Source organism: Sphingomonas radiodurans, assembly GCF_020866845.1.
GTDB lineage: Bacteria > Pseudomonadota > Alphaproteobacteria > Sphingomonadales > Sphingomonadaceae > Sphingomonas > Sphingomonas radiodurans.
Window position 1 is genome coordinate 3,386,112 of record NZ_CP086594.1, and the last position, 56,165, is coordinate 3,442,276.

The 56,165-nt window shown below is 65.9% G+C and carries 56 protein-coding genes, 4 tRNA genes and 1 pseudogene (1 of these 61 only partly in view); 39 read left to right on the forward strand and 22 right to left on the reverse strand.

All coding sequences use genetic code 11. From position 1 onward, the window contains the following. Nucleotides 1-236, forward strand: the 3' portion of a protein-coding gene (locus LLW23_RS15955) for a TonB-dependent receptor domain-containing protein (RefSeq protein WP_228948608.1). It extends 2,587 nt beyond the left edge of the window; 236 of the gene's 2,823 nt are visible here — the last part of the coding sequence; the start codon falls outside the window, past its left edge; it ends in the stop codon at nt 234-236. A gap of 71 nt (nt 237-307) precedes the next feature. On the opposite strand, the gene LLW23_RS15960 is transcribed toward LLW23_RS15955, so the two are convergent. Next, nucleotides 308-982, reverse strand: coding sequence for a prolyl hydroxylase family protein (locus LLW23_RS15960; protein WP_228946478.1), 675 nt, complete (start codon nt 980-982; stop codon nt 308-310). Between the two features lie 118 nt (nt 983-1,100). Between LLW23_RS15960 and LLW23_RS15965 the strand changes: the two genes are divergently transcribed. The 15 genes from LLW23_RS15965 to LLW23_RS16035 all read left to right on the forward strand — a co-directional run bounded on the left by LLW23_RS15965 (nt 1,101) and on the right by LLW23_RS16035 (nt 14,592). Further along, nucleotides 1,101-1,928: a type II secretion system protein N gene (locus LLW23_RS15965; protein WP_228946479.1), complete on the forward strand. Its 828-nt coding sequence runs from the start codon at nt 1,101-1,103 to the stop codon at nt 1,926-1,928. Continuing rightward, complete coding sequence (gene gspD, locus LLW23_RS15970) at nt 1,925-4,120, forward strand: type II secretion system secretin GspD (protein WP_228946480.1); 2,196 nt, start codon at nt 1,925-1,927, stop codon at nt 4,118-4,120. Before LLW23_RS15965 ends, gspD begins: the two co-directional genes overlap by 4 nt. An 89-nt stretch (nt 4,121-4,209) precedes the next feature. Beyond that, nucleotides 4,210-5,721 carry a GspE/PulE family protein gene (locus LLW23_RS15975; protein ID WP_228948609.1) on the forward strand — a complete coding sequence of 504 codons (1,512 nt, stop codon included), beginning with the start codon at nt 4,210-4,212 and terminating at the stop codon, nt 5,719-5,721. Nucleotides 5,722-5,951: 230 nt separating this feature from the next. Further along, complete coding sequence (gene gspF, locus LLW23_RS15980) at nt 5,952-7,175, forward strand: type II secretion system inner membrane protein GspF (protein ID WP_228946481.1); 1,224 nt, start codon at nt 5,952-5,954, stop codon at nt 7,173-7,175. Nucleotides 7,176-7,183: 8 nt separating this feature from the next. Beyond that, entirely contained in the window at nt 7,184-7,624 is a 441-nt protein-coding gene (gspG, locus tag LLW23_RS15985; RefSeq protein WP_228946482.1) for a type II secretion system major pseudopilin GspG, read from the forward strand. 178 nt (nt 7,625-7,802) lie between these two features. Next, a complete protein-coding gene (locus LLW23_RS15990; protein WP_228946483.1) occupies nt 7,803-8,204 on the forward strand; it encodes a GspH/FimT family pseudopilin in 402 nt (133 codons plus the stop codon). Between the two features lie 67 nt (nt 8,205-8,271). After that, entirely contained in the window at nt 8,272-8,652 is a 381-nt protein-coding gene (gene gspI / locus LLW23_RS15995; RefSeq protein WP_228948610.1) for a type II secretion system minor pseudopilin GspI, read from the forward strand. Next, nucleotides 8,649-9,347: a type II secretion system minor pseudopilin GspJ gene (gspJ, locus tag LLW23_RS16000; protein ID WP_228946484.1), complete on the forward strand. Its 699-nt coding sequence runs from the start codon at nt 8,649-8,651 to the stop codon at nt 9,345-9,347. The genes gspI and gspJ overlap by 4 nt, the downstream gene beginning before the upstream one ends. Continuing rightward, complete coding sequence (gene gspK / locus LLW23_RS16005; RefSeq protein WP_228946485.1) at nt 9,337-10,377, forward strand: type II secretion system minor pseudopilin GspK; 1,041 nt, start codon at nt 9,337-9,339, stop codon at nt 10,375-10,377. Before gspJ ends, gspK begins: the two co-directional genes overlap by 11 nt. Next, nucleotides 10,374-11,453, forward strand: a complete 1,080-nt coding sequence (gene gspL / locus LLW23_RS16010) for a type II secretion system protein GspL (RefSeq protein WP_228946486.1) — start codon at nt 10,374-10,376, stop codon at nt 11,451-11,453. Before gspK ends, gspL begins: the two co-directional genes overlap by 4 nt. Next, entirely contained in the window at nt 11,450-11,923 is a 474-nt protein-coding gene (gene gspM, locus LLW23_RS16015; RefSeq protein WP_228946487.1) for a type II secretion system protein GspM, read from the forward strand. Before gspL ends, gspM begins: the two co-directional genes overlap by 4 nt. Further along, nucleotides 11,920-12,645: a type II secretion system protein N gene (locus tag LLW23_RS16020; protein ID WP_228946488.1), complete on the forward strand. Its 726-nt coding sequence runs from the start codon at nt 11,920-11,922 to the stop codon at nt 12,643-12,645. Before gspM ends, LLW23_RS16020 begins: the two co-directional genes overlap by 4 nt. A 76-nt stretch (nt 12,646-12,721) precedes the next feature. Then, a tRNA-His gene (locus LLW23_RS16025) sits at nt 12,722-12,798 on the forward strand. Between the two features lie 20 nt (nt 12,799-12,818). After that, nucleotides 12,819-13,868, forward strand: coding sequence for a Leu/Phe/Val dehydrogenase (locus tag LLW23_RS16030; protein WP_228946489.1), 1,050 nt, complete (start codon nt 12,819-12,821; stop codon nt 13,866-13,868). An 85-nt stretch (nt 13,869-13,953) separates the two neighbouring features. Then, the gene (locus tag LLW23_RS16035) at nt 13,954-14,592 is read left to right on the forward strand and encodes a tetratricopeptide repeat protein (RefSeq protein ID WP_228946490.1); all 639 of its coding nucleotides are present in this window, start codon (nt 13,954-13,956) and stop codon (nt 14,590-14,592) included. Nucleotides 14,593-14,610: 18 nt separating this feature from the next. Here LLW23_RS16035 and LLW23_RS16040 read toward each other — a convergent pair whose 3' ends face one another. Further along, nucleotides 14,611-14,835, reverse strand: a complete 225-nt coding sequence (locus tag LLW23_RS16040) for a DUF3072 domain-containing protein (RefSeq protein WP_228946491.1) — start codon at nt 14,833-14,835, stop codon at nt 14,611-14,613. 127 nt (nt 14,836-14,962) lie between these two features. On the opposite strand from LLW23_RS16040, the gene LLW23_RS16045 reads away from it, so the two are divergent. The 3 genes from LLW23_RS16045 (at nt 14,963) to LLW23_RS16055 (ending at nt 17,550) form a co-directional block, all read left to right on the forward strand. Then, nucleotides 14,963-16,885 (forward strand): potassium transporter Kup, encoded by a 1,923-nt coding sequence (locus LLW23_RS16045; protein WP_408641980.1) that lies wholly within the window; start codon nt 14,963-14,965, stop codon nt 16,883-16,885. Further along, a complete protein-coding gene (locus LLW23_RS16050) occupies nt 16,882-17,409 on the forward strand; it encodes a 2'-5' RNA ligase family protein (protein WP_228946493.1) in 528 nt (175 codons plus the stop codon). Before LLW23_RS16045 ends, LLW23_RS16050 begins: the two co-directional genes overlap by 4 nt. Before the next feature lie 64 nt (nt 17,410-17,473). Next, nucleotides 17,474-17,550: transfer RNA gene (locus LLW23_RS16055), tRNA-Met, on the forward strand. A gap of 334 nt (nt 17,551-17,884) precedes the next feature. On the opposite strand, the gene LLW23_RS16060 is transcribed toward LLW23_RS16055, so the two are convergent. Then, nucleotides 17,885-18,142, reverse strand: a complete 258-nt coding sequence (locus LLW23_RS16060) for a hypothetical protein (protein WP_228946494.1) — start codon at nt 18,140-18,142, stop codon at nt 17,885-17,887. Between the two features lie 170 nt (nt 18,143-18,312). Beyond that, a complete protein-coding gene (gene rimO, locus LLW23_RS16065) occupies nt 18,313-19,659 on the reverse strand; it encodes a 30S ribosomal protein S12 methylthiotransferase RimO (RefSeq protein ID WP_228946495.1) in 1,347 nt (448 codons plus the stop codon). A 100-nt stretch (nt 19,660-19,759) separates the two neighbouring features. Here rimO and LLW23_RS16070 point away from each other — a divergent pair, with 100 nt between their 5' ends. Beyond that, the gene (locus LLW23_RS16070) at nt 19,760-20,860 is read left to right on the forward strand and encodes an anhydro-N-acetylmuramic acid kinase (protein WP_228946496.1); all 1,101 of its coding nucleotides are present in this window, start codon (nt 19,760-19,762) and stop codon (nt 20,858-20,860) included. A 7-nt stretch (nt 20,861-20,867) separates the two neighbouring features. On the opposite strand, the gene LLW23_RS16075 is transcribed toward LLW23_RS16070, so the two are convergent. The 5 genes from LLW23_RS16075 to rpsA all read right to left on the reverse strand — a co-directional run bounded on the left by LLW23_RS16075 (nt 20,868) and on the right by rpsA (nt 25,016). Continuing rightward, nucleotides 20,868-21,293 carry a DUF4112 domain-containing protein gene (locus LLW23_RS16075; RefSeq protein WP_228946497.1) on the reverse strand — a complete coding sequence of 142 codons (426 nt, stop codon included), beginning with the start codon at nt 21,291-21,293 and terminating at the stop codon, nt 20,868-20,870. Between the two features lie 5 nt (nt 21,294-21,298). Beyond that, entirely contained in the window at nt 21,299-22,726 is a 1,428-nt protein-coding gene (locus LLW23_RS16080; RefSeq protein WP_228946498.1) for an ABC transporter substrate-binding protein, read from the reverse strand. Between the two features lie 11 nt (nt 22,727-22,737). Beyond that, a tRNA-Leu gene (locus tag LLW23_RS16085) sits at nt 22,738-22,824 on the reverse strand. A gap of 47 nt (nt 22,825-22,871) precedes the next feature. Continuing rightward, nucleotides 22,872-23,150 (reverse strand): integration host factor subunit beta, encoded by a 279-nt coding sequence (locus LLW23_RS16090; protein ID WP_228946499.1) that lies wholly within the window; start codon nt 23,148-23,150, stop codon nt 22,872-22,874. A gap of 150 nt (nt 23,151-23,300) precedes the next feature. After that, entirely contained in the window at nt 23,301-25,016 is a 1,716-nt protein-coding gene (gene rpsA, locus LLW23_RS16095) for a 30S ribosomal protein S1 (protein ID WP_228948611.1), read from the reverse strand. Between the two features lie 282 nt (nt 25,017-25,298). Between rpsA and LLW23_RS17635 the strand changes: the two genes are divergently transcribed. Both LLW23_RS17635 and LLW23_RS17715 read left to right on the forward strand, forming a co-directional pair. Continuing rightward, entirely contained in the window at nt 25,299-25,463 is a 165-nt protein-coding gene (locus LLW23_RS17635; RefSeq protein WP_333473778.1) for a ribbon-helix-helix domain-containing protein, read from the forward strand. Between the two features lie 85 nt (nt 25,464-25,548). After that, nucleotides 25,549-25,761: pseudogene (locus LLW23_RS17715) on the forward strand (type II toxin-antitoxin system RelE/ParE family toxin); the annotation flags it as partial. Nucleotides 25,762-25,836: 75 nt separating this feature from the next. On the opposite strand, the gene cmk reads toward LLW23_RS17715, so the two are convergent. Genes cmk through aroA form a run of 3 tightly spaced genes read right to left on the reverse strand, consistent with a single transcriptional unit; the run spans nt 25,837 to nt 28,765 of the window. Next, complete coding sequence (cmk, locus tag LLW23_RS16105) at nt 25,837-26,460, reverse strand: (d)CMP kinase (RefSeq protein ID WP_228946500.1); 624 nt, start codon at nt 26,458-26,460, stop codon at nt 25,837-25,839. Beyond that, complete coding sequence (locus tag LLW23_RS16110; RefSeq protein WP_228946501.1) at nt 26,457-27,434, reverse strand: alpha/beta fold hydrolase; 978 nt, start codon at nt 27,432-27,434, stop codon at nt 26,457-26,459. The genes cmk and LLW23_RS16110 overlap by 4 nt, the downstream gene beginning before the upstream one ends. Beyond that, nucleotides 27,425-28,765, reverse strand: coding sequence for a 3-phosphoshikimate 1-carboxyvinyltransferase (gene aroA / locus LLW23_RS16115; RefSeq protein ID WP_228946502.1), 1,341 nt, complete (start codon nt 28,763-28,765; stop codon nt 27,425-27,427). The genes LLW23_RS16110 and aroA overlap by 10 nt, the downstream gene beginning before the upstream one ends. A 101-nt stretch (nt 28,766-28,866) precedes the next feature. Between aroA and LLW23_RS16120 the strand changes: the two genes are divergently transcribed. Together LLW23_RS16120 and LLW23_RS16125 are read left to right on the forward strand one after the other, a co-directional pair. Beyond that, nucleotides 28,867-29,190 (forward strand): TIGR02300 family protein, encoded by a 324-nt coding sequence (locus LLW23_RS16120; RefSeq protein WP_228946503.1) that lies wholly within the window; start codon nt 28,867-28,869, stop codon nt 29,188-29,190. Between the two features lie 75 nt (nt 29,191-29,265). Beyond that, a tRNA-Ala gene (locus tag LLW23_RS16125) sits at nt 29,266-29,341 on the forward strand. Between the two features lie 2 nt (nt 29,342-29,343). On the opposite strand, the gene LLW23_RS16130 is transcribed toward LLW23_RS16125, so the two are convergent. Continuing rightward, nucleotides 29,344-31,599, reverse strand: a complete 2,256-nt coding sequence (locus LLW23_RS16130; RefSeq protein WP_228946504.1) for a M28 family metallopeptidase — start codon at nt 31,597-31,599, stop codon at nt 29,344-29,346. A 97-nt stretch (nt 31,600-31,696) separates the two neighbouring features. Next, nucleotides 31,697-33,007, reverse strand: coding sequence for a DUF5690 family protein (locus tag LLW23_RS16135; protein WP_228946505.1), 1,311 nt, complete (start codon nt 33,005-33,007; stop codon nt 31,697-31,699). A gap of 196 nt (nt 33,008-33,203) precedes the next feature. On the opposite strand from LLW23_RS16135, the gene LLW23_RS16140 reads away from it, so the two are divergent. Further along, a complete protein-coding gene (locus LLW23_RS16140) occupies nt 33,204-35,273 on the forward strand; it encodes an NADPH-dependent 2,4-dienoyl-CoA reductase (protein ID WP_228946506.1) in 2,070 nt (689 codons plus the stop codon). Between the two features lie 171 nt (nt 35,274-35,444). Here the strand turns inward: LLW23_RS16140 and LLW23_RS16145 are convergent, their stop codons facing one another. Beyond that, nucleotides 35,445-36,896 (reverse strand): NAD-dependent succinate-semialdehyde dehydrogenase, encoded by a 1,452-nt coding sequence (locus LLW23_RS16145; protein WP_228946507.1) that lies wholly within the window; start codon nt 36,894-36,896, stop codon nt 35,445-35,447. 123 nt (nt 36,897-37,019) lie between these two features. Between LLW23_RS16145 and LLW23_RS16150 the strand changes: the two genes are divergently transcribed. From LLW23_RS16150 to LLW23_RS16165, 4 genes are read left to right on the forward strand one after another with little or no spacing between them, the layout of a single operon-like run. Beyond that, the gene (locus LLW23_RS16150) at nt 37,020-37,391 is read left to right on the forward strand and encodes a hypothetical protein (RefSeq protein WP_228946508.1); all 372 of its coding nucleotides are present in this window, start codon (nt 37,020-37,022) and stop codon (nt 37,389-37,391) included. Continuing rightward, entirely contained in the window at nt 37,388-38,959 is a 1,572-nt protein-coding gene (locus LLW23_RS16155) for an ATPase domain-containing protein (protein WP_228946509.1), read from the forward strand. The genes LLW23_RS16150 and LLW23_RS16155 overlap by 4 nt, the downstream gene beginning before the upstream one ends. After that, nucleotides 38,956-39,705 carry a sensor histidine kinase gene (locus LLW23_RS16160; protein WP_228946510.1) on the forward strand — a complete coding sequence of 250 codons (750 nt, stop codon included), beginning with the start codon at nt 38,956-38,958 and terminating at the stop codon, nt 39,703-39,705. The genes LLW23_RS16155 and LLW23_RS16160 overlap by 4 nt, the downstream gene beginning before the upstream one ends. Further along, nucleotides 39,702-40,070, forward strand: coding sequence for a response regulator (locus LLW23_RS16165; RefSeq protein ID WP_228946511.1), 369 nt, complete (start codon nt 39,702-39,704; stop codon nt 40,068-40,070). The genes LLW23_RS16160 and LLW23_RS16165 overlap by 4 nt, the downstream gene beginning before the upstream one ends. A gap of 7 nt (nt 40,071-40,077) precedes the next feature. Here the strand turns inward: LLW23_RS16165 and LLW23_RS16170 are convergent, their stop codons facing one another. Further along, the gene (locus LLW23_RS16170) at nt 40,078-40,611 is read right to left on the reverse strand and encodes a GrpB family protein (RefSeq protein WP_228946512.1); all 534 of its coding nucleotides are present in this window, start codon (nt 40,609-40,611) and stop codon (nt 40,078-40,080) included. A 129-nt stretch (nt 40,612-40,740) separates the two neighbouring features. On the opposite strand from LLW23_RS16170, the gene bla reads away from it, so the two are divergent. The 10 genes from bla (at nt 40,741) to LLW23_RS16220 (ending at nt 48,524) form a co-directional block, all read left to right on the forward strand. Beyond that, a complete protein-coding gene (bla, locus tag LLW23_RS16175; RefSeq protein ID WP_228946513.1) occupies nt 40,741-41,592 on the forward strand; it encodes a subclass B3 metallo-beta-lactamase in 852 nt (283 codons plus the stop codon). Next, nucleotides 41,589-41,996 carry a GNAT family acetyltransferase gene (locus LLW23_RS16180; RefSeq protein ID WP_228946514.1) on the forward strand — a complete coding sequence of 136 codons (408 nt, stop codon included), beginning with the start codon at nt 41,589-41,591 and terminating at the stop codon, nt 41,994-41,996. The genes bla and LLW23_RS16180 overlap by 4 nt, the downstream gene beginning before the upstream one ends. 6 nt (nt 41,997-42,002) lie before the next feature. Beyond that, a complete protein-coding gene (locus tag LLW23_RS16185) occupies nt 42,003-42,365 on the forward strand; it encodes an arsenate reductase (protein ID WP_228946515.1) in 363 nt (120 codons plus the stop codon). Nucleotides 42,366-42,478: 113 nt separating this feature from the next. Next, the gene (locus LLW23_RS16190) at nt 42,479-42,892 is read left to right on the forward strand and encodes a VOC family protein (protein ID WP_228946516.1); all 414 of its coding nucleotides are present in this window, start codon (nt 42,479-42,481) and stop codon (nt 42,890-42,892) included. Between the two features lie 274 nt (nt 42,893-43,166). After that, a complete protein-coding gene (locus tag LLW23_RS16195; protein ID WP_228946517.1) occupies nt 43,167-43,601 on the forward strand; it encodes a hypothetical protein in 435 nt (144 codons plus the stop codon). 23 nt (nt 43,602-43,624) lie between these two features. Further along, entirely contained in the window at nt 43,625-44,485 is an 861-nt protein-coding gene (gene panB, locus LLW23_RS16200; RefSeq protein ID WP_228946518.1) for a 3-methyl-2-oxobutanoate hydroxymethyltransferase, read from the forward strand. Nucleotides 44,486-44,561: 76 nt separating this feature from the next. Further along, nucleotides 44,562-45,299, forward strand: coding sequence for a tetratricopeptide repeat protein (locus LLW23_RS16205; RefSeq protein ID WP_228946519.1), 738 nt, complete (start codon nt 44,562-44,564; stop codon nt 45,297-45,299). After that, nucleotides 45,296-46,618 (forward strand): outer membrane protein assembly factor BamB family protein, encoded by a 1,323-nt coding sequence (locus LLW23_RS16210; RefSeq protein ID WP_228946520.1) that lies wholly within the window; start codon nt 45,296-45,298, stop codon nt 46,616-46,618. The genes LLW23_RS16205 and LLW23_RS16210 overlap by 4 nt, the downstream gene beginning before the upstream one ends. A 31-nt stretch (nt 46,619-46,649) precedes the next feature. Beyond that, the gene (gene der, locus LLW23_RS16215) at nt 46,650-48,008 is read left to right on the forward strand and encodes a ribosome biogenesis GTPase Der (RefSeq protein ID WP_228946521.1); all 1,359 of its coding nucleotides are present in this window, start codon (nt 46,650-46,652) and stop codon (nt 48,006-48,008) included. 81 nt (nt 48,009-48,089) lie between these two features. After that, nucleotides 48,090-48,524, forward strand: a complete 435-nt coding sequence (locus LLW23_RS16220; protein WP_228948612.1) for an Hpt domain-containing protein — start codon at nt 48,090-48,092, stop codon at nt 48,522-48,524. A 40-nt stretch (nt 48,525-48,564) separates the two neighbouring features. Here LLW23_RS16220 and bfr read toward each other — a convergent pair whose 3' ends face one another. The 6 genes from bfr to LLW23_RS16250 form a co-directional block, all read right to left on the reverse strand. Beyond that, the gene (bfr, locus tag LLW23_RS16225) at nt 48,565-49,050 is read right to left on the reverse strand and encodes a bacterioferritin (RefSeq protein WP_228946522.1); all 486 of its coding nucleotides are present in this window, start codon (nt 49,048-49,050) and stop codon (nt 48,565-48,567) included. A gap of 97 nt (nt 49,051-49,147) precedes the next feature. After that, a complete protein-coding gene (locus tag LLW23_RS16230) occupies nt 49,148-49,318 on the reverse strand; it encodes a (2Fe-2S)-binding protein (RefSeq protein ID WP_228946523.1) in 171 nt (56 codons plus the stop codon). A gap of 81 nt (nt 49,319-49,399) precedes the next feature. After that, nucleotides 49,400-50,650: a DUF418 domain-containing protein gene (locus LLW23_RS16235; protein WP_228946524.1), complete on the reverse strand. Its 1,251-nt coding sequence runs from the start codon at nt 50,648-50,650 to the stop codon at nt 49,400-49,402. A gap of 38 nt (nt 50,651-50,688) precedes the next feature. Continuing rightward, entirely contained in the window at nt 50,689-52,911 is a 2,223-nt protein-coding gene (gene purL / locus LLW23_RS16240) for a phosphoribosylformylglycinamidine synthase subunit PurL (RefSeq protein ID WP_228946525.1), read from the reverse strand. A gap of 57 nt (nt 52,912-52,968) precedes the next feature. After that, nucleotides 52,969-54,612 (reverse strand): calcium-binding protein, encoded by a 1,644-nt coding sequence (locus LLW23_RS16245; protein WP_228946526.1) that lies wholly within the window; start codon nt 54,610-54,612, stop codon nt 52,969-52,971. Between the two features lie 66 nt (nt 54,613-54,678). Beyond that, nucleotides 54,679-56,115 carry a phospholipase D-like domain-containing protein gene (locus LLW23_RS16250; protein WP_228948613.1) on the reverse strand — a complete coding sequence of 479 codons (1,437 nt, stop codon included), beginning with the start codon at nt 56,113-56,115 and terminating at the stop codon, nt 54,679-54,681. Nucleotides 56,116-56,165: the final 50 nt, after the last annotated feature.

The following is a 56,165-nucleotide window of genomic DNA, read 5'->3' on the forward strand; positions in this document are numbered from 1 at the left end:
TGAGCGGCGTCGGCTTCCAGCCCGACATCGTCGAAAAGCCTGGCATCCGTCTCGACTTCGTCGCCCGTCAGACGGTGGACTTCATGGGCACCCGCGTCGAACTGAAGGGCGAAGCGCGCAACCTGACCGGCACCAGCTATCAGGAACGCCAGACGTTCGAGGACGGCCAAGAGGTGTTCATCAACCGCTTCCAGCAGGGCCGCACGTTCACGCTGGGCGCTGCCGTAACGTTCTGATCCCTTACCTCGTCACCCCGGCCCAGCGCCGGGGTGACGAGCGATACCGGCCGGCCGCAACCCCACGGACATCACCCCCACGGCCGTTCGCGAAACCACTTGGTGATCACGTATTTCACCCCCGCGCGCACCTTCATCCCATGATGAATCGTCGCTGGGTTGAGCGATCGATCCGGTCGCCGGTTGTTCCACGCGACCAGCTTCCCCGTCTCGGGCTGGATCGTCTTATCGACCGCCTTGAAGCGCGTCGCGCCGCCCGCCTCGGGCTCGTTGAGATACACCATCACCGTCCACGTCCGGTTGCCCGGCACGGCGCAATGCTCGTGGTAGTCGAGCCCGTTCGGCTCGAAATAGTCGGTGTGCGCCTTGAACTCCTGCCCCACGGCATACCGCTGCCCCTGCAGCGGCTCGCCGAACACGCCCTCAATCCCCGTCGCCTCTCGGATCGCTGCCTCCACCTGCAGCACCAGCGGGGCCGCGGGATCGAGGTCGCACGTCTCGCTGGTGCGGAACGCCGTATCGCCATTGCTGTCGGTAATCGTCGAGGGGCGGCGGCGCGCATCGATCATCGCGACCAGCCCGGCGCACGTGTCGGGATCGAGGAAGCCACGCTTCACGAACAGCGTCAGCTTGGGGCTGGGAACGCGCTGGATGCCCGGCTGCGCGTTGAGCCGCGCGACGACCGAGGCGGGGTCCAGCCCGGACGCGGCATCATCGAGAAGGGCTGGGGAAGCATTGGTCTGCATGGTGCCACACACTGCCACCGTGCAGCATGGCTTGCCAGTCCGGGAAATAGTACAGAGGCTTGCAATGCCGCTGTAACATTGCCGACATAGCGGCGGCTACGCGGGAACTGGCGAACACATGCGATTGAGTTTCGACGCCCGTGCGCGGGCGCTTCTGCGGCGGATCCCCGTCGTGAACGTCTATTCGCTTGCTGAGCTGCTGCTGCTCGGCGTGCTCGCGGTGCAATGCGCCCGGCTGGTGTGGACGGTGCTGACGCCCGTCTCGCCCCTCGGCGAGTGGCGCCCGGCCGGGGTCACGCTCCCCGCCGCGCCGGGCGAGGTCTTGCGCGGCTTCGATCCGTTCTACCGGATCAGCGGCGTCCAGACGGGGCCCGCCGTCGTAACGTCGTTGCAGCTCAAGCTGTTCGGCACGCGGATCGACGAGGCGATGGGGCGCGGCTCGGCGATCCTCGCCGGGCCCGATGGGGTGCAGAAGAGCATCGCGGTAGGAGAAGAGATCATTCCCGGTGTGGTGTTGAAGGAAGTCGCATTCGATCACGTGTCGATCGAGCGCGGCGGCGTGCGTGAGGATCTGTTCCTCGATCAATCCGGCGGCGCAGCGACGCCCACCACCCCCGGCGCGACCGGCGATGCGGTGGCCGTTCCGACCGGCGCCATGGCCGGGATCACCGCGGCACAGTTCCAAACCGAGATCGGCTTCGTCCCCCGCATCGAAGCCGGGCGCATCAGCGGCCTCGTCGTGCGCCCCGAAGGTTCGGGCACGGCGTTCCGCACCGCCGGCCTGCGCGAAGGCGATATCGTCACCGCGATCGGCGGCCGCCCGGTGCAGGGCCCCGCCGATATCGAGCGCCTCGCCACGCAATATGCCACCGGCGGCACGATCGCGCTGACGGTCGATCGCGGAGGCCAGTCGCTGCCACTCAGCGTGCAGGTCGCAGGCCAATGAGACGCTTGCTTCTCGCACCGGCGCTAGCGCTGGTCCTCGCCGCGCAGGCGCATGCGCAGACGACGCTCAACGTCCGCGATGCTGATATCCGCGCGTTCATCGCCGATGCCGCCAAGGTCACCGGGCGTACCTTCATCATCGACAGCCGCGTGCAGGGCAAGGTGACGGTCGTCACCGATCGCCCGCTCAGCCGCTCCGAATATTTCGAGGTGTTCCTCTCGACGCTGCGCGCCAACGGCCTCGTCACGATCCCCACCGCGAACGGCGCATTGCGCGTCCAGCCGATCGAGAATGCCGCCGCGCAGCCCGGCCGCGTCGGCACCGCCGGGGCCGCGCGCAACTCGTTCGTCACCGAAATCGTCCGCCTGCGCGCGATCGACGCGCAGTCCGCGGTCGATACCGTCCGGCCGCTCGTCTCGGCGCAAGGCTCGGTCAGCGCCAATCGCGCCGGCGGTTCGATCGTCATCGCCGATTTCGCCGATAACGTCCGCCGCGTGCGCGAAGTGCTGCGCCGGATCGATACCGACAACAATTCGACCCGCGTAGTCGCGCTAAAGAACGCCGGCGCGCGCGACATCGCCACCGCGCTCACCGGGCTGATCGGCACGCCGGGGCAGGGGCAGACCCAGTCGACCAGTGTCGTCGCGGTCGAAGCCGCCAATTCGATCGCGCTGCGCGGCGATCCCTCCACCGTCGCGCGACTGGCGCAAGTCGCGCTCGATCTCGATCAAAAGGCCAAGAGCGGCACCGAGATCCGCGTCGTCTTCCTCGATCACGCTGATGCCGCGCAATTGCTGCCGGTGCTCCAGCAGCTTGTCGGCCAGACCCCCGATTCGGTCCCGCAGAACACGCTCAGCGCGTCGAACTTCGGCGCCACCACGAACGGCGCGGGCGGCAGCGGCCAGCCGAGCGCCAGCAGCGGCGGCAACCAGACTCAGTCGCAAAGCGCCCCCGGCGGCGGTGCGAGCGGGCAGGCGCCAGTGACGGCGCAAGGGGGCAGGGCGCCCGCCGTCGTCACGCGCTTCGTCGGCGCGAACGCAATCGTCATCGCTGCGCCGGCCGATATCCAGCGCCAGCTCGCCGAAGTCGTCCGCCAGCTCGATACGCGCCGCGAACAGGTGCTCGTCGAAGCGATCGTCGCCGAAGTGTCGGACGTCACCGCCAGCCGCCTGGGCTTCCAGTTCCTCCTCGGCAGCCTCTCGGGCGGTGCGTTCGGCGCGACCAGCTTCTCGAACTCCGCGCCAAATCTGCTCACCATCGCCGGTGCGATCGGCGCGCGCTCGATCGGCGGCACCACCACCACCGTCGTCGGCGCAGACGGCACGCAGACGACCACCAACACCGGCAACACCGCCAGCGACACGCTCGCGCAACAGGCGATCAACTCGATCCTCGGCGCGAGCGGCGGCTTCGGCGGCTTCGGCGGCACCATTGGTGGCGACACGATCTTCGGCTCGATCATCAACGCGGTGAAGAGCGACACCACCTCGAACCTGCTTCAGGCGCCGAGCCTCATCACCCTGGACAATCAGCAGGCACGCATCCTCGTCGGGCAGGAGATCCCGATCACCACCGGCCAGGCGCTCAGCCAGAATTTCGACAACGCCTTCCGCACCGTCCAGCGCGAGAATGTCGGCATCCAACTCGAGGTCCGCCCGCAGGTCAATTCGTCGGGTTCTATCAAGCTCTTCCTCCACCAGCAGGTCAGCTCGATCGCCGGCCCGGTCAGCGACGACAATTCGGATCTGATCCTCAACAAGCGCGAGGTGGAAACCACGCTCACCGTCGACGATGGCCAGATCGCGATCATCGGCGGGCTGCTCAGCGACGATGAGCGCCGCACGCTCGAAAAGCTGCCGTTCCTCGGCGACATCCCTGTGCTCGGCAATCTCTTCCGCTCGAAGGCGAAGCAGCGCACCAAGACCAACCTCATGGTCTTCATCCGCCCGACGATCCTGCGCTCGCCCGCGGACAATCGCCGCGTCACCGAGCAGCGCTACGGCTACCTCCGCCTGCAACAGGGCCAGCATGATCCCGGCCGCGAACCCTCGATTGACGAACTGATTCGCGACTACATGGGCGCCGCTGCCCCGATCCCGTCGTCGCCGATCCCCGGCAACATCGAGGATCCGCGCGTCAACGTGCCGGTGCAGCGCAACTCCACCGTCAAGATCAAGCGGCGCGACCAGTGATCCGCACCGGGCGGGATCTGTCTGAGCTTCTCCCCTCCCCTTCAGGGGAGGGGCTGGGGGTGGGGCCGCTCAGTCTCACCGAGAGCGACGTGCTTGTTGACAGGCCCCACCCCAACCCCTCCCCTGAAGGGGAGGGGCTTGCCCTCGTCGCACTCCCCTACGCCTTCGCCCGCAAGTTCGGCGTAACCATCCACGGTGAGGCGGTCGCGCTGCGCGAAGGCGCCGACCCGCGCGCGCTGATCGAAGTCCGCCGCGTCCTCGGCCGCCCGTTCGACGTCACCATCCTCGAGCCCGCGGCGTTCGATCGCTTGCTCGGCGACAATTACGCGATGACCGGACAGGCCACCGCGCTCGCCGCGGTCGGCATGGGCGACGAGCTCGATCTGCTCGCCGACGGCATCCCCACCGCCGAGGATCTGCTCGACACCGCCGACGATGCCCCCGCGATCCGCCTGATCAACGGCGTCATCGCCGATGCCGCGCGCAATGGCGTGTCGGATATCCATATCGAGCCGTACGAAAGCGGCCTCGTCGTCCGCATGCGGATCGATGGCGTGCTGCGCGAGACGCTGCGGATGCCACCGCACGTCGCTCCGGTCGTCGTCAGCCGGATCAAGGTGATGGCGCGGCTCGACATCGCCGAGCGCCGCGTGCCGCAGGACGGCCGCATGGGCCTCACGCTCGGCGGCAAGCTCCTCGACGTGCGCGTCTCGACGCTCCCCAACCGCGCCGGCGAGCGCGTCGTGCTGCGTATCCTCGACAAGGACAATGCCGGGATCGACTTGAACGCGCTCGGCATGGAACGCCCGATGCACGCGATGCTCGATTCGGCGATCCACGAGCCCAACGGCATCGTCCTCGTCACGGGCCCCACCGGCAGCGGAAAAACGACCACGCTCTACGCCGCGCTGCGCATGCTCAACGATGGTAGCCGCAATATCCTGACGGTCGAGGATCCGGTTGAGTACGCCGTCGACGGCGTCGGCCAGATGCAGGTCAATTCCAAGGTCGGCCTCACCTTCGCCGCCGGCCTGCGCGCGATCCTGCGCCAAGATCCCGATGTCGTGATGGTCGGCGAAATCCGCGACCGCGAAACCGCCGACATCGCGGTGCAGGCGTCGCTGACGGGCCACCTCGTGCTCTCGACCGTCCACACCAACGACGCGATCGGCGCGATCACGCGCATGCGCGACATGAAGGTCGAATCCTTCCTGCTCGCCTCGACGCTCCGTGCGGTCATTGCGCAGCGCCTCGTCCGCCGCCTCTGCCCCACCTGCCGCCACGCCGTCCCCGCCGGCGAGACGGTCGCGCCACTGCTCGGCATCCCGCGCGACTCGATGGTGTACGAAGCCGCCGGCTGCCCCGATTGCAACCAGACCGGCTTCAAGGGCCGCATCGGCATTTTCGAAGCGATCCGCATCGACGAAACCGTCCGTCGCCTGATCAACGACGGCGCCGACGAAGGCGCGATCGCCGCCCACGCCTTCGCGAAGGGGGAAACCCTCGCCAGCGCCGCCCGCCGCATGGTCGAACAAGGCGGCACGACGGCGGAGGAAGCCGTCCGCGTCTCCCGCCGCGATTCGGAACCCGTCGATGCGTGAGGGTGTCCAAACCCTCCCCAAACTAATCCTCCCCAGAACGGGGAGGGGGACCAGCCGAAGGCTGGTGGAGGGGCTGGCGCGCGCTGCACCTGCACAGCACGCCAGCCCCTCCACCACCGGCTACGCCGGCGGTCCCCCTCCCCGTTCCGGGGAGGATTGCCAGCCCCTCCACCAGCTTCGCTGGTCCCCCTCCCCGAGCAAGCTCGGGGAGGATTGGCGGTCCCCCGGCTATGCCTGACTACGACTATCTCGCCATCGACACCCGCGGCCAGGAAGCCCGCGGCCACGTCGCCGCGCCCGATATCGATGCGGCGAAGGCAGCGCTCGACCGCCGCCGCCTCTACGTCGTTCGCATCGAGCCCGGCAGCGCCCCCGCGGCGCGCGGCCGCCCGCTGTTCGGCCTCAAGCTCGGCCAGCCCAAGATGTCGGGCAAGCAGCTCACGCTCTTCACCCGCCAGCTCGCCACGCTCTCGCTCGTCGCCCCGCTCGAGGAATCGCTTCGCACGATCACCCGCCAGACCGAGCAGGAAAAGGTCCGTGACGTCGTCCAGACGGTCCATTCCGGCGTCGTCGAAGGCCGCCGCCTCGCCGATGCGATGGCGCGCGAGCCCAAGAGCTTCCCGCCGCTTTACCGCGCGATGGTCGCCGCGGGCGAAAGCTCGGGCACGCTCCCCTCGATCCTCGAGCGCCTCTCGACGCTCCTCGAACGCCAGGCAGAAATCCGCGGCAAGCTGCTGACGGCGCTCGCATATCCCATCATTCTCGCGCTCGTCGCGATGGGTGTGGTAACGGCGCTGATGGTGTTCGTCGTGCCGCAGGTGGTCGAACAATTTGATACGATGGGGCAGGAGCTGCCGCTGCTCACCCGCGTCGTGATCGTCATTTCGGACATCCTCGTCGGCTATTGGTGGCTGATGCTGCTGGTGTTCGCCGCCGCGATCGGCGGCTTCATCATGGCGCTTCGCCAACCGCCGATCCGGCTTGCCTTCGATACGTGGCTGCTGCGAATCCCGCTGCTCGGCCGCCTGCTGCGCGATCTCCACGCCGCGCGCATGGCGCGCACGCTCGCGACGATGGTCGCAAGCCGCCTCCCGCTTCTCGAAGGCCTCGCGCTCACCGGCAGCACGATCAACAACCGTCGCTTGAAGCTCGCGTCGGACGAGATCACCGAATCGATCCGCGGCGGCGGCAGCCTTTCCGCCGCAATGCGCCGCGCGGGCGTCTTCCCGCCCTTGCTCACCTATCTCGCCGCCTCGGGCGAGGCCGCCGGTCGGCTCGACGAGATGCTCGAACGCGCTGCCGATTATCTCGAGCGCGAGTTCGATCGCTTCACCGCCACCGCCATGTCGCTGCTCGAACCTGCGATCATCGTCGTGATGGGCGGCGTCGTCGCGGCGATCGTGCTATCGATCCTGCTCCCGATCCTCCAGCTGAATACGCTGGCCGGCCAATGAGAGATGTCATGCGTACCGAATTGAAAAAGCGTCGTAAGAAGAACGGCTTCACGCTCGTCGAGCTGATGGTCGTGATCGTGATCATCGGGCTACTGGCCACGATCGTCGCGCTCAACGTCATCCCGTCGGGCGATACCGCACGGGTGCAGAAGGCGAAGGCCGATATCGCCACGATCGAACAGGCGCTCGAAATGTACCGCCTGCAGCAGAACAATTACCCGACGACCGCGCAGGGCCTCGCCGCGCTCACCACCGCGCCCGCCGGCCTCGCCAACCCCGCCGCCTACCAGCCCGGCGGCTACATCAAGCGCCTGCCCGAAGATCCGTGGGGCAACGCCTACCTTTACGCTTCGCCCGGCAAGCACGGCGCCGCCGATATTTGGACCAACGGCGCCGACGGCCAGGAAGGCGGCGAGGGGATCAATGCCGACCTTGGCTCCTGGCAGTAAAATGCCACGCCGTCATTCCCGCGCAGGCGGGAATCCATATGTCCGGCCGTCGCGACTCCAACGCGGCCGTCAGCGTATATGGATCCCCGCCTACGCGGGGATGACGGCGGGCGGGAACGAATGTCCTTCCAAAACCCCCAACCATAACGCCGCAAACGGCTTCACCCTCGTCGAACTGATGATCGTCATCACCGTCATCGGCCTCGCCTCCGCCGCCGCCGTCCTCGCGATGCCCGATCCGCGCGGCCGCCTTGTCGACGAAGGCGCGCGCTTCGCCGTCCGCGTCCGTGCCGCGCATGACGCCGCGGTCATCAACGGCCGCCCCGTCAGCGTCTGGGTCACCCCAGCCGGCTATGGCTTCGACGAGCGCCGCGCCGGCCAGTGGATCGCACTCGCCGAAAAGCCGCTGCGCGTGTCGCAATGGGGCGAGGGCACGCAGGCGATCATCGGCGAGCGCGCCCGCGTCACGTTCGATTCGACCGGCATGGCCGATCGCGTGCTCACCGTCCCGCTGCGCCGCGATCGCACCCGCATCACCGTCACGATCGGCGCCGATGGGAGCGCGCAGGTCGATGGCTAAAGCCAGCCAGCGCGGCTTCGTGCCCCAGTGTAGGCTTTCCGCCGAATACGGCTTCACGGCCCCGTCGATGCGTTCCGCCGAACACGGCTTCACTCTTGTAGAAATCATGGTCGCGCTCGCGGTGTTCAGCCTCGCCGCGCTCGCCCTGATCCGCCTCGAAGGCGCGACGATCCGTTCCACCGCGTTGCTCGGCGACACGATCATCGCGCAGATGGTCGCCCGCAACGTCGCGATCGAGGCGGTGACCGCGGCCCGCGCCCCCGCGCTGGGCCGCTCGGGCGGGGTGGAGCAAAACGGCGGCCGCGCCTGGCGCTGGACTCGCGACGTGCGCCCGACCGGCGACGCCCGCATCCTGCGCATCGACGTCGCGGTCGCCGATCCCGCCGGCCGCGCGCTCGGCCGCCTGACGATGATCCGCCCGCCGCAGCCCGAAGTGATCGTGTCGTGATCATTCCCCCGTTCGTCCCGAGCGAAGTCGAGCGACAGGCCACGAGCACCACGCCCGATAAAGTGTCTCGACGTCGCTCGACCCGAACGGCAGGGGACGCCGGCTTCACCCTCGTCGAGGTAATGGTCGCGCTGATGATCTTCGGCATGATCGCCTCGGCCGGCGTCGCCTTGCTCGCGTTTAGTGTCCGCGCGCAGGCCGCGACGACTGCGCGGCTCGACGATGTCGGCGCGCTTGCCCGCCAGTCATCGCTGCTCGCCGCCGATCTCGCGCAAGCCGTCAACCGCCCCGCGCGCGACGAGCGTGGCACGCTCCTCCCCGCCTTCGCCGGCGATGCCGCCAGCGTCACCTTCGTGCGCGCCGGCTGGAGCAACATCGATGGCCAGCCGCGCTCGACGCTCCAGAAGGTCAGCTACCGCCTCGCCGGCGACACGCTCGAACGAATCGCCTGGCCGATGGTCGACGGCGCCGCCCCGCTCCCCCCCGCCGCCGCCCTGTCCGGCATCCGCGCGGCAAAGCTGCGCTACCGCATCGTCGGCGCGTGGAGCGACACCTGGAGCGGCGCCGCAGACGCGCCGCTGCCGCAAGCGCTCGAGCTCGTTTTCGAACGAAAGGACGGACTTTCGTTTCGCCAGTTGTTCATTGTTGGAAGTGGCGCACGTCCGGTGCCGAAGGCCCCAGAAAATGCCACTTGAGCCCCGCCCGAAGCGGCGCACGAGAGTCGCTCCGGTAGAATACGCCCCGAAAAACCCCGGAACTAACCCGGCCGAGCGCGGCGCGGCGCTGCTCACCGTGCTCATCCTGGTCGCCGTCATCGCCGTCATGGCGGCGACTGCGCTCGAGCGATTGCGGCTATCGACTCGCCTCACCGCCAACGCCGTCGCGCTCGATCAAGCCCGCGGCCTTGCATACGCCGCCGAGGCGCTGGCGACCGGCCGCGTCACCGATCTGCTCCGTCAAAGCCCCAGCCGCGTGACGCTCGACGGCGGCTGGAGCAACCGGCCGTACACTATCCCGCTCCCCAACGGCATCGCCACCGCGCGCGTCAGCGACGGCGGAAATTGCTTCAATCTCAATAGCCTGGTAACCGATCTTGACGGGATGTATGTCGCCGATCCAACCACCGTCGTGCAATTTGCGCGGCTTGCCCGGCTGCTCAACGTTCCCGGCGGTGAAGCTATTGCGGCCGCCGCGGCGGACTGGATCGACAGCGACGATCAGGCGCTCGGCACCGGCGCGGAGGACAGTGCCTACACTGGTCTCGCCACGCCCTATCGCACCGCCGGCACCCTGATGGTCGATTCCAGCGAGTTACGTGCCGTCACCGGCGTCACCGCCGAGGCCTATCAGAAGCTTCGCCCCTGGCTCTGCACGCTGCCCCGTGCGGCCCGATCAAGCATCAATATCAATACCTTAACCCCCGAGCAGGCGCCGCTGGTGGCGATGCTGCTGCCCGATACGCTCGGCATCGGGCAGGCCGCAGCGGGGCTGTTGCGCCGGCCACCGGGCGGGTTCTCCGACACGCAGGATTTCTGGAAGATCTTCGCCGCATCCGGCGTCACCGCCGATCCCGCCGCCGAGCAACAGACTGGAATCACGACGAAATGGTTCGATCTACGGATCACCGTCAATGTTGCGGGCAGCGATGTCGAGGAACGTGCGCTGATTGACGCATCGACGCTTCCCGCGCAGCTCGTCTCGCGGCAATGGGGCGAGGCGACATGACCACATTGCTCTTCCTCCCCGCACACGCCGATGACGATTGGCGCTGGCTGCGCATCGTTGACGAGGCCGTGGTGGCGCGCGGCGAGGGCGTGCCCGATGCCGACGCCGGCGAGGTGATCGCCGTCGCCCCGGCCGACGCCGTGACGCTGCACTGGGCCACCTTGCCCGATCGTTCGCCGGCGCAAGCCACTGCAGCAGCACGCATTCTCGTCAGCGAGGCAAGCGCTGCCCCGGTCGATGGACTCCACGTCGCGGTTGGCGACGAAGCGCAGGACGAACGCCCGATCGGCGTCGTGGCAAGCGCACGGATGCGCGAATGGCTCGAGTCGCTCGCCCGCATCGGCATCGATCCGGCCGCCGTCCTGCCCGCCCCATTGCTGCTCCCGCGTCCCGAATCCGGCTATGTCCGGGCTGATTTCGGTGGTCAGTCGGTGGTGCGCGGCGCCACCAGCGGCTTCGCCGACGAGGCACGGCTAACCGAACTGGTCACGGGCGATACCGCTCCGGAGACGCTAGGGCGTGACGCGGTCGAGGCAGCGATCGCCGTCGCCGCAGCCCGCCCAGTGCTCAACCTGCGGCAGGGGGCATTCGCGAAGCGAAGGCGACGCGCAATCGATTGGGCGCTCCTCCGCCGCCTTGCGATGCTCGGCGCGCTGATCTTGCTGACGACGCTGACGATTGATCTGGTGCGGATCGCCAAATATTCCTTTGCCGCCGACGCAGCCGAGGCGCGAACCGAGGCGATTGCCCGCGAAGGATTGCCGCGCGGTGCCGCGCAGGGCGACCCCGACCGCCTGCTCACGGAGCGGCTGTCACGCCTGCGTGGCCCCGGTGCTGGCTTCAGCGCCACCACAGCGGCGCTTGCCGAGGCGGTGCGCGGCACCTCGGGCACGGAGGTCGTCAGCATCGCATTCGAACCCAATGGCGACCTGCGCGCCACGATCTCTGCCGAGGGTGAAGCGCAGGCAAATCAACTGGTTGCGCGATTGCGTGAAGACGGCTTCGCGGTAACAACCAGCACCTTCGAGGCGAACGGCCAGCGCTTGCGCGGCGATATCACGGTGACATTGCCATGACCCCCGTGATGATCTGGTATCAGGGACGGTCGCTGCGCGAGAAGCGCCTGCTCTTGATCATGGTGGCGCTGTTCGCGCTAACGTTGATCTGGGCCGCGGTCATCCGCCCGGTACGCGACGGGCTCGAATCTACCCGTGAGCGCCACGCCACGGCGGTGGTGCAACTCGGAGAAGTGCAGAGGCAAGTGGCCGCAGTGAAGGCGATCCAGCGCGGTCGACCGCGCGCGCCCGAAGGAGCGATCGCGGATTTGGTACGCGCACGCGCCGACGAAGCCGGGTTCGCACTCGCTAGCCTCGAACCCGACGGCGACCGCATCCGGATCACGATCGCCACGGCGAAGCCCGGCGCTTTGCTCGGCTGGATCGCCGGATTGGAAGCCGAAGGCCTGCTCGTCGATGCTTCGACGATCAACGGCAACGGCGATGGCACCGTCGCCGCCACGCTGACGCTAAAGGGACGAGAGGCATGAGGCGGATTCGACTTGCCACCGGGCCAGGCGCGCTCTTTCTCGCGTTCCTCGTCGGCGCACTAATCGTCTTCCTCCCGTTGCGGTTGGCGCTCGGCTGGTTCGGTCTTGCCGAACAGGGGATGACGGCGCGAGAGGTGACCGGCAGCATCTGGGCCGGCGGCCTGCGCGAGGCGCGCTTCGGGCAGATCGCGCTCGGCGATCTTTCCGCGGGGGTCTCGCCACTGCAATTGCTTGTTGGCCGCGCCCGTGTCGATCTCGATGGAACAGCGGCGGCGCCTGCTCCGCGGCTATCGGGCGCGATCGGGGTTTCGCGCTACAGCTTCGGGCTCGATGACGTTACCGCCTCGCTCCCGGTCGGCACGGCTTTCCGCCCTGTGCCGGTCACGATGCTCGATCTCGAGGACGTGAGCGTCCGCTTCCGCGGCGACGTGTGCGAGCAAGCCGAGGGTCGCGTGCGCGCCACCATGGCCGGAGAGATCGGTGGCCTGGCCGTTCCCGCCTCGCTCACCGGCAATGCGCGATGCGACGGTGGGGCACTGCTGCTGCCGCTGACGAGCGCCGCGGGGGGCGAGGGGAGCACGATCCGCCTATGGCCCGACGGCCGCTATCGCGCGGAACTCACGCTCCAACCGAGCGATCCTGCCGGCACCGCTCGGTTGCAAGCGGCTGGCTTCGTCGCAACGGGAGCCGGGATGCAACTAGCGATCGAGGGCCGGTTCTAACCCTACCCGAACGCGAATTATCGGCCCGCGACCTTGACGCCTTGGCACCCCCGCCGTAGGGGCGCGCTCTCTTGCGGCGATCGTAGTTCAATTGGTTAGAGCGTCGGCTTGTGATGCCGGATGTTGCGGGTTCAAGTCCCGTCGGTCGCCCCATCCTTTCCCCGGAACATGTTATGACCGCGTGGGGCTTTCCCGATTTTGACGACCATGAGGGCGTCCACCTCTTCACCGATCCGGTGTCGGGCCTGCGCGCCGTAATCGCGGTACACTCCACGAAGCTCGGCCCTGCCGCGGGCGGGGTACGCTTCTGGCATTACGCTGATCACACCAGCGCGATTACCGATGCGCTGCGCCTCTCGCGCGGCATGAGCTTCAAGAATGCGATGGCCGGGTTGGATCTGGGCGGCGGCAAGGGTGTCGTGCTTGCGGATGCGTCTGGCGCCACAATCAGCGAAGCGCAGCTCCGCGCTTTCGGTCGCGCTGTTGAATCGCTCGGTGGCCGCTACGTGACCGCCGAGGATGTCGGCATGTCCGAAGCGCGCATGAAGGTGATCGCGGAAGAGACTCGCTACGTATCCGGGCTCCCGGTCGCGAGCGGCGCGGCCGGTGGCGATCCCGGTCCATACACGGCGCTCGGCGTCTATCTCGGCGTAAAGGCGGCGGCGCAGCGCGGCCTTGGCGCAACCGACATGAAGGGCGTGCGCGTCGCGATCCAGGGCGTTGGCTCGGTCGGCGGCGGGCTTGCGAAGCTGCTTGCGGCGGACGGTGCCGTGCTGACTCTGGCCGACGTTGACCAGCCCCGTGCATCCGCGCTGGCTGCTGAGGTTGGCGCTACGACGGTGCCCACTGAGGCGATCCTCGCCGCTGATGTCGATTTGGTAAGCCCGAACGCGCTTGGTGCCGTGCTGACCGAAGCGTCGATCGCAGCGCTGAAGGCGAAAGTGGTCGCAGGTGGCGCGAACAACCAGCTCGCCACCCGGGACGATGGCCGGCGCGTCCACGACCGCGGTATTCTCTATGCGCCAGATTATGTCATCAACGCTGGCGGGATCATCAACGTTGGGCTCGAATATCTCGGTCACGGTGACGAGGCCGACGTAAAGGCGCGCATCGCGCGCATTCCAGAGCGACTGACGCAGGTTTGGGACGAAAGCGACGCCACCGGCGATCCGACGTCCGAAGTCGCGGACCGGATAGCACGACGGCTGATCGGGCGAGGCTGACCGCGCAAGGTGTGGGTAAGATGACGCTCTTGCTTGTGCCCATGAGGCGAGCGGGCGCGATGCCAAAGCCGGACGTCTCGAACTTGTGATCGGCTACATCGTCCTTGCAGCCATCGGGGCGTTGGCGTTCGGCGGCTTGGTATTGCTGCGTCTTCCGCGGTTGCTATGGACAACTGCCGGTGCCGCGCTTTTTCTCGGCGCCGCCGGCTATGCATGGCAGGGGCAGCCCGGGTTATCCGCAGCCCAGGCAACACCAATCCAAGTGGCTGTAGCAATCGATCCCGCAGCGATTGCGCTCCGCGAGCAGATGATCGGCCGCTTCAATGCAGATACCGCGTATCTCATTGCGTCAGATGCAATGTTGCGGTCAGGCAGTCCTCGCGCCGCTGCGAGGGTCGCGATCGGCGGAATTCGCGCGATACCGCAAAGCTTCATCCTGTGGTCGCAGCTTGGCACCAACCTCGCCCTGCTCGACAATGACGAGATGTCGACAGCCGCGAAGCTCGCCTTTCAGCGTGCTATGCAACTTGCACCGTTGCATCCCGCTCCGCCATATTATGCCGGGCTGGCCTTCGTGCGGGCCGGCGACTTGCCGACCGCACGAAGGCTGTGGAGCAGAGCGGTCGCGCTGTCGCCCGAGCGGGCCAGCTACAAGCGCAACATCGCCAAGCAACTACGCCGGCTCGACCAGTTCATCGCCATGGAGCGACGGACAGGCCAGTAAGTGCGGCTGAGATTGCCGCTACTTCCCTCGCCCTGTCTTCTCCTGCAGCGCATCGATCCGCTTCGACGCATCTGCCTTGTTTAGCGTCTCCTCGAACGGCTCGCCGGCTTCCTCACTCAGCGTCTTTAGGTAGCTCGCCTGTGCCCCGGTCATCGGCTCGTCACCGGTCGTCCAGTCATCGGTATCCTTCTCTGCGTTCGAAAAGGGCTCACTCTTTGGATTGGGTGTGGTGTCGTCAGACATTGTGAATTCCTTTCGTAGCAACCAACCCTTATGTTCGTGAAACGTTCCGTTTGCCGCACGTATGAGCGAGTGCTAGGCGCGCCGAGGCTTCGACAGGATAATGGTGGCTTTTTCTTCCCGTGACCCAGTGTCCAGCGACGAGCCGGTGAACATCCCCACCGCCGCAGGCGTGCCTCACGAGCACGGTCATCAGAACGATGGCCTAGGCAAGCTCGCACTCGGCGCCATCGGTGTCGTGTACGGCGATATCGGCACCAGCCCGCTCTATGCGATGAAAGAGGTCTTCGTCGGCCATCATCCGTTGGCGGTGGACCAGCTGCACATTTTCGGCGTGGTCAGCCTCGTATTCTGGTCGCTCGTTCTAATCGTGACGTTCAAATACGTCATGGTGATCCTGCGCGCCGACAATAATGGCGAGGGCGGCAGCCTCGCGCTGCTCGCGCTGATCCAGCGCCGGAGCGGAGCGGGCAAGCGATGGGGCCCGAGCCTCGTCATCCTTGGCGTGCTCGCCTCGGCGCTGTTCTTCGGCGATTGCATGATCACGCCGGCGATCTCAGTCCTTTCGGCGGTCGAGGGTCTCGCGACGGTCGAAGCACGGTTCGAGAGCTTCGTCGTCCCGATTGCGGTCGCGATCATGATCGGGCTGTTTTACATGCAGTCGGTCGGGACGGCGAAGGTCGGCAGATTGTTTGGGCCGATTATGGCGGTCTATTTCATCACCCTGACGGTGCTTGGAATCATCCACATCGTCGCGCAGCCGCAGATTCTCCTCGCGATCGATCCGCGCTGGGCTGTACAGTTTGCAGCGACCGACGGCATGCTCGCCTTCCTTGCGCTTGGCTCGGTCGTGCTTGCGGTGACGGGGGCGGAAGCCCTCTACGCCGACATGGGGCATTTCGGCCGGAAGCCGATCGCTTACGCGTGGCTGTGGTTCGTCTTCCCGGCGTTGATGCTCAACTATCTGGGCCAGGGCGCGATGATGCTCGGCGACCCGACGACCGCGCAGAACCCGTTCTTCCTGATGGCGCCCGAGGCCCTGCGCCTGCCGCTCGTCATTCTCGCCACGATGGCGACCATCATCGCCAGCCAGGCGGTGATTACCGGAGCCTATTCGGTGGTGCAGCAAGCGGTCCAGCTCGGGCTGATGCCGCGGCTGCGGATCGATCACACCAGCGCCTCTGCCGCGGGTCAGATCTACATTCCGTCTGTCAACTGGGCGCTGCTGACGATGGTGCTGCTGCTGATCATGGGCTTTCGTGAGTCGTCGAACCTCGCGGCAGCGTATGGCATCGCGGTGACCGGCACGATGTTCATCTCGACCTGCATGGTCGCGGTGCTCATCCGCCGCGTGTGGCAGTGGCCCATGTGGTATGTCGTTCCGTTCGTCGCGCTCTTCCTGTTCATCGACGGCATGTATTTCGCATCGAACCTCACCAAGGTGCCCGATGGCGGCTGGTTCCCGCTGCTGGTGGCGCTGGTCGTCTTCGTGCTGCTCACCACCTGGGCGACAGGGCGAAAGCTGATGCTCCAGCGGATGCGCGAGGGCGCCATGCCGATCAAGGTGTTCATCGGCTCAGCAGCGAACAGCGCGACCCGCGTTGGCGGCACAGCAGTGTTCATGACGTCGACGCCGGACGGCGTGCCGCATGCGCTGCTCCACAACCTCAAGCACAACCGCGTGTTGCACGAACGCGTGATCCTGCTGACCGTGAAGGTCACTGACATGCCGTATTACCCGGAGGCCGACCGGTTCATGCATGAAAATCTCGGGGAGGGGTTCCACCGCGTGATCCTGCGCTACGGCTTCATGGAATCGCCCGACATCCCGGCGGCGCTGAAGTCCTTCCACCAGTGCGATGGCGAATTCCGCATGATGGACACCAGCTTCTTCCTGTCGCGTCAGACGCTGCTGGCCTCGGAGCGCCCCGGCATGGCGCTCTGGCGCGAGAAGCTGTTCGCGTGGATGCTGCGCAACGCCGAAAGCGCGATGGAATTCTTCCGCCTCCCGACCAACCGCGTCGTCGAACTCGGCAGCCAGATCGAGATTTGACCGAGTTCCGGAGTTCTGCCCCCGCGCCTATCATCGTCACGGCGCTGCTGGGGAAGGCTGACCAGGCCTACTTCGACGAGTTGCGCCGCGCGCATTTTCCGCCCGAGCGCAACCATCTCGACGCGCACCTGACGATGTTCCACCATCTGCCCCCGAGTACGGCGGATGAAGTGAAACACCGCCTGACGCAGGAAACCCGCGGCGTGCCGGCGCCCGAGGCGCGGCTGGTAGCGCCATACTCGCTCGGCCGCGGCGTCGCCTATCGGATTGACAGTCCGGGCCTCGCAGCCATTCGCGCGCACCTTGCCGAGGCGTTCGCCGGACTCCTGACGCCGCAAGACCAAGCCGGCTGGCGCGCTCATGTAACAGTGCAAAACAAGGTGGAGCCGAAGGTAGCAAAATCGCTGCTGGCCGACCTAGCGTCGAGCTTCCAAGCCCGCCCGCTCGCGATCGCTGGGCTTGCAGCCTGGTGGTATCGCGGCGGGCCATGGGAGCCGCTGTCGCGCCACATGTTCGCGGGTTGACCGCTTACGAACCCCTGCTATAGCCCGCGCCTCGCGAGCGGTGCTTGCCCCTTCACGAAGGCGCGGCGGAGTAGCTCAGCTGGTTAGAGCACGGGAATCATAATCCTGGGGTCGGGGGTTCAAGTCCCTCCTCCGCTACCACTCGCGAAGGGCGAAGACGGCGTACATCAGGCGCGCCGCAGTTGACCCGGCGGTACGGTCGCGGGCACATTGACTATAATGAACAAGACGAACGGCCGCACCGGCGCGCGAGCACGCGCCAACATTCAACCTCCCCCAACTGTCGCCGAGCTCGACGCCGCCCGGCGTGAGGTCACTCAGATCGAAGGTCGGCTAGCCGATCTCTCTGCGGGGCACCCATCGGTAAAGACGTGGAAGGCGCGTCTGAAGGCCGCACAGGCTATTGTTGCTCGCGCACCGCGCAATTGATCACGGTTCGGATCAGCCGAGGGGGAAGCGCCCCCTCGGCCTCTCTTTAATTGCTGTCGGAGTCGTCGTCGTTTTCGTTGTCGATGATCAGGTAAGCCACGCCTGCAACGACGCCAGCGCCGATCAGGATCGGGATGACGCTATTGCCCGCAGCGCGATCTTTCTTCGAGGTTGGCGTGCTTGCGCGCACCGACTTCGAGACAGACAGCTTGGATGCGGCGTTAGCGGCAGGTGCGGCTGAGGCTGCGACAGGCGCAACGACGAGCGCACTTGCTGCGAGCCCCGTGAGTAGTTTGGGGACCATTTCGGTTCTCCTTAGTAAGCGCCCGCACGATGCGGACGCAGGTCGTCAACTGCCGACGCGCCGAGAAGTCGCATTTGGCTCGCATTTGAGAAGCGACTGGAAGGGCTTGGCCTGTTGCACAGCCTCGGGTTCGGCCGATCGGGAGAGGCGGCGAACGACCGCACGGGCCTTCAGCCCCCGATCGGCACCCCGAACAGGTCGTGTTCGTCGGCGTCCTCGATCGCCACCCGCACGATGTCGCCCGCCGCGAGATGCCCGGCATCACGCAGATGGACTTCGCCGTCGATCTCCGGCGCATCGGCGTACGATCTTCCGGTCGCGCCGTCCTCGCCGACCGCGTCGATGATCACGTCGAGCGTGCGGCCGATCTTGGCCTGCAGCTTCGCCGCGCTGATCGCCGCGGTCTTCTCCATGATGCGCGCGTAGCGCTCTTCCTTCACCTCTTCGGGCACCGGGTTGGGCAGGAAGTTCGCACTCGCCCCTTCGACCGGCTCGAAGCGGAACGCGCCCACACGGTCGAGTTGCGCCTCGTCGAGCCAGTCGAGTAGATATTCGAAATCCGCCTCGGTCTCGCCCGGGAATCCGACGACGAAGGTCGAGCGGATCGCGATGTCGGGGCAGATCTCGCGCCAGCGCCGGATGCGGCTCAGCACCTTGGCATCGTTCGCCGGCCGCTTCATCGCGCGCAGCACGTTGGGCGCGGCATGCTGGAACGGAATGTCGAGATACGGGAGCACCAGCCCATCGGCCATCAGCGGGATCACCTGATCGACGTGTGGATAAGGATAGACGTAGTGCAGCCGCACCCACCCCGTTACCGGGGCGACGATCCGCCCCAGTTCGCGCGTCAGATCGGTCATGTGCGCACGAACCTCACCACCGCCCTTCAACGGATAGGATGCATGGCGCAGGTCGACGCCATAAGCTGACGTATCCTGGCTGATGACCAGCAATTCCTTCGTGCCGGCCGCGACGAGCTTTTCCGCCTCGCGCAGGATCGCATCGGGCCGCCGGCTGACGAGGTCGCCGCGCAACGAAGGGATGATGCAGAAGGCGCAGCGGTGATTGCAGCCCTCCGAAATCTTGAGATAGCTGTAGTGCCGCGGCGTCAGCTTCAGCCCGGCATCGGGGATCAGATCGATGTACGGCGACAGGTTCGCCGGCGCAGCCTCATGCACCGCCTCGACGACTTGCTCGTACTGATGCGCCCCGGTGATCGCGAGCACGCTCGGGAAGCGCGCGCGGATCACCTCCGCCTCCTTGCCCATGCAGCCGGTGACGATGACTCGCCCGTTCTCGGCGATCGCCTCGCCGATCGCCTCCAGGCTCTCTTCCTTGGCGGAATCGAGAAAGCCGCAGGTGTTGACGAGCACCACGTCCGCCCCGGCGTAATCGGGGGACATGTGATAGCCATCAGCGCGCAATTGGGTCAGGATCCGCTCGCTATCGACGAGGTTCTTCGGACAGCCGAGCGACACCATGCCCACGCGGGGCGGTGAGGGAAGACGAGTTGCCATGAGAGGCGGCGACATAGTGCCGTTCGGCTCAATTTGCCATATGCGCTCCAATCTGCTCGGCGTAGAGCACCGCGGAGGCGGGTAATCAGGGAACAGGCTTATGCTGGCGATCGGATTGATGTCCGGCACCTCGCTCGATGGTATCGACGCGGCGCTGATCGAGACCGACGGCGAGACGCAGGTGCGCTCGATCGCCTTTCGTGGCGAGCCTTACTCGGATGCCGCGCGCGCGCAGCTTGCCGACGCGACGGCATTGGCGCTCACCTTCGATCGCCCGCGTGCCAGCCCCGACGTCGTCGCCGCATCTGATCTGATCACCCGCACGCACGTCTTCGCGGTGCAGAAGCTGCTGCGGGACGCGGGCCGCAGCGCGGAGGAGATCGACGTGATCGGCTTCCACGGCCAGACAGTGGCACACCGGCCCGATCGCGGCTGGACGTGGCAGATCGGCAGCGGGCAGACGCTGGCTGACGCCACGGGGATTGTCACCGTAGCTGAGTTGCGTAGCGCCGACGTAGCCGCAGGCGGGCAGGGGGCTCCCCTGCTGCCGGTCTACCACGCCGCGCTTACCGCCGCGCTGGAGCGGCCGCTGGTTGTGCTCAACCTTGGGGGCGTCGCCAACGTCACTTGGATCGGTGACGATGGCAGCATCGTCGCGTTCGACACCGGGCCGGCGAATGGCCTGATCGATAGCTGGATCGAGAGTGAAACCGGCGCGCGCTTTGACGCGGGCGGTGAATTGGCGGCGATGGGCCGGGTCGACGAGGCAGTGCTCACCGCCATGCTCGATCACCCCTATTTCGCGCAGACGCCACCCAAGTCGCTCGACCGCAACGATTTTACCATCCAGCCGGCACGCGGGCTCGCTACCGCTGACGGCGCTGCGACCTTGACCGCCTTCACCGCGGCGACCGTCGCCGAGGCGATTACGTTGCTGCCGGCGAGGCCGCAGCGATTGCTGGTAGCGGGTGGCGGACGCCACAATCCAACGATGCTCGCAATGATTGCGCAGCGAACGGGTTTAATCCCGGAGCCGGTCGACGCGCTAGGCTGGAACGGCGACGCAATTGAGGCGGAAGGCTTCGCCTACATGGCCGTCCGCACGCTCAAGGGTCTGCCGATCTCTTATCCCGGCACCACTGGCGTACCGAAGGCAACCGTAGGCGGCGTGATCCATCAGCCGCAGCAACAAGAAGCCTGACTGGCGCTTACCGCTCGATCGTCACCGTCGCAGGATGGTACCGATCCAGATGCCGCTTAATCGTCTTCAGGCTGCGCGTGTTCGAACGGTAGAAGAAGTCCGCCGCGTCGCCGACGAACGGGATGAGGCCCAGAGCGGTGTCGAAACCGACGCGCCCACCCATCCGCAACAATTGCATTTTGCTCATCCCGAGATTGCGAGCTTCCCACACGATATAGGCGCCCAACCCTGCGGCGATGACGTCTCCAATCACCGGCACCAGCCCTAGGATGAAATCCAGCCCGACTTTCCGGTTCATGCCCGGCACTTCGATCATCCCTTCGAGCAAACGCTCCATTGCTTCGACTCGACGACGCACCGATGCGGGATCGCGCCCGAGCGGCAGCGATGCGGCGAGTTGCGCGGCGGGGTGCGGGCGGGCGTCTTGCGTCATGGATATCAATTGGTGTCGCGGCGCAGGCGGTTCAACGGGTGCCAGGCGCGCTCGTTCGGCTCCCACGCGCGCAGCCGCTGCGCCACCAGCGACCAGCGGAACGGCCGCGCAATCGGGATGAAGGCGATGTCCGCGGCAAGCGCGGCATCGGCCACTGCCAGCGTCCGCGCGCGCTCCGCCAGCGTCGGCGCCAATCGCGCCGCCTCGATCGCCTCGGTCGCGGCCTCGCCGCACGGCTGGCAGGCGGTGGAAAGGTACCAGCGCGCGCTGTCAAACGGCGCTACCGCATCGACTAGCCGCAGGTCCGCCTCGTCTGCCATGCCGACGCGGATCGGCCGGACACCGATCGCATAAAGGTCGAGGGCAAGCCGCGCCCACAGCAGCGTGCCGCCACTGCCGGGGGGTAGCGCGATGCGCAGTTCCGGTATCGCGGCGTTCGCCGTGCGCCATGCCGCAATCTGCACGCGCGCCGCCGCCAGTCGCTCGTCGGGAGCGACGCCGGACCATGCCGCGGGGGTCGGCGGCGCGGAAGAGTCGAGCGCCGCTGGCAGCAACGTTTCGGTGGGCTGCCAATCGTCTGTCACGGCGCGCGTCAATGCCGTACGATCGATCGCCATCGCGACGGCGGCGCGGTTCTCCGGCGTTGCGAGAAAGCCATCGCGCCGTACCGCAGCGAGCCCGAACAACCCGGCGGCTGGATCAAGCCGAATGTTGCGTGGCGCCACGCGAGCAGCGGTGACGAGCGGCCAATGCTCGATCGTGCCACCCGCCAGGAGATCGGACTTGCGCGCAGCGAAGCGCAGCACGCCTGCCGACGCCCGTTCGGCGACCAACAAAACCCGGTCTTCCGGCGTCGTTGCGACCTGTTCGTCCTCGGCACGATTGGAATCGACCGCCGGCGCCAGCCGCGTGACGCGACGGGGGGCGCCGACGATCTGCATCGGGCCGCTACCGGCTGACCGGGCAGTGCGGATGATCGCCATCTCAGGCTGCGCGAACAGCTTCAACAGGTCCGGGCGTGGGCGTGACAATTCGATCTGGATCACTTGCGGCGTCATCTCGACGATCGAATCGATCGCGGTCAGATACGGCTTGAGCGGATTGTCGGCGCGCTGCGCGATCCGTCGCCGCAAGATCGCGACCACCTCTGCGGCCCGCATCGGGCGCCCGTCCGACCAGGTCATGTCGCGTAGACGGAAGATGTAGGTCGTGCCCGAGTCGGTGACGATCCAACGTTCGGCCACGCCCGGCTCGATTTGGCCGGTGGCGTCGAACCGCACCAGCCCTTGTGCCACGCTGTCGATCAGCAGCCGATCCGCGGTGTCGCTATCGGCCCGGATACCGCCAGAAAGGCTCGGCGCGTCGCCGATCGCGCTGACGATCACCGCGCCGACATCGGGCCGTCGCTCGCATCCGCTGCTGGCGAGCAGCAACGCAATAGTGATGGTGCGGACGGCGGGACTCGAACCCGCACGCCCATACGGGCAGAAGATTTTAAGTCTCCGGCGTCTACCGGTTCCGCCACGTCCGCGCATCACGTGCCACCGAAAGCGGCACGCGGCGCCCCGCGTCAAGCGTTCACACGTTCAGCCGCAGCCGCATTTCCTTGCCAGGCTTGAAATATGGCACCCGCTTCGCCGTAACTTCGACCACTTCGCCGGTGCGCGGGTTGCGGCCGGTTCGTGCATCTCGCGCCCGCGTGGAAAAAGCGCCGAAGCCGCGCAGCTCGACGCGACCGTCTTCGGCTAACCGGCGCACGATCTCATCGAAGAACGTAGAGACGATCGCCTCGATATCGCGCAGCGATAGTCCGGGGTTCTCCTCCGCCAGTTGCTGCACCAACTCTGATCGAATCATCACCCCACCCCAGATCTACAGTCGCGTTTGCAACCGCTAATCGCACTAACACAGGTCAAGCCGGGCCGGAATAGGATGGAAACGACAGGCTCCACCAAACACTAGGGAAAGATGGGCCGGGTGATAGAAACCACCCGGCCCGAACCGTGCTTACTTCTTGCTGTCGCGCGCCTTCAACGCCTCGCCCAGGATGTCGCCCAGCGACGCACCCGAGTCGGACGAACCGTACTGCGCCACGGCCTGCTTCTCCTCGGAGATCTGCATTGCCTTGACCGAGAAGGTCGGCTTCTTCGACCGATCGAAACCGGTGACCATCGCGTCGAACTTCTGCCCGACCTGGAACCGCTCCGGACGCTGCTCGTCGCGGTCACGGCCGAGATCGATGCGCTTGATGAAGCCGGTTGCGCCGTCGTCGCCCGCCTGCACCTCGAGGCCCGCATCGCGAACTTCGAGCACCGTGACTGTGATGACCTGGCTCTTGCCGAGGCGATCGCCCGCCGCGACCGTGCCGCCCGCAACCGGTGCGCCACGCTCGAGCTGCTTCATGCCCAGGCTGATGCGCTCCTTCTCGGGATCGACGTCGAGCACGACGGCCTGAACGCTCTCACCCTTGCGGTGCAGGTTGAGTGCGTCCTCACCCGAAACGCCCCAGGCGATGTCGGACATGTGGACCATGCCGTCGACATCGTTGTCGAGCCCGATGAACAGGCCGAACTCGGTTGCGTTCTTGACTTCGCCCTCGACGGTCGAGCCCACCGGATGATCGGCGGCGAAACGCTCCCACGGATTCTGCTGCGCCTGCTTGAGGCCCAGCGAGATGCGACGCTTGTCAGCATCGACCTCGAGCACCACGACATCGACTTCCTGCGAAGTCGAGACGATCTTGCCCGGATGTACGTTCTTCTTGGTCCACGACATCTCGCTGACGTGGACCAGGCCCTCGATGCCAGCTTCCAGCTCGACGAACGCACCATATTCAGTGATGTTCGTGACACGACCCGACAGCTTCGCGCCGATCGGATACTTGGCCGATGCGCCATCCCACGGATCGCTCTCGAGCTGCTTCATGCCCAGCGAGATGCGCTGCGTGTCCTTGTTGATGCGGATGATTTGCACCTTCACCGTGTCGCCGATGTTGATCATCTCGGACGGGTGCTGGACGCGCTTGTAGCTGAGATCGGTGACGTGCAGCAGGCCGTCGATGCCGCCCAGATCAACGAACGCACCGTAATCGGTGATGTTCTTGACGACGCCGTCGATGATCTGGCCCTCGGCCAGGCTCTGGATCAGGCCCGAACGCTGCTCGGCGCGGGTCTCTTCCAGAACGGCACGGCGCGATACGACGATGTTGCCGCGCTTGCGGTCCATCTTCAGGATCTGGAACGGCTGCGGGATGTCCATTAGCGGGGTCACGTCACGCACCGGGCGGATGTCGACCTGGCTGCCCGGCAGGAACGCCACGGCGCCGTTGAGGTCGACGGTGAAGCCACCCTTCACGCGGCCGAAGATCACGCCCTCGACGCGCGCGGTCTTGGCGAATTCGGTTTCCAGCTTGTCCCATGCGGCTTCGCGGCGTGCGCGGTCGCGCGACAGCATCGCTTCGCCATGCATGTTCTCGACGCGGTCGACATAGACTTCGACTTCGTCACCGACCTTCAGCTCGGCCTTCTGGCCCGGCGCAGGCGCGAACTCGCGCAGCGGCACGCGGCCTTCGCTCTTCAGGCCGACGTCGATAACGGCCATGTCATTCTCGATCGCGGTAACGGTGCCATGCACCACGCGGCCTTCGAAGCTGTCGGCACCGCCGAACATGTCATCGAGCATCGCCGCGAAATCGTCACGTGTTGGAGTTGGCTGAGTCGCCATAAAGTCGTTCGTCCTAATCAGGTCGTTTCCGGCCAAGCGGTTGGTTCCGCTGGTCTTGGCCTTCACCGCCACGCCGGCCCCATGCCGCCGCGGCATCCGCGCGAACAGGGGCTTGAGGACCAAGACGCAGCAATGCGAAAAGGGCGCGAGAGTAAACCCTCCGCGCCGCGCCTCCGCGAACCCCAGCCCGCCGGACCGTGCGCCCTTAGGCGAAGAGGCGCCAAGTGGCAAGGTTGACAATCCTTGCCAAGAACACAGAGTGTTGCATGAAGGAGATCTTGCATGGCGACGATGAACATCTCGCTTCCGGAGGAAATGAAGCTCTGGGTCGAAGCGCAGGCAGCGACCGCTCGATACGGTAATTCGGGTGACGTCGTGCGCGACCTGATCCGCCGTGAACAGATCCGCGCCGACAAGATCGCGAACATGCAGCGCCTGAGCGACTAGGGGCTCGCGAGCGGCATCAGCCCGCTCTCCGGTGAGGAAATCCTCCAGCAGGTACGCGCCCGCGCGCTCGCTGGCGAACTCCCCGATGAGCTATAGACTCACCGCGCGCGCCGAATACGAGTTCAACCAGATCTATCTACGCGGCGTTCGCGATTTCGACACCGACACAGCGGAGCGTTATGCCGAGGGCCTGCTCCGCAATTTTCGGCTGCTCTCAGACTTTCCCGCAGTCGCCCGAGAGCGTGACGAAGTGTCGCCACCCGTTCGCGTCCATCCCTTTCGCTCGCACCTGATCGTTTATCGAGTCGATGATGAAGGCGTATTGATCATCAGGCTGGCGCACGGCCACGAAGATTGGGCAGACGTCGATAATCTAACTGCCTCGCCGCGCCTCGACCAAAGCGATCGCCTTTTCCACCGAGGCTTCGATCGACAGGAAGCTCGTGTCGAGCAGCGCCGCATCGCTCGCCGGCACCAGCGGCGCGGCCGATCGCGAGCTGTCGCGCTGGTCGCGCGCGCGAATGTCCGCGAGCACCTGATCGAACGTCGCCGCCGAGCCGCGACCCTGCAGTTCGGCGTGGCGCCGACGCGCGCGGATCGTCGGCGTGGCGCGCACGAACAGCTTCGCCAGCGCGTTTGGCGCGATCACCGTGCCGATGTCGCGCCCGTCGAGCACCGCGCCGCCCGCCTGCTGCGCGAACCGCCGCTGGCGCTGCAGCAGCGCCGCGCGGACCAGCGGATGCGCCGATACGATCGACGCCACCTTGCCCAGTTCGTCATCGCGCAAGGCCGGATCCGCAAGCATCTGCTCGTCGAAGTTGCACGCGGCGACCGCATCGGCCTCCTTGGTCGGATCGAGCTCCATCTGCAGTACCGTCGCGGCGACCGCGCGATACAGCAGTCCGGTGTCGAGGTGCGGCAGACCGTAATGGCGCGCCAGCGCCCTGGCGATCGTCCCCTTGCCCGACGCAGCCGGGCCGTCGACGGCGATGATCATGCCAGTGCGTCCTGTCGGGCGAGCCACTGGCGCACGATCGCGCGCGCTTCCACCGGCCGATCGTTGAACAAGCCATGCGCCGCACCCGGCACGACGGCGAACTCCGCGCCGGGGGTGCGCGCGGCAAACGCGCCGATCGTCACGGGCCGTGCTTCGTCATATTGGCCGCACAGGAACAAGGTACGCTTTCCTTCCAGCTTGGCGAGCAACGGCTCGCCATCATAATCCTTGAGCGTGCCCGTCGAGACGAACTCGCTTGCGCCCCACATCGCACGATACAGCCGCGCATTCGACCCGCCGCCGTCACCGGCATAGGCGACAACCTCAGCCGACGCGGGTTCGCGCCGGTTGAACGCCGCATAGAAGGCTCGCGTCGGTGCGTCGCACGCGGGCGGCGGCTCCAGCAGCGTCAGTGCGCCGCAGCGCTGCAATTCGTCGCGGATCGGCTGCGGCAGATCGCCGATCAGCACCTGCGCGTCCGCCAGCCAGCTCCTGGTCGAGATCAGCGGACTCGCCAGCGCGAGTCCCTTCAACGCCGCCGGCCGCCGCGCACCATATTCGAGTGCGACCGTGCCGCCCCAGCTCGCCCCGAGCACGTGCCAGCGCGCAATGCCGAGCGCGCCGCGGATCGCCTCCAGCTCATCGACGAAGCGCGCCACGCGCCAATTGGCGGGATCGCCTGGCCGTTCGGACCGCCCAGAATCGAGCTGATCGTACAGGATCACCGCGCGCTCGTCCGCCAGCGGCAGCGCGTCGAGGAAGCCCGCATGCGTGCCGCCGGGGCCGCCGTGGACCATCACGATCGGCGCGCGGGGCGACGTCAGATCGCCGTTCACGCGAACATAGATCCGGCCGCCTTCGACCGGCACCATCAATTCTCGCGTCGGCCGATCAAGCGTGCGCCCCAACGCCGGCACCGCCAGCAGGCTCGCCGCGCCGCCCGCCAGCAGCGACCGTCGATCGATCAGCCCCAAGCCACGCTCCCACCAAGCGACTCGAGCAGCGCGAAGAACGTCGGGAAGCTCGTCGCGACCGGACTGGCGTCGTCGATACTGATCTGCCGGCGCGCATGCAGCCCGGCGACCACCATGCTCATCGCGATCCGGTGATCGAGCTTCGAGGCGATCTGCGCGCCGCCGGGGATCGGATCGCCGCCGCTGCCCTTGATCGACAGCCCGTCTTCATGCTCGATCGTCGTCACGCCATTGGCGTCGAGCGCGGCCTTCATCACCGCGATGCGATCCGATTCCTTGACGCGCAATTCGTCCGCGCCGCGCGCCACGGTGCGCCCGGTGGCGAACGCAGCCGCGACGAACAGCACGGGATATTCGTCGATCATCGCAGGCGCGAGATCGTGCGGCACCTCGATCGCGGTCAGCGCCGTATGCCGCACCCGCAGGTCCGCTACTGGCTCACCACCGACGCTGCGCGGATCGAGCTCGGTGATGTCCGCCCCCATCATCCGCAGCGCGACGATCAGCCCCGCGCGCGTCGGGTTCAGCCCGACATTCTCGATCACCACGTCGCTGCCCGGCACGATCGTCGCCGCGACCATCCAGAACGCCGCTGACGAGGGATCGCCCGGCACCACGATCGACTGCGGCTTCAGCTCGGCCTCACCAGTGATCGAGATGATCCGCCCACGGTTGGTCTGCTCGACATCGATCGTCGCCCCGAACCCCGCCAGCATCCGCTCGCTATGATCACGCGTGGCGATCGGCTCGATCACCCGCGTGATCCCCGGCGTATTGAGCCCCGCCAGCAGCACCGCAGACTTCACCTGCGCAGATGCGACCGGCAGTTCGTATTCGATCGGCACCGCCGGGCAGAGCCCGCGCACCATCAGCGGCAAGCGCCCGCCCGGCGAGGCAGTGATATCCGCGCCCATCGTCGCCAGTGGATCGATCACGCGCTTCATCGGCCGCGACGAAAGCGACGCGTCGCCGATAAACGTCGCGGTGATCGGATGGCTCGCGACCAGTCCCATCAGCAGCCGCGTCGACGTGCCCGAATTGCCCATGCCGAGCGCCGCCTCGGGCTGCAGCAGCCCGCCGACGCCCACGCCGCTAACCCGCCAGATGCCGTCGTCGTCGCGCGCGATGCTCGCTCCCATCGCCCGCATCGCCGCCGCGGTGGCGAGCACGTCCTCGCCCTCAAGTAGTCCCTCGATTCGGCTTTCGCCCACTGCGAGCGCCGACAGCATCAGCGCACGGTGGCTGATCGATTTGTCGCCGGGCACGCGGATACGGCCGTGGAGCCGCTCGGCGGGCTGGATCGTGACGGGGCGGGGAAGGGGGTGCGTCATTGCCCGCGGCGCCTTGCCAGCGGGGTTGTGCTATGGCAATGCCCGCCCCACTTCGCGGGTTTGAACCCGTTGACAATCCCACCCGAAAGGCACGACGCGGCATGATCAAGCCGGAATGGGGCACGAAACGTACGTGCCCGAAATGCGCTACGCGTTTCTACGATTTGCAGAAGGACGATCCCATTAGTTGCATCGAATGCAACTATGCATGGCTTCCCGAGCCGATTCTAAAGTCCAAGCAGCCGATGCCGTTCGAGGCGGCGAAGGCCGAGAAGGCGACGCCTGATCGGGATCTTGCCGGTGACGACGAGAACGATCTGGTCGCCGACGAGGACGAGGAGCCCAGCGCAGACGACGAAGTCGATCTGGGCGGGGACGACGACCTCGGCGTCGACGCGCCGACCGACGAAGACGAGAACAACTGATCGAGTGCGGCAAGCGACCATCAGGTCGCTTGCCAATCCCGCAGCGCCCCGTTAGGGGGCGCTTCCCGGACGGATGGGGCCGTAGCTCAGCTGGGAGAGCGTTCGCATGGCATGCGAAAGGTCAGGGGTTCGATCCCCCTCGGCTCCACCATTTTACCGTCCTTCTACCGTGGCCCGCGCGAGATCCAGCCGCGCCGCATAGTCGGTCAGCACCTTTGCGGTCCGCTCGGTGTATTCGTTCGCATCGGCGAACCGGCGCTCCTCGATCGCCTCCCGAACGCCCGGCAGCGTCTTCGAACCATAGCCCGTGAAGCGCCCCGGCGCGTAGGCGAGGTTCTTGTACCACGGCCGCTCCGGCAATCCGCGTTCGTCGAGCAGCAGCTGATCGATATCGCGCAATTGCACCGAAAGCTTCGCGCGCCTGGCCGGGTCAAGCGACGCGCCACGATCGGACAGCGCCTGATCGAAGGCGCTCGCCGATTCGCGCAGCCGATCGACGGCCTCTTCCAGCGCCGCAAACTCGATGAACGGCGTGCGCTGCACGACAGCGGGCGCGCCGACCGGCTTCAGCGGATCGGACGCCAAGCGGAACGCGCCGTCCGCCATCAGCTTCTCGCGCTTGCGATCGCGCTCGCGGCGATTGCCCGCGAGCGTCTTCACTTCGCCGAGATATGCGCCCATCGCCGTCGCGAAATCGCCGTAGCGCGTCACCGGCAGATCGGCATCGGTGATCCGCAGGACCATCCGCCCGACAACCTTCGACAATGCCGCGCCGTATTTCAGCCCGGGATCGTCGAACGTCGTCATGTGATGGAACGAGTCGTACGCCGAGTGATAAACCCCGCCGCTCTCGTCTTCCCCGCCGAAGCCAACGTTGAGCGACGGCACGCCGAGATGGTGCACGAACGCGGCATAATCCGATCCCGATCCCAGCGGGCTGATCGGCAGATCGGCGCCTGCCTCCGCCGCGTCGATGGCGCGCTTGTTTGACCCGCCCTGGTCCTCGAACGCTTCCGCCAGCAACTGGCCGCGCATGCGCTTCGAAGCGCTCACCCCCGTTTGCGGGTCGGTCACCGCCGCTGAAACGCTGTTCACCAGATGCTGATACGATGGGCTTCCCGCGGCATACAGGAACCCACGCCCATTGCTGTCGGTGTTGAGGTAGACCACCGCCTTCTTTCGCAGCTCGTCGGCATGCGCCTCGGCCCATTCGGTCGAGCCGAGCAGCCCCTCCTCCTCGCCATCCCAGCTGGCGTAGACGATCGTGCGCTTCGGCCGCCATCCCTGCTGCCACAAGGCACCGAGCGCCTTCGCCTCGGATAGCATCGCGCTATGCCCCGACAGCGGATCGGACGCGCCGAACACCCAAGCATCGCGATGATTGCCGCGCACCACCCATTGATCCGGCATCTGCGCGCCGGGCAGCTTGGCGATCACGTTGTGGACCGGCGTCAGCGCCCAGTTCGATTTCACCGCGAGATGCACCGACACGCCGCCACCGCCGCCGATATGATAGGTGATCGGCAGCCCGCCGCGCCATTTTTCGGGTGCCACCGGCCCGGTCAGCTGCGCCAGCAGCTTCTGCGCATCGCCATACGACATTGGCAGCGCCGGGATCTTCAGGATCGTCGCCGCCGCCGCCCGGTCGAGCCGCTTTGCACCCGGCACGGCGCCGCGCCCCGGCGTCAGCGGGTCGCCGGGGTGGATCGCCATGTCCAGCACCGACCCGCGCTGCACCGCCGCAGGTGGACGAGCGCCTCCTTCGGGATAGACGTCGCCCTGGCCGTAGCCATCGTCCTTGGGATCGGAATAGATGATGCAGCCTATGGCGCCATGGTCCTGCGCCAGCTTCGGCTTCAGCCCGCGCCAGCCACCGCCGTAGCGCGCGATCACGATCTTGCCCTTCACGTCGATCCCGCGCCGCGCCAGCGCGGCATAATCGTCGGGCATGCCATAGTTCACATAGACCAGATCGCCCGTGACATCGCCGTCGCCCTGATAAGCGACGTACGGCGGCAGCGCCTTGGAGAGATCGGCCGACGTCGGATCGTCCGCCACCGCCGGCTCCTGCCCGCCGAGTACGACGCGCTCGGGCGTGATCATCTCGACCGTCGTGGAGATCGGCGTCGGGAACAGGACGTCGAACGTCTCGATCCGCGCATCCCAGCCCCATTGCTTGAACAGCGCGAGCGTCGCCTCGGCGTTGGCGCGGCCCTTCGGCGAGCCGACATGGTGCGGCGCCGACGCCATGTCCTTCATCCAGACGAGCTGATCCTCCGAGCTGACGCTGGCATCGAACGCCGCCTCGCGAGCAGTGTCGGGTTCGCTCTGCGCCGCGACAGGAGATGTCATCGTCAAAGCCGCTACGCCGGCGAGCAACCCTGCGAGCATCTTGGTGCGCTTGATCATTCCACCCCCAATTTACAGTTCTGACGGCGAGCATGCGCCGCCGACCGGCGGCTTTCAACCTCGGGAGGGACGACATCCGCAACGACACGGTTGTCGCTCAGGCGCTTGTCGCTCCGTGCGCCGCCGCGCGCACGCGGCGCGCGAAATAGACCGCGCTAATCCCAGTCAGCACCACGCCCCCAACTGACGTCACCAGCGCGCCGCGCTCGAAGAAGGTCAGCCACGGCAAGTCGCCGGTGAACAGGTTGCGGAACAGCAGCAGCGCGATGCTGCCGACATAGCCCGCGGCATCCGCGACATAGATCAGGAACCCCGCCGTTCCCGGCTGCCGCGCGGCGGCGATCAGCCGATCGAACAGCATCGCGTTGAACGGCGTATAGGCGAGGTACAGCCCCGCGCCGGACGCGATCATCCAGCCGATCGGCGAGAGCAGCCCGGCCTGGAACGCCAGCGTCGATGCGCCGATCAGCGCCGCACCCCCGCCGATGATCAAATGCATCGCCGCCAACGCTCGCGCATTGTTGCGCACCGTCATCAGGCTGGCGAGCGCGAGCAGCGTGATCGCCGCAACCGGCAGCTCGCTCGCGGTGAACACGCCCGAGACACCCTGATAGCCCAATTCGCGCCACAACTCGGCAGCAAAATTGTCGCGGAAGTCGCGCAGCGCGGTGAACAGCACGTAGCCGCCGACCAGCATCGCGAGTCCGGGCCCGTACCGCCGCAGGAACGCGCGCCGCTCGTCCGCGAACATCGGCCCGCGCAGCGTCCGCGCCGCGACATCGGCGGCGTCGGGCGGCGGCATCCGCGCGAGCAGCAGCGTCGAGCCGACCAGCAGCGGCATGAACAGCACGCCCGTCGCCGCCGGCATCCACCATTCGCTCACGCTGAACGATGTCATCAGCCACACCGCGACCGACTTCACCAGCCCAGACGAGACGATGAAGCTCGCGCACAGGATCGCGTTGAGCAGTTCCGAGGTGCGTCGCCCCTCCATGTAGCTGAACACCAGCCCCCAGATCAGCCCGAGCGGCATCCCGTTAAGGAACAGGGCGAGAATCTTAAGCCACAGCGGCGCTACCGCGAACAGCACCAGCGCTGCCCAGGAGGCGCCGATAAGCCCAAGGATCGCCGCCGCACGCCGCCGCCCGTCGAGCTCGGCGATCAGCTTGATGCCGATCATCTTCGCCAGCGCGTAGCCGGCGACCTGCGCGATCACGAGAACGACCTTGAAGTCGATTGCCGCGCTCCAGCCGGCAACATCGTCATAGGCGGCAGCGGCGAAGGGTTTGCGGAACGCAAACATCGAAAGATATACGCAGAACGCGGCAACCGCCCCCAGCAGGATCGGCGCATCCAGGCGGGGCCGGGTAGGGGGCGTCACCCCCGATGTCTGGTCGATCGTGCTCATCCGGCACCGGCATGGATCAATCGATCGCTCCGGTACAGGGCACTCGAGGAAGCACCGCCGCTCCACCGCCGTGCCCATGCTCGCGTAATAGGCGTCGCGATGTCAGAGGGGGCGCCAGCGATATCGTGTTTCAATTTTATGCTTTTGCAGACGCTCGCCACACTGCAAGGTGCCCCAAAATCTAGGAGAGATACCGATGGCAACGTCGCTGCAGCGAAACCACGTGGAGCCCTGGCCGGGCCTGTCCGCCTACCCGCATGTGTTCGCACCCCTCCGCATCGGCAATGTCGCGCTGAAGAATCGCATCATCATGGGCTCGATGCACACCGGGCTCGAGGATCTGCCCGACGCCGCCGAGCGCCTGACCGCCTATTTCGTCGAGCGTGTGCGCGGCGGCGTGGGGATGATCATCACCGGCGGGTTCAGCCCGCACGAAACCAGCGGCCGCGGCGCGAAGCTTACCGGTTCCAGCGAACTGCCATTGCATCGCACCGTCACCGATGCGGTCCATGCCGCCGATCCCGACGTGAAGATCTGCATGCAGATCCTCCATTCCGGCCCGCTCGCGCATACCAGCGCCTGCGTCGCGCCGTCCGCGGTCAAATCGCGCATCGGCCGCCACGTGCCCAACGAGCTCGACGAGGCCGGAATCGAGGAACAGATCGAAGCCTTCGTTCGCTGCGCCGCGCTCGCCGAAGAGGCGGGGTATGACGGCGTCGAGATCATCGGATCGGCCGGCTATCTCATCTCGACCTTCCTCGTCGGCAAGACCAACTTGCGCACCGATCGCTGGGGCGGCAGCTGGGAAAACCGCACCCGCTTCCCGCTCGAGATCGTCCGCCGCACCCGCGCCGCGGTCGGCCCGGATTTCCTGCTGATCTTCCGCATTTCGGCGATGGACATGCTCGAGGGCGGGCTGGCGTGGGAAGAAGTGGTCAGCCTCGCCAAGGCGCTGGAGGCCGCGGGGGTGGACGTCGTCAGCAACCACTTCTGCTGGCACGAGAGCTTCGTTCCCACCATCGCCACGATGGTTCCGCGCGCTGCCTTCACGCGCGTGACCGGACGGTTGCGCCACGAGCTGTCGGTGCCGCTCATCACCAGCAATCGCATCAACACGCCCGAGGTGGCCGAAGAGGTGCTAGCGCGCGGCGACGCGGACCTCGTATCGCTTGCCCGCCCGATGCTCGCCGACCCCGATTTCGCGGTAAAGGCGCTCGAAGGCCGCGCCGACGAGATCAACACTTGCATCGGCTGCAACCAGGCCTGCCTCGATCATACCTTCAGCGGCCAGCTCACCTCGTGCCTCGTCAACGCGCGCGCGTGCCGCGAGACCGAACTGAACTACCCCGCCGTGACCACCCCCAAGCGAATCGCCGTGGTCGGCGCCGGCCCCGCCGGCCTCGCCTTCGCCAACATCACCGCCGGTCGCGGCCACAAGGTGACGCTGTTCGACGCCGCGGACGAAATCGGCGGGCAGATCAACCTCGCCAAGCAAGTGCCCGGCAAGGAAGAATTCTACGAAACGCTGCGCTACTTCGGCCGGATGATCGAGAAGGAGGGCATCGACCTCAAGCTTTCGACCTATGTCGATGCCGAGACGCTAGTCGCCGGCGGCTATGACGAGATCGTCATCGCCACCGGCATTCAGCCGCGCGTTCCCGCGGTCGCCGGCATCGATCACCCAAAGGCAGTCAGCTACATCGACGTGCTGCGCGGCGAGGCCGCCGTCGGCGAGCGCGTCGCGATCATGGGCGCGGGCGGCATCGGCTTCGACATCGCCGAATTCGTCACCCACGCCGGCCCGTCGAGCGCAATCGACGTCGAGGTGTTCGCCAAGGAATGGGGCATCGACTTCGACAATCATCCGCGCGGCGGCGTCACAGGCGTGACGCCGCACGTCGCTTCCAGCGGCCGCAATGTCACGATGATGCAGCGCAAGGCGACGGGGCTCGGCAAGTCGCTCGGCCGCACCACCGGCTGGACGCACCGCATCAAGCTGCAGCGCCGCGATGTCGCGATGCTTTCGGGCGTCGACTATGTCGCGATTGACGATGAAGGCCTGCACCTCACCGTCAACGGCGAGCCGCAGACGATCCCGGCCGACACGATCATCGTCTGCACCGGCCAGGACAGCGCCACCACGCTCCACGATGAGTTGGTAGCGCGCGGCCATGCCCCCCGCCTGATCGGCGGCGCCTCCGACGCCTCTGAACTCGACGCCAAGCGCGCGATCAAACAGGCATCGGAACTTGCGGCGGTGATTTAGGGAGGATTGCCTACACCCCAACCGTTCGTGCTGAGGAGGTGCTGAGCCGCAGGCGAAGTGCCGTCTCGAAGCATATGCCCAGCGCATGCCCTTCGAGACGGGACCTCGCTGTCGCTCGGCACCTCCTCAGGGCGAACGGAGTCCCTTACACCGAACACGAACGCCGCATCCCTAAAGCCCCAAACACAAATACTTGATCTCCAAAAAATCCTCGATCCCATACCGCGACCCCTCGCGCCCGAGACCCGACGCCTTCACCCCGCCAAACGGCGCCACTTCGGTCGAGATCAACCCCGTATTCACCCCGACAATCCCCGCCTCCAGCGCCTCGCCGACGCGCCAGATCCGGCCGATGTCGCGCGCGTAGAAATACGCCGCGAGCCCGAACGGCGTGTCGTTCGCCATCGCGATCACGTCGGCCTCGTCGTCGAAGCGGATGATCGGCGCGAGCGGCCCGAACGTCTCCTCCTGCGTCACGATCATCGCGCGCGTCACGCTGGTCAGCACCGTCGGCTGGAAGAAGCGCCCGCCCAGCACGTCGCGCGCGCCACCAAGCACCAGCGTCGCGCCCTTGGCGGTGGCGTCGGCGATATGCGCCTCCACCTTGCGCACCGCTGCCTCGTCGATCACCGGTCCGATGTCCGTCCCGTCAGCATCGCCCGCGCCGATCCGGAGCTTGGCGACCGCAGCGGTGAACTTCGCCACGAACGCGTCATGCACTCCAGCCTGCACGTATATCCGGTTGGCGCACACGCAGGTCTGCCCCGCGTTGCGGAACTTGGACTGGATCGCGCCCGCCACCGCCGCATCGAGATCGGCGTCGTCGAACACGATGAAGGGCGCGTTGCCGCCCAGCTCAAGGCTCAGCTTTTTGATCGTCGGCGCGCACTGCGCGAACAGCTTGGCGCCAACCTCGGTCGATCCGGTGAAGCTCAGCTTGCGCACCACCGGGCTTTGCGTCAGCGCCGCACCAATCTCGGTCGAGCTGCCGGTGACGATGTTGAGCAGCCCGTCGGGAAGCCCCGCTTCCTGCGCCAGCACGCCCAGCGCCAGCGCGGTGAACGGTGTCTGCGTGGCAGGCTTCACCACCACGCCGCAGCCTGCCGCCAGCGCCGGCGCGATCTTGCGCGTGATCATCGCCGCCGGGAAATTCCACGGCGTGATCGCCGCGACGACGCCGATCGGCTGCTTCAGCACGATGATACGCTTGTCGCCGGCATGGCTCGGGATCACGTCGCCATAGACGCGCTTGGCCTCTTCACCGAACCATTCGATGAAGCTCGCCGCATAAGCGATTTCGCCGCGCGCCTCGGCCAGCGGCTTGCCCTGCTCCTGCGTCAGCAGCGCCGCCAGCGGTTCCTGATGCGCCACGATCAGGTCGAAATAGCGCCGCAGCACCACCGCGCGCTCTTTCGCCGTCCGCGCCGCCCACGGCCCCATCGCGCGCTGCGCCGCCGCGATCGCGCACTCGGTGTCGACCCGCCCTAACCGCGGCACCCGCCCGATCACCGCGCCGGTCGCCGGATCGTCGACGTCGATCCACGCGTCGCCCGTCACCCATTCGCCGTCGATCAGGCAGGCTTCGCGTTTCAGCGCGGCGGCGTCGAGGATCGGAATGGTCATGATGGGGGGCTCCGTCGGTGGCGGCATCGGCAACGTGGTTGAACACTTTGCCGAAAAGATCGAAGAGAGGTCATGTCGCTCGAAAGGAATCCACCTTTAGCAATACGAGCGCTGGCGCAACGCTTGCTGACCCTGGAGGGGCGGCCTGACGGCGCGACAGACGATCCGGCCGTTGAGACGGCGCGGGTGTTCGATCGTCTGCGTATTGCGCTCGCCCGGTTCGCCGGACCGGACGGGTTCGCCTCGCTGGTGCGACGGGCGCTCGCACTGGCGCGTGCCGAACATCCTTCGCTGCGACAGGTCTCGATGGCGGCGGATGGTTCGTTCGAAGGGCTGGAGCAGGGATCGGACGATGCGGTGCTCGCAGTAATCGCGCAGTTTCTGGGGCTTCTCGTCACCTTTGTCGGCGAGCCCCTCACGCTGCGGCTTGTTCGCGACGCATGGCCCGAAGCGTCGGTGGTAGATGACATCAGAGATACAAGGCCAATCGCATGAACACTGACAGGGCAGAGCAGGAGCGGGACCGGGTGCTGATCAGGCGCTTGCCCACCGGTGTCCCCGGCCTCGACGAAATCTTCGCCGGCGGGCTGCCGGAATATTCGTTCAACATCATCGCCGGCAACCCCGGCGGCGGCAAGACGACGCTGGCGCATCAGATCATGTTCGCCAACGCGACGGAAGAGCGCCCGGCGCTCTACTTCACCGTGCTTGGCGAGCCGGCCATCAAGATGCTGCGCTACCAGCAGCAGTTTTCCTTCTTCGACATGGCGAAGGTCAATGGCGCCATTCGCTTCATCAATCTCAGCCACGTCGTGATGGCGAAAGATCTCGGCGCGGTGCTCGATGCCATCGTCAAGGAGGTCGAGGAATCGAATGCCGGCATGGTCTTCGTCGATTCCTTTCGCACGATGCTGCGCGGCGGCCAGACCGACGCCAGCGGAATGGGCCTGCCGGATTTCATCCAACGCCTGGCGCTTTACCTCACCAGCTGGCAGGTCACGTCGTTCCTGATCGGCGAATATTCGGAGGCCGAGTTCCGCGACAATCCGGTCTTCACCGTCGCCGACGGCTTGCTGTGGCTCAATCAAAGCGTCGAGCGCAATTCGATCGTGCGCAAGATGCAGGTCATCAAGATGCGCGGCCAGAACACCGTTCCTGGCATGCACACCTTCCGCATCACCGACGATGGGGTTCAGACCTTCCCGCGCACCTTCGGCCTGACCGTCGAGTCGAGTAACGTCAAAGGCGAGCGGCGCCTGTCGACCGGCGTGCCCGGATTCGATGCGCTGTTGAACGGCGGTATTCCCGAGGGCGATAGTATGCTGCTCGCGGGCCCGTCCGGATCGGGCAAGTCGGTGCTGGCATCGCAATTTGCGGCCGAAGGCCTCCGTCAGGGTGAGCCGGCCGTTATCGTCATCTTCGAGGAGCTGCCGAAGGATTATATCCGGCGCGCGGGCAAGCTCGGCATCGATTTCGTGGCACCGCAGGATGCGGGTACGCTCAAGATCATCTACATCCGCCCGCTCGACCTTTCCGTCGACGAGACGGTCCACGAAGTGATCGCGGCGGTGAAGGAAATCGGCGCAAAACGCGTCGTGATCGATTCGCTGGTCGGCTTCGAAATGGCGCTCGCCCCCGATTTTCGCCACGAATTCCGCGAGTCGCTCTATCGGATGATCGGCGCACTCACCCGCACCGGGGCAACCGTCGTGAGCACCGTCGAGGTGGAAGAGACGTCCACCTCGATGGGCCTCAGCAACTACGCCATTTCATTCCTCACGGACGATATCGTTCGACTACGCTACGTCTCGATCGACGGGCAGTTACGCAAGATGATCATCGTGGTGAAGATGCGTGGCGGACCGCACAGCATTGATATGCACGAATATACGATCACCGACCGTGGCGTCGTGATCGGCGAGCCGCTCCGCGGTTATCGCGGCCTCATCAGCGGCATTCCCGAACCGCTGCCGTGGACGGCAAACGAACAGCAAGATCAGGATTTGGCGAGTCGCGCGCCCGACGATCCCGACGAACCGCATCTTCCAGGGAAAGCGAAATGACCGATCCCGCGCAGGACGCCGAGCACGATCAGCTCCTGCGCGATATGAACGATGCCCTGCTCGCGTCGTCGGTGCGTCAGCAGGAACTCGCCGAAAAGGCGCAGCTCGCCGAGGCAAAGATGGAGGTGATGGTAGCCGAGCTCCAGCACCGCACCCGCAATCTGATCGCCGTGGTCAGCGCGATCGCTAACCGGACAATGGCGCGCACTGGCCCGACCGAAGAATTCCGCACCCAATTCAACGCGCGGCTGGCGGCGCTCGCGCGGGTCCAGGGCCTGCTGTCCCGCACCGACATCGAGCCGATCACGATCGGCGCGCTGGTCCGCATGGAGCTGGACGCGCTAGGCGCCGACGCCTCCGACAGCAGAGTAACGCTCGATGGCCCCGATGTCGTGCTGCGAGACACCATCGTGCAGACGATGGCGCTCGCGATCCACGAGCTCGCAACCAACGCCCGCAAACACGGCGCGCTCGCGGCAGACGACCGGACGCTGACGGTAACGTGGTCGGTGCAGCAGGAAAACGACGCTGCCCCGCATCTAATTCTTGAGTGGGTGGAGGCGGGTGTCGGCCGCGCGCCGGGCGGTGAGGAAGACGCGCGTAAGGGCTATGGCCGTGAATTGATCGAGCGCGCGCTTCCCTATGCGCTCAACGCCAAGACGAGCTTCGATCTCAACGACGATGGCGTGCGGTGTACGATCGACCTCCCGCTCGTCGATCGCAATCGCAAACGAGACCTTGGGTGACGATCGAGAGCCAGGCGATGCTCGCTGGACGCACCGTGCTCGTGATCGAAGACGATTATTTCATCGCCGAGGACATGGCCTGCCAACTCGCTGCGAACGGCGCCGAGATCATCGGTCCGGCAGCGAGCGTGGATGCCGCAATGGCGCTGATCGAACAGACCGAGCGCATCGACGGCGCGGTCATGGACATCAATTTGCAAGGCCTGATGGCGTGGCCCATTGCCGACGCGCTGCTCAAGCGTGGCGTGCATTTCGTGTTCGCCACAGGCTACGATAGCGCTTCGATCCCGGCGCGCTACGCCGAGATCATCCGCTGCGAAAAGCCTGCCGATCCGAACAGCACCGCCAAGGCTTTGTTCGGCTAACGGGCGGTTAGGGCACTCGACCGACCCGCTGCGCTTCGGCCTCGACGCGCTTGATCCAGGCACTTTTGCACTCGGTATAGGCACCGCTATCATACGGATGTAGCGCGGCGCACCGCGCCTTCTCGCGCTCGTACTGCAAGGCGAGATCAGGGCTGCGACGCAGGTAATCGCGAAAGGCGAGATGCCGCGCGATCGCCGGGTCGCCGTGCGCGTAGCAATGAAGCTGGACGCGGCGCTCGCCGGTTTCCGGATCGCTCAGGGTGAAATAGCGCCGACCCACGAGGCCATATTCACCGCGGCAAGCATACCCCAGCGCGGCCACGCTAATCTGTGTGCCATCGAGCATCGCGAGGCTCCGCGTAACGCCGAGCAGGTCAAGCACCGGCTTGGCCGCGATGCCGGGGATCGAGGTCGAGCCGATATGATGAATGTCCAGGAAAGCCGAACCCGCGGCCCGGCAAAGGCGACCGATCTCATCCTCCGCCAACGCCGCCCAGCATGGATCGTGCGGCACAAGCCTGACGGGGCGCGGGTCCGACACGGTGAATTCCTGTCTCGGGCGCCAGTATTACGCGTCGCGCCTCCGGCGAGAGACTACCGAAGGCTTCGCGAACCGTCACGGCACACCGACGACTAGCCACTCGCACCCACCTCGATTACCCCCGGCCGCATGACGAGCGCCCCCCTGATCCGCACCGCCCTCGGGTTCGCAACTGCGGTGGCGACGCTCGCCGCCAGACCCGCCGCTGCGCAGAAAGATCCCCCCGCCTGGACTCGTCCGATCGCGCCATTCCCGATCATCGGCCCGATCGATTACGTCGGCACCGACGGGCTCGCAGCGTATCTGATCCGCACACCGGCTGGCGCGATCCTGATCGACGCACCGATGGAGGAGAATGCAGCGCTCGTCGAACGCGCGATCGTCGCGCGCGGGGTTAAGCTGTCTGACGTCAAATTTATCCTCCTCAGCCATGCACATTTCGACCACGCCGGCGGCCTCGCCGCTCTGAAGCGCGCTACCGGCGCCAAGCTAGTGGTCGGCGTCGGCGATGCCGCCGCGGTGAACACTGGCGTGCCGCCCGGCGAGACGAGCTACGGCGTCATCCGCTTCCCCGCCGCCAAGGTCGATCGCGCAATTCCCGACGGTGGCCGGGTGACGCTCGGCGGCATCACGCTTACCGCGGTCGCGACACCCGGTCATACGCCCGGCTGCACCAGTTGGTCGATGACTCTCCCGCACGAGGGCCGCCAATTCGACGTGCTGTTCGCATGCAGCGTCAGCGTCGCGGGCAACAAGCTCGTCGGCAACAAACGCTATCCACGGATCGTCGCCGATTTCCGCCGCAGCTTCGATCGGCTCGGCGCGCTGCAGCCCGACGTAGTCCTGCCGTTCCACCCCGAATCGGTCGACCTGATGGGTCGCGTCCGCCGCAACGCGCTGATCGACAAGGCCGTCCTGCCAAAGCTGGTCGCCGACGCCCGCACCGCCTTCGACGCCGATCTCGCCAAGCAGCGCAAATGATCACGCCAGCGACGCTCGCCGACGAAGCAGCGGTCGTCGCCCTGTGGGAAGCATGCGGCCTGACCCGCCCGTGGAACCCGCCCGAGCGCGACTTCCACCGTGCAGTCACCGGCCAGGCCTCCGCAATTCTGCTGCTCCGCGACCCCGATACCATCGCCGGCAGCGTAATGGTCGGCGAAGACGGCCACCGCGGCTGGGTCTATTACCTCGCCGTTGCGCCCGAGTGCCGTCGCGGCGGACACGGCCGCGCGCTGATGGTTGCGGCGGAGGAATGGCTCCGCGCCCGCGGCGTCGCCAAGCTCCAACTGATGGTGCGCGACGGCAACGAAGACGCGCTCGGCTTCTACGCCGCGCTTGGCTTCGCGCCCCAGCCGGTTGCGGTCCTCGGCCGTTTCCTCGATTGAAACGGCATGGAACCCACGATCTACGGCATCCCCAACTGCGACACCGTGAAGAAGGCCCGCACGTGGCTCGACACCCACGGCATCGCCTACCGTTTCCACGATTATAAGAAGGCCGGCGTCGACGTCGCGATCCTCGCCCGCGCGGTTGAACGGCTCGGCTGGGAAAAGGTGCTGAACCGCCAGGGCACCACCTTTCGCAAGCTGCCCGAGGCGGAGCGCTCCGACCTGGACGAAGCGCGCGCGATGACGATCATGCAGGCGCACCCGTCGACGATCAAACGCCCACTGCTGGTGTGGGGCGAGGTGATTCGAAGCGGGGTTCTCGGCGGAGCGGTATGCGGTGGTGTTTGGGGAGGAATGAGGCCATAACTGACGGCAGGGCTAAGGTGCCGCCGCAACTCGCGCGAGCGGCCACCGGCAGCGATTGATTAGTACGGACCGCGAACGCAGCAAACGGATCAGGACTCAGCTACGCAACTGGCATGCGCAACGCCGCCCCTGATTGGAAGGAAGAGACGATGTCGGATCCTCCTCTCGCGGAGATCACTTTCGGACGAGTCGCACCCGGGATCTGTGTTCGAGACATTCAGGCAGCACACGAATTCTATTCCCGCATCCTGGGTTTTCAGAAGGTCTTTGAAAACGGTGACCCGGTCGGATTCATGATCTTGGAGAAGGATCAAGCCGAAATCCATTTGAATCAGAAACCTGACCACACACCTTCGACCGTAAATGTCATGCACATGTTCGTCAGCGACGTAGCTGCACTTTACGCCGTTTGCGAGGCCCAGGGCGTGACGATCATTAAACGCCTCGCAGACAAGGATTACGGACAGCGGGCCTTTGTGTTCGCTGATCCTGACGGCAATCGGATCGACATAGGGGAAGACGTCTAATCCAGCGCTCTGCCACCGCTTCGCTCGAGCCTCCGCTAGGCGTGGAGGATCGAAGAGGACCGCCCGAACCTGTCCTACAGATTAGCGTTTGTGGCACACCGGCAGCATGCCCCACGCCACGCCCTCCGGCCCACCATCCGCCAATGTTGGGGCCCTCCGCAAACCCGCGCGACGTCCTCAACTTCCTCAACATTCGCGCGAACACGCCGAGCGCGAACATTGCATCCGCGCAACGAAAAGCGCAGCATCTCCGCGTCCGCCTGGGAGAGGAAGAATGGCCGTCACGCGTCGCCCCCAGGCATGGTTCTGGGTCGTCGTGGTCCTGCTGCTGCTGTGGCAGGCGATGGGGCTCTATTCCTTCTACGAGCATGTCGCGCATGGCCCTGCCGCGATGGGGGCGGTGCCGACCGACTATGATCGGCAGCTCTTCGCCTCGCTCCCGGGCTGGTATGTTTGGGTCTTCGGCATCGCGACCTGGGGGGCGCTCGCGACGGGCGTGGCGTTGATCCTGCGCCGGCGCGAAGCAGTCACGCTCGCGGCCATCTCGCTCTTGGCCACGGTAGTGATGTTCGGCTGGATGTTCCTCGCCACCGACATCATCGCCGCCAAGGGAGTCTGGACCACCTATTTCCCCGCCGTCATCATCATCGTCGGTGGCGTGAGCTTGTGGTTCGCGAACATGGTCAGGGCACGCGGCTGGATCGCGTGACGGGAAGCCGCTAAGCGCCCGCAATGTCCACGACCTTCACGATCGACAGCTCGACCAGCCGCGCCACGCCGGTATCCGCGCCGATGAAGCGGCTCACCGTGCCCGCGGTGCGCCGGCGCAAGGGTGGCGAGCCGCTGGTGATGCTGACCGCGTACACCGTGCGCACGGCGCAACTGCTCGATCCGCATTGCGACCTGCTGCTCGTCGGCGACAGTCTTGGCCAAGTGATCTACGGCCTGCCGTCGACGGTGCCGGTTACGCTCGAGATGATGGCGGCGCATGGCGCTGCGGTGGTGCGCGGCAGCTATCATGCGGTCGTCGTCGTTGACATGCCGTTCGGCAGCTACGAGGCGAGCCCCGAAAAGGCGTTCGAGAGCGCCGCCTGGCTACTCAAGCAGACCGGCGCCGCGGCGGTGAAGCTGGAAGGCGGCACCGCGATGGCCTCGACGGTGGCGTTCCTGTCGGAGCGCGGCATCCCAGTGATGGGCCACGTCGGTCTGACGCCGCAGGCGGTGAATGCCCTTGGTGGCTACGGCGCGCGCGGGCGATCCGAGGCGGAAGCGCAAAAGATCGTCGGCGACGCGCGTGCGGTCGCCGAGGCGGGTGCCTTCGCGATCGTGATCGAAGGCGTCGTCGAGCCGATCGCGATCGAGATCACCCGCTCGATCGACGTGCCCACGATCGGCATCGGAGCCTCCGCCGAATGCGACGGCCAGGTGCTCGTCACCGAAGACATGCTCGGCATGTTCGAGCGTACGCCACGTTTCGTGAAGCGTTACGGCGACATGGCCGGCTATATTGGCGAGCGCGCCGCCATGTACGCTGCGGAGGTGCGCAGCCGCGAATTTCCGAGCGCCGACCAGACCTACGCCCCCAAGCCGTGAGTCGCTTCCGTTTCGCAGGCGGCGCGGCTAAGGTCCGCGACCTTCCCCCCGCCTTTACCAAGTATCGGAGTAAGCCGTGGCGCTGACGCCGCAGAACAATCAAGCATTCCTGCGCGAAGTCGACGAGGAATTGCGCAAGGAACAAGCCGCAGCGCTCTGGAAGCGCTGGGGGCTGATCATTGCGATCGTGATCGTCGTCGGCCTGGCGTCGTTCGGCGGCTATCTCTTCTGGCAAAGCCAGCAGCGCGAGGCCGCCGGCCGCGATGGCGAACGTTTCCAGGCCGCGTGGGACGATCTGGCAGCGCAGCGCATCGAGAAGGCCTCGGCCCCGCTCGCCGCGCTCGCCCAGTCCAAGTCCGACGGCTATCGCGCCGCCGCCATGTTCACTCAGGCCGATCTGCTGCTGCAGAAGGACGATCTGAAGGGCGCCGCCGCAAAGTTCGGCGCAATCGCCGCCGACGAGTCACTTGGTGATCCGTTCCGCCATCTGGCGCTCGTTCGGCAGACGACCGCAGAGTTCGACACGCTGAAGCCCGATCAAGTGGTCGCCCGGCTGCGCGGGGTTGCAGTGCCGGAGAATGCGTATTTCGGCAGCGCCGGTGAACTGGTCGCATTGGCCTATCTGAAGCAGGGCCGCCGTGATCTCGCCGGGCGTCTGTTCGGCCAGATGGCGCAGGATGAAAAGGTGCCGCCGACGATCCGTCAACGGGCGGTTCAGATGGCAGGCGTACTGGGCGTGGATGCCGTGCCGGCGGAAGCCGGGTCACGGAGTGACGCGACGGACGGCGCGGTAGAAAGCAAGGCGAAGCAATGAAGAAATCGATTGCCGCACCGGTCGCGCTAGCGGCGCTGATGGGCCTCAGCGCCTGCGGTATTTTCAAGGGCGAGGGCAAGAAGACCCCGACGGTGGGTAATCGCGTGCCGATTCTGGTGTCCGAGAACGCTGCCGAGGTCGATCCTTCGCTCGCCGGCGTGCAAGTCCTGCTGCCTCCCGCCGAGGCGAACCCGGCCTGGGCGCAACCCGGGGGTAATGCCGCGAAGGCGATGGGGCATCTGGCACTCGGCGGTTCCCCGGCAGTCATCTGGAGCGCAACGATCGACGGCGGGACGAACCGTCAGCGGCTCGGTGCTGCGCCGGTGATCGGCGATGGCAAGGTGTTCGTCGTCGACGTCGAGGCGCAGGTTCATGCGTTCAACGCGGATACCGGTGCATCGATCTGGACCAGCTCAATCACGAAGAACGACGAGAACAAATCGGCGCGTTTTGGCGGCGGCGTCAGCTTCGATGGCACGCGTGTTTATGCCACCGACGGCCTCGGCGAGGTCGTAGCACTCAACGCCGCAGACGGCGTTGAGGCGTGGCGCGCCAAGCCCGGTGGCCCGCTCCGCGGCGCGCCGACGATCGCCAACGGCCAGGTCTATGTGCTGAGCCAGGACAATCAGCTGTTCGCGCTCGACCAGAACGACGGCAAGGTCGTGTGGACAGCCTCCGCCAGCGTCGAAACACAAGGCGTCTTCGGCGTCGCCGCCCCGGCTGCGGCCGCGGGGACGATCGTCGCCGGCTTCTCGTCGGGCGAGCTCAATGCGTATCGCTACGAGAACGGCCGCACCTTGTGGCAGGACGCGCTGTCGCGCACGAGCATCTCGACCTCGGTGTCGAGCCTGGCGGACATCGACGCCGATCCGGTGATCGCCGACGGCCGCGCTTATGCCGTGGGGCAGGGCGGGCGCATGGTGGCGATCGAGATCGCCACCGGGCAGCGCCTATGGGAGCAGAATTTCGCCAGCATCACCACGCCGTGGATTGCCGGCGAATGGCTGTTCGTGGTGACCGACGATGCCCGGCTCGTCTGCCTCTCGCGCGCCAACGGCAAGGTCCGCTGGATCGGCCAGTTGCGCGCGTTCAAGAATGAAAAGAAGAAGTCGAACGCATACACCTGGTTCGGCCCTGTGTTGGCAGGCGATCGGCTGTGGCTGACGAACTCGCGCGGCGAATTGGTCGGTGTGTCGCCGGCGGATGGCAGCGTTCAGGCCACGATCGACGCGGCCGATGCCTTTACCTTGCCGCCGGTGGTCGCGAACCAGACGCTGTTCGTGCTCGATCAGAAGGGCAAGCTTTCCGCATATAGGTGACGGCGGCGGGCCAAGCGAGTAGGGGCTCGCGATGGCCCGTCTCCCAACCGTCGCAATCGTCGGCCGACCCAACGTCGGCAAGTCCACGCTGTTCAACCGCCTTGTCGGCAAGAAACTCGCGCTGGTCGATGATCGCCCCGGCGTGACACGCGACCGCCGCGAAGGCGAGGCGCATCTCATCGGGCTCGATTTTCGCATCATCGATACCGCGGGCTACGAGGATCACGACGCCCAGTCGCTCCCCGGCCGGATGCGACTTCAGACCGAGGCCGCGGTCGCATCGGCGGACGTGGCGCTGTTCATGATCGACTCGCGCGCCGGTATCGTCCCGCTTGACGAGGAGATCGCCCGCTGGCTCCGCAGCTCGACCACCCCAATCGTGCTGGTCGCCAACAAGGCGGAAGGGCGGGCTGGCGACCAGGGCATCCTCGAAGCACTGGCGCTCGGCTTCGGCGATCCCGTCCCACTGTCGGCCGAACATGGCGAAGGCGTCGGCGATCTGTTCGAGGCGCTGCTACCACTCCTCGATCGCGATGCGCCCGAGGACGAAGAGGAGTCTGAGTTCGACGACGAGGACCCCGCCGCCCCGCTAAAGCTCGCGATCGTCGGACGGCCGAACGCAGGCAAGTCGACTCTGGTGAACCGGATGCTCGGCGAGGACCGCATGATCACTGGCCCGGAGGCCGGGATCACGCGCGACTCGATTGCGATCGAATGGGAATGGCAAGGCCGTCCCGTGCGGCTGATCGACACCGCCGGCATGCGCAAGCGCGCCAAGGTGCAGGACAAACTGGAAAAGCTGTCCGTCGCCGATGCGCTCCACGCGATCGACTTTGCCGAAGTGGTCGTACTGCTTCTCGACGCGACCCTGGGGCTCGAATCGCAGGACCTGCGCATCGCCGATCGCGTGCTCGAAGAAGGCCGGGCGCTGATCATCGCGCTCAACAAGTGGGACGTCGCGCAGGACCCATCGTCGCTGTTCAACGGCGTCAAGGCAGCGCTTGGCGACGGGCTAAGTCAAGTGAAGGGCGTGACGCTGATCACGGTCTCCGCCGTGACCGGCAAGGGCATCGACCAGCTACTTGGTGCAGCATTCGAAGCGCGCGAGGCGTGGTCGCGCCGCGTACCGACCGGTGAACTCAACCGCTGGTTCGAACGCGCGCTCGAAGCCAACCCGCCGCCAGCCCCTGGGGGCAAGCGGATCAAGATGCGCTACGTCACGCAGGTAAAGTCCAGGCCACCAAGTTTCGTGATCTTCGGGACGCGCGTGGATCAAGTGCCCGCGAGCTACGAACGATATCTCGTCAATTCGATGCGGCGGGACTTGAACTTCGGTGCAGTGCCAGTGAGGCTTACCATGCGTGCACCAAAGAACCCATTCGCTGGGTAACGCTTACTTCCTGTTTACGTGATTTCGGTACGACGATGATTGAAACCTTCCGGCCGCCTGCGGCCCGATGAGGATAAAATCGTGTCGTTCGAGGGAAGCACATTGGTGGATTGGGCCGCCTATTCCAAGGCGCGTGCCGAGCTCGGCGCCGGGTTCTCCCGCATTCTTGGCTATTTCCGGGAAGATGGCGTAAAATCGGTCGGCTTGATTGAAGCCGCAATGCGCGCCGAAAACGCCGCCGCAATGGTGATCCCTGCGCACACGCTGAAGGGCGAGGCGCGGCAATTCGGCGCGTCACCGCTTGCTGATCTAGCGGAAGCGATTGAGGTCATCGCGCGCGACTGCGTCGAAAATCGCGACACGCCGGGCGCGGCGCTCGAAGATGTCGTCAGGCTTCGTCCGTTGTTTGCCGAAACGCTCGCATTACTTGAGCGCGAAGCCAACCCGCTGGCGCAGCGTCGTCCGGCACCAGGGTTCGGCCGACGCCCTTCATCACCAACGCTGGGCAGAACGTAAGGGCGGCGTTACCCGGGCACATGCCCGAGTAACGCGCGACTCAACTGTGCGCCTGCTCGGGCTGCGCGTTAAGCTGAATGTAGTTCTGCAGGCCCATCCGGTCGATCATCTCGAACTGCCGCTCGAGCGTGTCGACATGCTCTTCCTCGCTGATGAGGATCTTGGTGAACAAGTCGCGGCTAACGAAGTCCTTCACTTCCTCGCTGTAAGCGACCGCAGCCTTTAGCTGTGCGACAGCCTCGATCTCCATCGCGAGATCAGCCTTAAGCACTTCCTCAACCGTCTCGCCGATACGCAGGCGACCTAGAAGCTGGAAGTTCGGCAAGCCATCAAGGAACAGGATCCGTTCCGCCAACCAATCGGCGTGCTTCATCTCGTCGATGGATTCATGCCGCTCGAAGTCGGCAAGCTTCTTGACGCCCCAATGGTCGAGCAGGCGATAGTGCAACCAATATTGGTTGATCGCCGTCAATTCGTTCTTCAGCGTCTCGTTGAGAAATTCGATGACGCGTGCGTCGCCCTTCATGTCACTGCCTCCGTAGCAAGGCGCCTTGTACCGTCAGGCAGGCGCCAACGACAACTGGAAATCGGCAGTTTTCTGCGGGTTTCGACTGCTGCAAACGTTATGCAGCAGCGCGTTCCTGATCGATAATGGCTCGAGCGAACGTGACGCACTGGCCGCACTTCGGCTGCCGACCCAGCGAGCGATACGCCTGGCATGCTGTCGTCGAACCGGCACGCGCAGCTTCGCGGACCTGACCCTCGCGGATGGCATTGCAGACGCAAACGACCATGAGCAACTTCCTCTCTGCCACAGAGGTACGGCTAATGAGAATCTGTCGCAAGCTCTTTTGCGTCTTATTCGCAAAGAATATTCAGTCGACGACGATCTCGCGTCGAAACGGCTGCACTCGGCCTCGCGCCATGCTTCTCCACAGCCATTCGAAAGGGCCATAGACGAACCGGTCCAGCCAAGGCTTCGACCAGAGCAGCATCGCAGCCCAGATCAGGAGAACGACCGGATAAAGCTGCCAGCGGTCAAGATAGCCGAACCAGCCGAGCCCATAGCCGTAGAAGATCAATGTGCAGACGATGCTCGTGCCCAGATAATTGCTGAACGCCATCCGCCCCACCGCGGCCAACCTCACGGAAAGCCAGCGTGCTACCCCCGATCGCATGGTTAAGATGATCACCGCGGCATGCGCCAGGGCAATCCAGGGGCGCAGCAGGACCAGATGGAGCGACTCTGTCGCCAACAGAACCAGCGGATCGAAACGAGCGAAGTCGATCCACCACACGATCGGGAAATAAAGCGGCAAGCAAATGCCGTATCCAACCAAAATTATGTTCCTGTAGCCTCGCGTCGACCAGGCTCCCGAAAAGAAGCCGCTTCGGTACAATGCCATCCCGAGCATCATCAGCGCTATGGTTTCAAAGAAGATCGCGGAAAGCGTGCCCTTTTGCACCTCTAATGCCAGCTTGCTCCGCGCCGACTGCACCTCGCGCAAACCGCCGCGGAAAGCCGCCAGCTCCGCGGGGATCTTGGCACGCTCATCACCGAGATCCTCGCGATAGGCGGACCACTTCCGTCGTAGCTCGGGCGTCGCATCGGGAGCGGTCGCGCGTGCCTCAAACCACCGCGCGGCCGCGTAATCCCCCATTCCGGCGGCTAGCTGCGACAACAGGAGGATGCTCGCAATCGCCAACAGCGTCTGGGTCCGCCAGCGCCACGCGACGAACACGACCGCGCCGCAGATGGAATAGAGCACCAGGATGTCTCCCCACCAGATCAGGTAGGCGTGGATCATCCCGATCGCGAAGAGCGTGATCATCCGGCTATAATGCACCCGAGCGGCGCTCTCACCGGCGGCAAGCGCGCGATCAGCGATCATCGCAGTGGATGCCCCGAACAACATCGTGAACAGCCCGCGCATCTTGCCTTCCGCCAGCACGAAGGCGAGCGCCCAGGCCCACCAATTCGCGCCCGTCGCCCCGCCGTAGAAGGTCGGGTCGACATAGGCGTAGTTGGGCATCGCGAAATCTACGATGTTGAGGAGCAGGATGCCCATCACGGCAAACCCGCGCACCGCGTCGAGTGCATGAAGGCGCGGGGCGGGGGTGCTCATTTCATCCCCCAGATGCACTGTTGCCTGATCCTCGTTCCTTATCCTGCCAGCACCACCTCGGCACCCATCAGCTTCGGGAAGAATGCTTCGTGCGCTTTTCGCAGTTCCTCGACACTTACCACATCGTCGCGATCCGGCCGTTCGAAGATCAGCCGCTTGCCGCCCGTCCGCCCCAGCGGCTCGGCCTCGACGCCGGCATCGAGCGCCGAGAGCAGGAAGTCGGACAGCGCGTGATCGTGGACCGTGACGATATAAACGCCCTGGTCCTCGGCGAAGAAGGAATGCGCGCAGTCGAATGGCTGCTTGCGATCGATCATCGCGCCGATGTTGCCAGCCAGCGCCATCTCGGCCAGCGTCACCGCGATTCCGCCGTCCGATACGTCATGCACCGCGGAAAGCTGCCCGGCGTCGATCGCCGCTCGGATCAGGTCGCCCGTCGCCTTCTCCATCGCCAGGTCGACCCGCGGTGGCGGGCCTTCCTCGCGCCCATGGATCTCGCGCAGCCACACCGTCTGCCCCAGATCCCCCCGTCGCGGGCCCACCACGAGGATGATGTCGCCTGCGCCCTTGAACGCGATCGTCGCCGACCTGGTCCAGTCAGCCATCAGTCCAACGCCGCCGATCGCCGGTGTCGGCAGGATCGCCGACCCGCCGCCGGTGGCCTTGGACTCGTTGTAAAGGCTCACATTTCCCGAAACGATCGGGTAATCGAGCGCGCGGCAAGCCTCGCTCATGCCCTCGAGGCATCCGACGATCTGCCCCATGATCTCGGGCCGCTGCGGGTTGGCGAAATTTAGGCAATTGGTGATCGCGAGCGGCATCGCACCAACGGCGGTCAGGTTGCGCCACGTCTCCGCAACCGCCTGCTTGCCCCCCTCGACCGGATCGGCGAAGCAATAGCGCGGCGTGCAGTCGGTGGTCATCGCCAGCGCCTTTTGAGTGCCGTGGACGCGCACCACCGCAGCGTCACCGCCGGGGCGCTGCACCGTATCGGCGCCGACCATGTGATCATACTGCTCCCAGATCCACCGCCGGCTGGCGATATCGGGGGAGGCCATCAGCGTCAGCAGATCGGCCGCGATGTCCTTGCACTCGGGCACATTCACTAGCGCCTTGGCGGGCGGCGTCGGCACATGCGGGCGATCGTACAGCGGCGCGTCATCGGCCAGCGGCGCGAGCGGAATGTCGCACACGACATCGCCCTTCCACTTGAGCACCATGCGGCCGGTATCGGTGACATGCCCGATCACGGCGAAATCGAGCTCCCACTTGCGGAAGATCGCCGCGGCGAAATCCTCGCGCCCGGGCTTGAGCACCATCAGCATGCGCTCCTGCGATTCGGAGAGCATCATTTCGTACGGCGTCATGCCGGTTTCACGCTGGGGCACGTCGTCCATGATCAGCTCGAGCCCGACGCCGCCCTTCGACGCCATCTCGACGCTAGACGAGGTCAGCCCGGCCGCCCCCATGTCCTGGATCGCGACGATCGCATCGGACGCCATTAGTTCCAGGCACGCCTCGATCAGCAGTTTTTCGGTGAAAGGATCGCCGACCTGCACCGTCGGGCGCTTGTCCTCGGCATCCTCGCCGAAATCGGCCGAGGCCATCGTCGCGCCATGGATCCCGTCGCGCCCGGTCTTGCTTCCTACATAGACGATCGAATTGCCGATACCGCTGGCGGCGGAATAGAAAATCTTGTCGGTCTCCGCGACGCCCACCGTCATCGCGTTTACCAGGATGTTGCCGTCATAGGCAGGATGGAAGTTCACCTCGCCGCCCACCGTCGGTACGCCGACGCAATTGCCATAGCCGCCGATGCCATGGACCACGCCCGATATCAGGTGGCGCATCTTGGGATGATCGGGCCGCCCGAAGCGCAGCGCGTTGAGGTTCGCGATCGGCCGCGCGCCCATCGTGAACACGTCGCGCAGGATGCCGCCGACCCCTGTCGCCGCACCTTGATAGGGTTCGATATACGAGGGGTGGTTGTGCGATTCCATCTTGAAGATCGCGGCCTGCCCGTCGCCGATGTCGATCACCCCAGCGTTCTCACCGGGGCCGCAGATCACCCAAGGCGCCTCGGTCGGCAGCTTCTTCAAGTGGATGCGCGATGATTTGTACGAGCAATGCTCGGACCACATGACCGAGAAGATGCCGAGCTCGACAAGATTGGGCTCGCGACCCAGCGCGTTGAGCACGCGCTCATATTCGTCGGGGGACAGGCCGTGCTCGGCGACGACTTCAGCGGTAATTGCGGTCATGCGCGCGCGATAGCGAGCGGGGCGGCCGGTGTCACCACACTGGCCGCCCGACATAGATCACAGGTTGAACGCGAGCACCGAGGCGTCGGTCACCCCGACCAGCAACACCGCGAAATCGGCACTCAAGTCGCCGTCGACATCGCCGTAAACCACGGTGTTGCCGCGGACGGTCTCGATCCGCAGTTCTCCCGCGGCGCCGCTGAATGCAGCGCTTCCGACGAAGGTGAACGCCTGGTCGCCGTCAAGCAACGTATTGGCATCGATCGCCGTCAGGCGGATGCGGTCGCCGGCAGAGAAGTCCATGATGCGATCCGCCGACGTCGCGGTGGCGCCGCTATCGGTAAGTCCGTTGAAATCGAACACGTCGTCGCCCGCGCCGCCGGTGAGGCGATCTCGGCCCTCGCCGCCGTTGATCCGATCATCGCCAGCGGCGCCGACGATGACGTCGTCGCCCCCGCCACCCCAGGTCGCGCCGCTGACGGTGCCCGCACCACGATAAACGTCGTTCCCGGCGCCAAGCAGGATATGGCCGGTGATCGTGCCGTCATTGCGGACGACGTCGTCGCCGGCGCCCGTGTCGAGTGCCACGGTTGCCGCCGTCGAGATCGTACCGCGATTGATCACGGTGTCGGCGAACTCCCCGATGAAGCGCACGCCATAGCCGAGTTCGCCCGAAATCGAGCCATCATTGACGAGCGCGGTCTCGGCATAGGCGCCGTTGCGGTCGCCGTCGTCGATCAAGATGCCGTTGAACTCGCCGAAAATCGTGCCGCTGGCCTCGTTGTAGATCAGGCCCCCGCCGGCCGCGATGCCGTCGCCGAAATCGTCGATGTTGTCCGCGCCGATTCCCTCGATCGTGCCGAAATTGCGGATGTTCACGAGGTAGTCGACATCGACGCCGTCGCCATCGCCGTCCCCGAAGCCGTCATACCGGCCGCTGATCAGGCCGTGGTTGACCACCGTGACAAAGCCATCGCCGTCCGCCGCTTCGGTGTCGTAGTTGATGCCCGAACCATTGCGACCGATGATTGCACCGCCGGCTTCGTTAACGATCAGCGCGTCGTTGGCGCCAGTGATGCCATGCTTGCCGCCCTCGATAAGGCCAGTCGCGCGGTTGATCACGGTCGCGCGAACGCCGCCGTCACGCGGCTGGAAGTCGATCGCGTCGCCGCTCGATGATTCGCCTGCGACGATGCCGGCGATAATCGTCCCGGCATTGTCGATCCGTATCGACGTGGCAGCGTCATGGCCTGGACGAACAACATCCGATGTACCGGCGTTCGTGATCGTCGCACCTTCGGTGTTGGTGATCGAGATCGATGTCGCGCGCAAATCGCGCATGGCGAGCGCGTTGCCGGCGCCGCCATTGATGTCACCTTCGTTGATGAAGCGGACCTTGCCGGTGCTCCCGTTCGTCGAGGCCAAGCTAACCGCGACCGAATCGGCTGAGATGCTGCCGCTGTTGGTAATGCGCAGATCGAGGACACCGGAGAAGGAGCCGAGCACCGCAGCACCGTTCGCTCCGGTGGCCGAGATCGTCCCGGCGTTGCGGACCACGGCGTTGTTGCCGGTCAGACGGACGGCAGGAACGCCGCCGCTACGCGCGATGGCGCCACCGACGTCGATGATCAACGCGTCGCCTGCACCAACCAGCGTTTCGGTCGTTACCGTTTCGCCGTTGCGAACCCTGATCCGTGCCATTCGACTCTCCCCCATTCACGCGCCCGCTTGCGCAGTTGGAGGCGAGGTATGCTCGGTCGATGACGATCAGGCGACACGACGATGACGGAACCGTTTCAATCGCGCCAGAAGCCGCGGTCGCGCGCTGGGCAGCTCGAACATCTCCTCCGGGCCTTCCGGATCGAGGATCTTATTATCGGCGAGCCATTTTTCGACGGTGGAAAGATCCGGCACCTCATAGGGCACCAACGTTTTGCCATGTCCGCGCAGCCGCTCGATCGCGCCGATCAGCCCGTGCTCGGCGATCGCCGCAGTAACCGTCGCCGGATCGGTGTCGAGGTGTTCGGCGATCAGGTCGTCGCGGATGGCGGCGATCCGATCGCCATCGTGTTCGATCGTCACGTCGCATTCGGTATCGAGCCGCAGCGATCGATTGTTGAAGTTCGACGAGCCGACACGGATCAGATCGTCGTCGATCACCAGCACCTTGGCATGAACGTAGATCGGCGTGCCGCCCAGCGTGTGCGGATGATACATCCGCAGCCGCCCATGACGGTCGCGTTGTTTCAGCGCCTGCATCAGCCGTGCGCGCGCCGTGTCCATCGCGATCGGCTCAAGCCAGCCCTGCGCCGTGACTGGGTTGACGATCACGATTTCCGGCCCATCCGGTTCGTCGAGCCGCCGCGCGATCGCTTCGGCGACCCGGCGCGAGGCGAAATACTGGCTCTCCGCGTAGATGCTGCGTTGCGCCCGCGCGATCAGCGAGAGATACAATTCCTCGATCTCGTGGATAGCCTCCTGATTGCCGTGCGCGGGTTGCGATCGTGAAATCGCAACTGAAACATCATGAAAATCAGGCGTCAGGCTGCCCGGCCAGCAATCCGATGTGGGCGGCGGCGGCGGGATCGTCGCGCCGCCAGCGATCGACCAGCGCGTGCGGCATAATTCGCCCAGCGCTACCGCGACCGGCCCCTCGAGCGCGGTGGTCGCATCGTGCCACGGCTTGTGCGGCCGGCCGCGCGGCGATGTGCGATGCGGGTCGTTATCGCGATGCGCGCGCGTGTCCCAGCGCTCGTCGGTCATGTCGATACCACCGCAGAAGGCAAGGCGGTCGTCGATGACGACGATTTTCTGGTGGTGCGACGCGCCGACCGGGTGGTGGCCATCGAGCAACAAGTGGATGCGCTTGCGCATGAACCGCCACTTGGTGAGCGTCCACAGCGTCTTGCCACGGAACAGCGTCTTCATCGCGCCCTTGTCCCAGCGCAGGATGTAAACGTTGAGATCCGGCTGCCGTTTGGTCAACCAGCTGATGAACTCGCCTACCGTGGTTGGAACCCCTGGTGGCTCGTCCTCCCAGGCCAGGTTGATCCGCGCGTCGAAGTCCCACCCGATCAGCAGAATTTGATGGTTCGCCTTCATCATCGCTTCGCGTGCAAGCCGGAAATAATTGTCGGCATCGACGACTACCGCGGCACGGCTCGCCTGCTCGACCCGCCAGCGGGTCTGCTCCGGAAGGGTCACACGAGCCCCGCGCGTGCCGACAGCCGGACGAAATTGTGGTGGCTGGATAG

Coding starts and splice junctions, on each gene's coding strand:
- LLW23_RS16185 (WP_228946515.1), top strand. CDS start 42,003: ATGGAACCCACGATCTACGGCATCCCCAACTGCGACACCGTGAAGAAG.
- LLW23_RS17635 (WP_333473778.1), top strand. CDS start 25,299: ATGGCGACGATGAACATCTCGCTTCCGGAGGAAATGAAGCTCTGGGTC.
- LLW23_RS16135 (WP_228946505.1), bottom strand. CDS start 33,007: ATGAGCACGATCGACCAGACATCGGGGGTGACGCCCCCTACCCGGCCC.
- cmk (WP_228946500.1), bottom strand. CDS start 26,460: ATGATCATCGCCGTCGACGGCCCGGCTGCGTCGGGCAAGGGGACGATC.
- gspD (WP_228946480.1), top strand. CDS start 1,925: ATGAGACGCTTGCTTCTCGCACCGGCGCTAGCGCTGGTCCTCGCCGCG.
- LLW23_RS16210 (WP_228946520.1), top strand. CDS start 45,296: ATGAAGAAATCGATTGCCGCACCGGTCGCGCTAGCGGCGCTGATGGGC.
- gspF (WP_228946481.1), top strand. CDS start 5,952: ATGCCTGACTACGACTATCTCGCCATCGACACCCGCGGCCAGGAAGCC.
- LLW23_RS16145 (WP_228946507.1), bottom strand. CDS start 36,896: ATGACCATTCCGATCCTCGACGCCGCCGCGCTGAAACGCGAAGCCTGC.
- LLW23_RS16030 (WP_228946489.1), top strand. CDS start 12,819: ATGACCGCGTGGGGCTTTCCCGATTTTGACGACCATGAGGGCGTCCAC.
- LLW23_RS16130 (WP_228946504.1), bottom strand. CDS start 31,599: ATGATCAAGCGCACCAAGATGCTCGCAGGGTTGCTCGCCGGCGTAGCG.
- rpsA (WP_228948611.1), bottom strand. CDS start 25,016: ATGGCGACTCAGCCAACTCCAACACGTGACGATTTCGCGGCGATGCTC.
- LLW23_RS16090 (WP_228946499.1), bottom strand. CDS start 23,150: ATGATTCGATCAGAGTTGGTGCAGCAACTGGCGGAGGAGAACCCCGGA.
- gspL (WP_228946486.1), top strand. CDS start 10,374: ATGACCACATTGCTCTTCCTCCCCGCACACGCCGATGACGATTGGCGC.
- LLW23_RS16070 (WP_228946496.1), top strand. CDS start 19,760: ATGCTGGCGATCGGATTGATGTCCGGCACCTCGCTCGATGGTATCGAC.
- gspM (WP_228946487.1), top strand. CDS start 11,450: ATGACCCCCGTGATGATCTGGTATCAGGGACGGTCGCTGCGCGAGAAG.
- LLW23_RS15960 (WP_228946478.1), bottom strand. CDS start 982: ATGCAGACCAATGCTTCCCCAGCCCTTCTCGATGATGCCGCGTCCGGG.
- LLW23_RS16075 (WP_228946497.1), bottom strand. CDS start 21,293: ATGACGCAAGACGCCCGCCCGCACCCCGCCGCGCAACTCGCCGCATCG.
- LLW23_RS16120 (WP_228946503.1), top strand. CDS start 28,867: ATGATCAAGCCGGAATGGGGCACGAAACGTACGTGCCCGAAATGCGCT.
- gspI (WP_228948610.1), top strand. CDS start 8,272: ATGCGTTCCGCCGAACACGGCTTCACTCTTGTAGAAATCATGGTCGCG.
- LLW23_RS16230 (WP_228946523.1), bottom strand. CDS start 49,318: ATGGTCGTTTGCGTCTGCAATGCCATCCGCGAGGGTCAGGTCCGCGAA.
- LLW23_RS15990 (WP_228946483.1), top strand. CDS start 7,803: ATGATCGTCATCACCGTCATCGGCCTCGCCTCCGCCGCCGCCGTCCTC.
- LLW23_RS16245 (WP_228946526.1), bottom strand. CDS start 54,612: ATGGCACGGATCAGGGTTCGCAACGGCGAAACGGTAACGACCGAAACG.
- LLW23_RS16190 (WP_228946516.1), top strand. CDS start 42,479: ATGCGCAACGCCGCCCCTGATTGGAAGGAAGAGACGATGTCGGATCCT.
- bfr (WP_228946522.1), bottom strand. CDS start 49,050: ATGAAGGGCGACGCACGCGTCATCGAATTTCTCAACGAGACGCTGAAG.
- LLW23_RS16040 (WP_228946491.1), bottom strand. CDS start 14,835: ATGTCTGACGACACCACACCCAATCCAAAGAGTGAGCCCTTTTCGAAC.
- der (WP_228946521.1), top strand. CDS start 46,650: ATGGCCCGTCTCCCAACCGTCGCAATCGTCGGCCGACCCAACGTCGGC.
- LLW23_RS16020 (WP_228946488.1), top strand. CDS start 11,920: ATGAGGCGGATTCGACTTGCCACCGGGCCAGGCGCGCTCTTTCTCGCG.
- purL (WP_228946525.1), bottom strand. CDS start 52,911: ATGACCGCAATTACCGCTGAAGTCGTCGCCGAGCACGGCCTGTCCCCC.
- bla (WP_228946513.1), top strand. CDS start 40,741: ATGACGAGCGCCCCCCTGATCCGCACCGCCCTCGGGTTCGCAACTGCG.
- gspK (WP_228946485.1), top strand. CDS start 9,337: ATGCCACTTGAGCCCCGCCCGAAGCGGCGCACGAGAGTCGCTCCGGTA.
- gspG (WP_228946482.1), top strand. CDS start 7,184: ATGCGTACCGAATTGAAAAAGCGTCGTAAGAAGAACGGCTTCACGCTC.
- LLW23_RS16195 (WP_228946517.1), top strand. CDS start 43,167: ATGGCCGTCACGCGTCGCCCCCAGGCATGGTTCTGGGTCGTCGTGGTC.
- LLW23_RS16235 (WP_228946524.1), bottom strand. CDS start 50,650: ATGAGCACCCCCGCCCCGCGCCTTCATGCACTCGACGCGGTGCGCGGG.
- rimO (WP_228946495.1), bottom strand. CDS start 19,659: ATGGCAACTCGTCTTCCCTCACCGCCCCGCGTGGGCATGGTGTCGCTC.
- aroA (WP_228946502.1), bottom strand. CDS start 28,765: ATGACGCACCCCCTTCCCCGCCCCGTCACGATCCAGCCCGCCGAGCGG.
- LLW23_RS16180 (WP_228946514.1), top strand. CDS start 41,589: ATGATCACGCCAGCGACGCTCGCCGACGAAGCAGCGGTCGTCGCCCTG.
- LLW23_RS16060 (WP_228946494.1), bottom strand. CDS start 18,142: ATGGTCCCCAAACTACTCACGGGGCTCGCAGCAAGTGCGCTCGTCGTT.
- panB (WP_228946518.1), top strand. CDS start 43,625: ATGTCCACGACCTTCACGATCGACAGCTCGACCAGCCGCGCCACGCCG.
- LLW23_RS16140 (WP_228946506.1), top strand. CDS start 33,204: ATGGCAACGTCGCTGCAGCGAAACCACGTGGAGCCCTGGCCGGGCCTG.
- LLW23_RS16160 (WP_228946510.1), top strand. CDS start 38,956: ATGACCGATCCCGCGCAGGACGCCGAGCACGATCAGCTCCTGCGCGAT.
- LLW23_RS15965 (WP_228946479.1), top strand. CDS start 1,101: ATGCGATTGAGTTTCGACGCCCGTGCGCGGGCGCTTCTGCGGCGGATC.
- LLW23_RS16155 (WP_228946509.1), top strand. CDS start 37,388: ATGAACACTGACAGGGCAGAGCAGGAGCGGGACCGGGTGCTGATCAGG.